Source organism: Flavobacterium araucananum (assembly GCF_002222055.1).
Lineage (GTDB): Bacteria > Bacteroidota > Bacteroidia > Flavobacteriales > Flavobacteriaceae > Flavobacterium > Flavobacterium araucananum.
In genome coordinates, this window is sequence record NZ_MUGS01000071.1 from 1 (window position 1) to 42202 (window position 42202).

32 protein-coding genes, 2 tRNA genes and 1 pseudogene are annotated in these 42202 nt (G+C 34.8%); 26 read left to right on the top strand and 9 right to left on the bottom strand.

Annotated features, from left to right (window positions below; translation table 11 throughout):
* Positions 1-251 precede the first annotated feature (251 nt).
* Positions 252-1280 carry a LacI family DNA-binding transcriptional regulator gene (locus tag B0A64_RS22990; RefSeq protein WP_089481806.1) on the top strand — a complete coding sequence of 343 codons (1029 nt, stop codon included), beginning with the start codon at positions 252-254 and terminating at the stop codon, positions 1278-1280.
* A gap of 34 nt (positions 1281-1314) precedes the next feature.
* On the opposite strand, the gene B0A64_RS25645 is transcribed toward B0A64_RS22990, so the two are convergent.
* The 3 genes from B0A64_RS25645 to polA form a co-directional block, all read right to left on the bottom strand.
* The gene (locus B0A64_RS25645) at positions 1315-1551 is read right to left on the bottom strand and encodes a hypothetical protein (protein WP_244285476.1); all 237 of its coding nucleotides are present in this window, start codon (positions 1549-1551) and stop codon (positions 1315-1317) included.
* A gap of 95 nt (positions 1552-1646) precedes the next feature.
* A complete protein-coding gene (locus B0A64_RS22995; protein WP_244285477.1) occupies positions 1647-2429 on the bottom strand; it encodes a hypothetical protein in 783 nt (260 codons plus the stop codon).
* A gap of 45 nt (positions 2430-2474) precedes the next feature.
* The gene (polA, locus tag B0A64_RS23000) at positions 2475-5315 is read right to left on the bottom strand and encodes a DNA polymerase I (RefSeq protein ID WP_089481807.1); all 2841 of its coding nucleotides are present in this window, start codon (positions 5313-5315) and stop codon (positions 2475-2477) included.
* Between the two features lie 335 nt (positions 5316-5650).
* Between polA and B0A64_RS23005 the strand changes: the two genes are divergently transcribed.
* From B0A64_RS23005 to B0A64_RS23035, 7 genes are all read left to right on the top strand, one after another.
* Positions 5651-5869, top strand: coding sequence for a hypothetical protein (locus tag B0A64_RS23005; RefSeq protein WP_089481808.1), 219 nt, complete (start codon positions 5651-5653; stop codon positions 5867-5869).
* A gap of 49 nt (positions 5870-5918) precedes the next feature.
* The gene (locus B0A64_RS23010; RefSeq protein WP_089481809.1) at positions 5919-6110 is read left to right on the top strand and encodes a hypothetical protein; all 192 of its coding nucleotides are present in this window, start codon (positions 5919-5921) and stop codon (positions 6108-6110) included.
* A gap of 211 nt (positions 6111-6321) precedes the next feature.
* Positions 6322-6996 carry a response regulator transcription factor gene (locus B0A64_RS23015; RefSeq protein ID WP_089481810.1) on the top strand — a complete coding sequence of 225 codons (675 nt, stop codon included), beginning with the start codon at positions 6322-6324 and terminating at the stop codon, positions 6994-6996.
* Positions 6997-7006: 10 nt separating this feature from the next.
* Complete coding sequence (locus B0A64_RS23020; RefSeq protein WP_244285478.1) at positions 7007-8344, top strand: sensor histidine kinase; 1338 nt, start codon at positions 7007-7009, stop codon at positions 8342-8344.
* Positions 8345-8450: 106 nt separating this feature from the next.
* Positions 8451-8639, top strand: a complete 189-nt coding sequence (locus B0A64_RS23025) for a hypothetical protein (protein ID WP_089481831.1) — start codon at positions 8451-8453, stop codon at positions 8637-8639.
* A gap of 178 nt (positions 8640-8817) precedes the next feature.
* Positions 8818-10053 carry a metallophosphoesterase gene (locus B0A64_RS23030; protein WP_089481811.1) on the top strand — a complete coding sequence of 412 codons (1236 nt, stop codon included), beginning with the start codon at positions 8818-8820 and terminating at the stop codon, positions 10051-10053.
* 74 nt (positions 10054-10127) lie between these two features.
* Positions 10128-10430, top strand: coding sequence for a thioredoxin family protein (locus tag B0A64_RS23035; RefSeq protein WP_007803883.1), 303 nt, complete (start codon positions 10128-10130; stop codon positions 10428-10430).
* A gap of 29 nt (positions 10431-10459) precedes the next feature.
* Here B0A64_RS23035 and B0A64_RS23040 read toward each other — a convergent pair whose 3' ends face one another.
* Complete coding sequence (locus B0A64_RS23040; protein ID WP_089481812.1) at positions 10460-11095, bottom strand: polysaccharide deacetylase family protein; 636 nt, start codon at positions 11093-11095, stop codon at positions 10460-10462.
* A 92-nt stretch (positions 11096-11187) separates the two neighbouring features.
* The gene (locus tag B0A64_RS23045; RefSeq protein WP_089481813.1) at positions 11188-14469 is read right to left on the bottom strand and encodes a glycosyltransferase family 117 protein; all 3282 of its coding nucleotides are present in this window, start codon (positions 14467-14469) and stop codon (positions 11188-11190) included.
* Positions 14470-14715: 246 nt separating this feature from the next.
* On the opposite strand from B0A64_RS23045, the gene B0A64_RS23050 reads away from it, so the two are divergent.
* Positions 14716-14786: transfer RNA gene (locus B0A64_RS23050), tRNA-Gln, on the top strand.
* A gap of 97 nt (positions 14787-14883) precedes the next feature.
* Positions 14884-14954: transfer RNA gene (locus tag B0A64_RS23055), tRNA-Gln, on the top strand.
* A gap of 180 nt (positions 14955-15134) precedes the next feature.
* Here B0A64_RS23055 and B0A64_RS23060 read toward each other — a convergent pair.
* The 3 genes from B0A64_RS23060 to B0A64_RS23070 all read right to left on the bottom strand — a co-directional run bounded on the left by B0A64_RS23060 (position 15135) and on the right by B0A64_RS23070 (position 18444).
* A complete protein-coding gene (locus tag B0A64_RS23060) occupies positions 15135-15941 on the bottom strand; it encodes a helix-turn-helix domain-containing protein (protein ID WP_089481814.1) in 807 nt (268 codons plus the stop codon).
* 68 nt (positions 15942-16009) lie between these two features.
* Positions 16010-17425: an aldehyde dehydrogenase family protein gene (locus tag B0A64_RS23065; RefSeq protein WP_089481815.1), complete on the bottom strand. Its 1416-nt coding sequence runs from the start codon at positions 17423-17425 to the stop codon at positions 16010-16012.
* A 194-nt stretch (positions 17426-17619) separates the two neighbouring features.
* Positions 17620-18444: a universal stress protein gene (locus B0A64_RS23070; RefSeq protein ID WP_089481816.1), complete on the bottom strand. Its 825-nt coding sequence runs from the start codon at positions 18442-18444 to the stop codon at positions 17620-17622.
* Between the two features lie 175 nt (positions 18445-18619).
* On the opposite strand from B0A64_RS23070, the gene rimP reads away from it, so the two are divergent.
* The 4 genes from rimP to B0A64_RS23090 all read left to right on the top strand — a co-directional run bounded on the left by rimP (position 18620) and on the right by B0A64_RS23090 (position 23960).
* Positions 18620-19084, top strand: coding sequence for a ribosome assembly cofactor RimP (gene rimP, locus B0A64_RS23075; RefSeq protein WP_165769867.1), 465 nt, complete (start codon positions 18620-18622; stop codon positions 19082-19084).
* Between the two features lie 13 nt (positions 19085-19097).
* Positions 19098-20345 (top strand): transcription termination factor NusA, encoded by a 1248-nt coding sequence (gene nusA / locus B0A64_RS23080; protein WP_041516381.1) that lies wholly within the window; start codon positions 19098-19100, stop codon positions 20343-20345.
* A 48-nt stretch (positions 20346-20393) separates the two neighbouring features.
* Positions 20394-23291 (top strand): translation initiation factor IF-2, encoded by a 2898-nt coding sequence (gene infB, locus B0A64_RS23085; RefSeq protein ID WP_089481818.1) that lies wholly within the window; start codon positions 20394-20396, stop codon positions 23289-23291.
* A 159-nt stretch (positions 23292-23450) separates the two neighbouring features.
* Entirely contained in the window at positions 23451-23960 is a 510-nt protein-coding gene (locus tag B0A64_RS23090; RefSeq protein ID WP_089481819.1) for a DUF4920 domain-containing protein, read from the top strand.
* A 52-nt stretch (positions 23961-24012) separates the two neighbouring features.
* Here the strand turns inward: B0A64_RS23090 and B0A64_RS23095 are convergent, their stop codons facing one another.
* A complete protein-coding gene (locus B0A64_RS23095) occupies positions 24013-24402 on the bottom strand; it encodes an SPOR domain-containing protein (RefSeq protein WP_089481820.1) in 390 nt (129 codons plus the stop codon).
* Between the two features lie 219 nt (positions 24403-24621).
* Here B0A64_RS23095 and B0A64_RS23100 point away from each other — a divergent pair, with 219 nt between their 5' ends.
* From B0A64_RS23100 to B0A64_RS23155, 12 genes and pseudogenes are all read left to right on the top strand, one after another.
* Positions 24622-25950, top strand: coding sequence for a c-type cytochrome (locus tag B0A64_RS23100; RefSeq protein WP_089481821.1), 1329 nt, complete (start codon positions 24622-24624; stop codon positions 25948-25950).
* A gap of 32 nt (positions 25951-25982) precedes the next feature.
* Complete coding sequence (locus B0A64_RS23105; protein ID WP_089481822.1) at positions 25983-29048, top strand: TAT-variant-translocated molybdopterin oxidoreductase; 3066 nt, start codon at positions 25983-25985, stop codon at positions 29046-29048.
* A gap of 34 nt (positions 29049-29082) precedes the next feature.
* Positions 29083-30483: an NrfD/PsrC family molybdoenzyme membrane anchor subunit gene (nrfD, locus tag B0A64_RS23110; RefSeq protein ID WP_089481823.1), complete on the top strand. Its 1401-nt coding sequence runs from the start codon at positions 29083-29085 to the stop codon at positions 30481-30483.
* Complete coding sequence (locus tag B0A64_RS23115; protein WP_056245298.1) at positions 30476-31000, top strand: DUF3341 domain-containing protein; 525 nt, start codon at positions 30476-30478, stop codon at positions 30998-31000. Before nrfD ends, B0A64_RS23115 begins: the two co-directional genes overlap by 8 nt.
* Positions 31001-31008: 8 nt before the next feature.
* Positions 31009-31554 (top strand): c-type cytochrome, encoded by a 546-nt coding sequence (locus tag B0A64_RS23120; protein ID WP_089481824.1) that lies wholly within the window; start codon positions 31009-31011, stop codon positions 31552-31554.
* A 27-nt stretch (positions 31555-31581) separates the two neighbouring features.
* Complete coding sequence (locus B0A64_RS23125) at positions 31582-32979, top strand: quinol:cytochrome C oxidoreductase (protein WP_089481825.1); 1398 nt, start codon at positions 31582-31584, stop codon at positions 32977-32979.
* A 19-nt stretch (positions 32980-32998) separates the two neighbouring features.
* Complete coding sequence (locus B0A64_RS23130; protein ID WP_089481826.1) at positions 32999-34183, top strand: cytochrome c oxidase subunit II; 1185 nt, start codon at positions 32999-33001, stop codon at positions 34181-34183.
* Between the two features lie 31 nt (positions 34184-34214).
* Complete coding sequence (locus B0A64_RS23135; RefSeq protein ID WP_074660567.1) at positions 34215-36017, top strand: cytochrome c oxidase subunit I; 1803 nt, start codon at positions 34215-34217, stop codon at positions 36015-36017.
* Positions 36018-36128: 111 nt separating this feature from the next.
* Positions 36129-37151 (top strand): Holliday junction branch migration DNA helicase RuvB, encoded by a 1023-nt coding sequence (ruvB, locus tag B0A64_RS23140; RefSeq protein ID WP_089481827.1) that lies wholly within the window; start codon positions 36129-36131, stop codon positions 37149-37151.
* Between the two features lie 12 nt (positions 37152-37163).
* Positions 37164-38510 (top strand): cytochrome P450, encoded by a 1347-nt coding sequence (locus B0A64_RS23145; protein WP_089481828.1) that lies wholly within the window; start codon positions 37164-37166, stop codon positions 38508-38510.
* On the top strand, positions 38507-39433 hold the full coding sequence (gene queG, locus B0A64_RS23150) for a tRNA epoxyqueuosine(34) reductase QueG (protein ID WP_089481829.1): 927 nt from the start codon (positions 38507-38509) through the stop codon (positions 39431-39433). The genes B0A64_RS23145 and queG overlap by 4 nt, the downstream gene beginning before the upstream one ends.
* Before the next feature lie 467 nt (positions 39434-39900).
* Positions 39901-42202: pseudogene (locus B0A64_RS23155) on the top strand (DUF11 domain-containing protein); the annotation flags it as partial.

Sequence of the window (42202 nt, forward strand, 5' to 3'; positions counted from 1 at the left end):
CTCCTTCTGTTATTCAATGAAGGGTCAACTTCATGAATTTTAACTTCGTTTTTCATAATCAAGGTTTTTAAAAAAGGTTAATAACATGTATTAAGTTATTCACGAAATTTTATGAGATGCGGTTTTGGAAAATCGAAGTATTTTAAAATTATTTTAAAAAGACCCTATAAATTCAAATACTGGTAGGTGTTTTTTGTTTTATTTTAGGTAATTCTACTATATTTGTATTAATTACATAAAATTATTTTTAAATGAAAGCTAAAGCAACTCTAAAACAAATTGCGAAAGAACTTGGTGTTTCTGTATCGACAGTTTCTAAGGCACTAAATGATAGCCCGGAAATTAGCGAGCAAACGAAGGTGAAGATTAAGGAGTATGCCAAACTCAAAAATTATAAACCCAACGTAATTGGTCTTAATTTGAAGAATCGTAAGACTAAAACGATAGGTGTAATTATACCTAATATATTGAACTCCTTTTTTGCAAAGGTTTTTAGTGGGATCGAAAAAGTAGCCGATAAAAAAGGATACAATGTAATCACGTGTATTTCGAATGAGTCTTTAGAGAAAGAAATTCATACACTTGAAATGTTAAGTAACGGAACAATTGACGGTTTTATCTTGTCTGTTTCTGAAGAAGCACAAAAATTACAGGACTTTAGCCATTTCTCTGCCATTATAAATGACGGAACTCCAATTGTGATGTTTGACCGTATTGCAGATGAAGTAGAATGTGATAAAGTGGTCGTTGATGATTTTGACTCCGCTTTAAATTCAACACAACACTTAATTAATTTAGGATGTAAAAATATAGCCTTAATTTCTTCTGTTGATAATTTAAGTGTTGGAAAATTAAGAGCTGACGGATATTTGAAAGCTTTGGCAGACAATAATATTCCGGTAAACGAAAAAATCATTATTCGTACCGATTCTGAAGAGGATATGAAGAGCAAAATTGATGCACTTTTTGATCATAAAATTGATGCAATTTTTGCTTTGGATGAAAATGATTCAGTTGCCGCTTTACGTGTAAGTTTGAAAAAAGGGTATAATGTTCCGGAGGATATTTCGATTATAGGTTTTGCTGACGGAATTTTAGCATCAAGACGTTTGTCGCCAAGTTTAACAACAGTTAGCCAGCACGGAATAGAAATTGGAGAAGTTGCAGCCAAACTATTAATAAAACGTTTAGAAGAGTCTGAAGAAGAAACTTCAGATTATGAAACGATCGTCATCAAGACAAAATTGAAAGAACGGGAATCAACAAGAAAATCTAAATAAACAAAAAACCATCAGCCGCTGCTGATGGTTTTTTTTATAAGGTGTAAGGAAATTTTGGGTTTTTGTATTTTCTTAATTTCTCAAAAGGAACTAAAAAAGATTCTTCGCAGGATCTTGCAGCCCTGTAAAAAATAGGTGTAAACTCGATTCCTTTCTCTGTATAGTTCCAGGAAGGGAAATCCCAATATTCCTCGTTGGTATAATCGCAAGGATCTTCATCGTCATTTTTTGGTTTTTCAAAATGCTCTCCAGAATTTATAACGGCAAGCAATTTGGGGGCAAAGTAAGTACTTCTATAAGTGGAATATTTCGAAAAATCACTCTCTTTCTCGGTTGTTGCGCTTTTGTCAAAAGCAATAATGTCGTCTATGTCATAATTTTACCATTATTAAGGTCTAATAAAAAACCACTGCTGCCAAAATCAGGATGAGCGCCTCCGCAGTAATAAGAACTCGAAATCTCAAAACCTAATAAATTGGAATTCAAAAAGTTTACAGTTGCGTTTCCTTCGATTCCTTTTCCTTCACTGTATTCAAAAGACGAAGAACAATTGAGTTGATCCAGCGTATTTTGAATGTGAATTTTTTCCAAAATCGGATTTATAACAGATTTGTTTTTGTCCGAAAAGTTATTTCCGATCCTGAAAAATTCTGAGTCACAATGTTTCTCAGAATACCAAACAAATTCTTTGTTGTTATAAACGGTCGTTTTCTGTTTTTTAAACTCTAAAAACTTACACTTTACACGATTTAATTTATCATCAGCATAATATTTATCCAAATTTGCTCTGTAATTAGAGAAATCTACTGATCGCATTTGTACCGGGAATTGTTTTCCTTTGGTATTGTACCAAGATCCTTCAAAGCTGGTACTTCCTGATTTTTTTAGATAGAATTTTTCAGTAATTATATCATTTGGTTTAAAATAGAATGTGAAAAGATCATTTTTTAAGTTTCCTTCCAGTTTGATATCCTTTAATGAATTCTGATAAAAATAAGTCGCACTTAGACTTGTTTCATTATCGGATTTGTAAACTTCAATTTTCATGAATATTTTACTTTTAGCCAGAGTTCCTTCTAAATAATAGGTTTCCTGACAAAAAGCCATTACAGAATAGAACATAAAAAAGAACAGAACACATTTTTTCATAAAATTGCCACAATGAATTAATCTAAAATTACCAATCTAAAATTATTAATGTGCTTCGAGCCAGTCTTTACCCATACCAAGTTCTACATCTAAAGGAACGCTCATTATAAATGCATTTTCCATTTCGTGTTTGATCATTGGCTGAATTTTTTCGAGTTCGTTGTTATGAACATCGAACACAAGCTCATCATGCACCTGAAGCAACATTTTAGATTTCCAGTTTTCTTCTTTTAGTTTTTTATGAATGTTGATCATCGCGATTTTAATCACATCGGCAGCACTTCCCTGAATTGGTGCGTTTACAGCATTTCGTTCCGCAGCACTACGTACTACGGCATTTGCCGAGTTGATATCTTTTAGGTAACGACGACGACCCAGAATTGTTTGTACATAACCTTTTTCACGAGCAAACTCTATTTGTTCGTTGATATAAGATCTTAATCTAGGGTATGTTTTGTAATAGGCTTCGATCAAAGCAGCACTTTCGCTGCGGGATAATGAGGTTTGATTGCTCAAACCAAAAGCAGAAACACCATATATAATACCAAAGTTTACAGTTTTGGCATTGCTTCTTTGTTCACGGGAAACTTCTTCCAATGGCACATCAAAAACTTTTGCAGCGGTTGCTTTATGAATGTCTTCTCCGTTCTGGAAAGCGGCAATCATATTTTCTTCCCCACTTAAAGCGGCAATAATTCTTAATTCTATTTGCGAGTAATCGGCAGATATTAAAGTATGATTTTCATCACGGGCGACAAAGGCTTTACGAATCTGGCGGCCTCTTTCGGTACGGATCGGGATGTTTTGCAAGTTTGGATTGTTTGAACTCAAACGTCCTGTTGCTGCAACAGTTTGCATATAATCGGTATGAACGCGTAATGTTTTTTTGTCGACTTGTTCCGGCAAAGCCAGGATATAAGTGCTTTGTAATTTTACCATTTGGCGCCAATCCAGAATTTCTTTTACGATTGGGTTGTCATTGGCCAAATACGTCAAAACTTCTTCTCCAGTCGCATATTGACCGGTTTTGGTTTTCTTTTGTTTTGCGCCGCCAATTTTCATTTTATCAAATAAGATATCTCCTAATTGTTTTGGAGAAGCGAGGTTGAATTTCTCGCCGGCAGTTTCGTATATTTTTTGTTCCAAAGATTTAATTTCAACATCCATTTCTTTAGACATTGCACTTAAAAACTCCACATCCAGACGAATTCCCTCCGTTTCCATGTCGGCTAAAACACTTACTAACGGAATTTCGATTTCGTCAAATAACTTTTTAGTTTCGGTTTTGTCTAATTCGGTTGTAAAAATTTCTTTTAATTGCAAAGTTATATCAGCATCCTCAGCGGCATATTCCTTGATTTCTTCAAGAGCTACATCACGCATTGTAATTTGATTTTTGCCTTTTTTACCAATTAAAGTTTCAATGGATTTTGGAGAATATTTTAAATAGGTTTCTGCCAGAATATCCATGTTATGACGCATATCCGGATTAATAAGGTAATGCGCAATCATGGTGTCAAAAAGTTTTCCCTTTACAACAACACCATAATTAGAAAGGATTTTAAGATCGTATTTTAAATTCTGACCAATTTTTTCGATACTTTCATTTTCAAAAAAGGGTTTAAATCGATCTGCTAAAGTTTGAGCTTCTTCCTGATTTTCCGGAAACGGAACATAAAATGCTTTTCCTTTTTCGTACGAGAAAGACATTCCTACCAGCTCAGCATGCAAAGCATCCAGACCAGTAGTTTCAGTATCAAAACAAACAGAAGTTTGCTTTTGTAAATTTTGTAAAAGTAGTTTTATACCTAGATCACCTTCGACAGCCTGATAGGAGTGAGGGGTGTTTTCTAAAGTGTTATAAAATGAAGTTCTGGTTTCAGTATCTTCATCTGTGGTTGCACCACCACCAAAGAGATCAAATTGCTCTTCATTTTTAGGTTGTGGTTTTTTGTATAATTTGGCATCTGGAGTATTGTTTGCCAATTCATTTCCGCCACCAACTTTAAACAGATTGTCAAATTGTTCTGCCATTCGTCTAAATTCCAATTCCTGAAAAATAGCATCTGTTTTTTCGATATCAGGACGTGAAAGCTCATAATCATCTTCATTAAAAACAACATCACAATCACATATAATAGTAGCCAGTTTTTTTGATAAAATTCCTTTTTCTTTATTGGCTTCAATGTTTTCTTTCATTTTGCCTTTTAGCAAATGTGTATTGTCAAGCAGGTTCTCCATAGAACCAAACTCTTTCAGGAACTTCTTTGCAGTAACTTCTCCCACACCCGGTAATCCCGGAATATTATCGACAGCATCTCCCATCATACCCAGAAAATCGATTACTTGCTCGGGTTTCTCGATTTCAAATTTTGCCAGAACCTCAGGAACGCCCCAGATTTCGATACCATTTCCCATTCGGGCTGGCTTGTACATGAATATATTTTCAGAAACTAATTGTGCAAAATCTTTATCAGGTGTTACCATAAAGACTTTGTAGTTTTCTTTTTCAGCTTGTTTGGCAATTGTTCCAATCAAATCATCGGCTTCGCAACCTTCTATTTCAATAATAGGAATGTGCATTGCTTTTAATAAATCCTGAATATATGGAATAGCAATTTTAATCGCTTCCGGAGTAGCATCACGGTTTGCTTTGTATTCTGTAAACATTTCGGTCCTTACATGACTTCCGCCTTTATCGAAAGCTACGGCCAAATGATCTGGTTTTTCACGTTTTATAACATCCAAAAGCGAGTTCATGAATCCCATAATCGCAGACGTATCCATTCCTTTTGAATTGATTCTCGGATTCTTTATGAAGGCATAATAACCACGAAAAATTAAAGCGTAAGCATCGAGAAGGAAAAGACGTTTTTGAGTTGACATAAAAAAAATATTAGTCTGTAAAAATAAACAATTGGGTTTAAAAAATGATTCGGTTCTGAAAAATAAACACAAATTTAAAATGAGAATTGTTTTCTATCCTATATGTAGAGGCGTACAGCATTGCGTCTATGATTTAGAAGGACTTTATGATGATAAGATTGTTTGTATTCTATAAAAGACGCACTGCTGTGCGTCTCTATAGGGTAGAAAGATCCCTGAATAGTTAATGTCAAGTTAAAATATTTATGTAAGAGGATTTCTTCATTTTGTCTTCATATTACAGGGGTACATTTGATCTATAAAAATAAAGGATATTAATTTAAATATTAGAAATCATGAGAAATTTATTGCTATTATTAGTTGCAGTTTTAGGAACAAGCACTATGGTTAATGCGTTTCCTGTAGTTGTAAAAGTTGGTCCTGCTAAAGAAATAAAAGCGGTTCCTGCAAAAGAAGTTAAAGCTACAAAACATTCTAAAAATAAATCTGGTAAAAAAGTTAAATCAGAAAAAAGCGTAGCTCCAAAAACAGAAGCTCCAAAAGTAAAAAAATAAAAAAAGGTTATTATAAAATAAAAGGTCATTAATTTAAAATTTAAAAGTCATGAAAAATTTATTTATCGTATTAGCAGCAGTATTAGGAACAAGTGCAATGGTGAGTGCTCAGGCAACTCCAGCTCAAACAGCTCCGGCGAAAGAAGTTAAAGCAACAAAACATCACAAAAACAAAGCTGATAAAAAAGTAAAATCAGAAAAAAGCGAAGCTCCAAAAGCAGAAGCTACTAAAATGAAATAATTATAATTGTTTTTGTTTTGCTTTTTTAAGAAGTGTAAGGAGGCAAAACAGAAGTAATGATTATGAGAATGCAGATGGAGAAAGCTGGTAAAGAAATTTATCAGCTTTTTTTGATTCGTTATTTTTTTTATAATTTGCAACGAGGCTTTTTATAATTTGCAACGAGGCTTTTTATATTTGCTTAAATTTAGTTGCGCTTAAATGCTGTGTTATGAATATTCTAATTGTTGAAGATAATAAAGAACTTGCTGTCGAAGTTTATGATTTTTTATGCAACGTAGGTTACGTTTGCAAAATAGCGCATAATTGTAGCGATGCCTTAGAAGAAGTAAGTAGTAATGATTATGATGCAATGCTTCTTGATTTGGGTTTGCCTGACGGAGATGGTTTTGATGTTTTGAAAACTGTTCGAAAAACAAAATCAAAAATGGCAGTTATTGTACTTACAGCACGAGGCGAATTAGACGACAGAATAAATGGTTTGCATCTGGGTGCCGATGATTATTTGACCAAACCTTTTGCCTTAACAGAACTGAGTGCACGATTATTTGCTGTTATTCGCAGAATTCATGGTTTTACATTGAATAATTTAAGTATTCATGGATTTTTATTGCAATTGCAAGATTATAAAGTAAGTTATAATGAAATACCAATTAACCTTACCAAAAAGGAATTTGATATTTTTCAATATTTAGTGCTCAATAAAAACAGGGTAATTACCAGATTGCAATTAACAGAGCATATTTGGGGAGATATTCTGGAGGTCAATTCAGATTCTAATTTTATAGATGTTCATGTGCGAAACCTTCGAAAAAAACTGGATAAGCATACGACTATAGATTGGTTTGAAACGGTTAGAAATGTTGGTTATCGTATTAATGAATAAATAAAGGATTGTGAAAATAAAGCATCAACTGGCTATTTTTAATGCGCTAACGCGATTGTTGGTGATTTTGGTTTTATGGCTGATGCTGCCTATTTTGGTCGAAAATGTAGTTTATGGACACATAAATAATGGACTGCTGGAAAAAAAGAAGAAATTCATTGATCATTTAGACCGAAATGAAATTAATGATTTTATCGAAAATTCAGATGATTCGACAGAAACATATTCGCAATTTTCTACCCTGCACAGTGAGTTTTTGGTACTTTCGAAATCTCCGGTTAAAAAAAATCAAAAGAAAGATATTTTTACCAATGAATATCGCATTATCGAGGGCGAAGAAAATGAATACAGAATCCTGCAATATCATTTTACATTCGATAATCAGGGCTATCAGCTAGAAATAGGAAGTAGTCTTGGAGAAGTTAGGGACCTTACCTTTATCATTAAGTTTTTTATCATAATTGTTTTTGTGGTTATCCTGTTGATTACATTTTTGGCAGATACTTTTTATATCGAATATTTGCTCAAGCCTTTCTATAAAATTATCGATACAAAAATAAGGCGGGTCAATGAGCCGGAAGCTTTTGATCATACACCAATAAAGGCGAGGTCAAGAGATTTCAGGGAACTTGATTTTGTTTTAAACCAAATGATGGATCGTATTGCGGAACTTTTTAAAAAAGAGAAACAGTTTATTTCGAATGTGTCGCACGAATTGCTTACGCCAATTGCTTTGCTAAAAAACAAGTTCGAAAATTTGCTGCAAAATGATTCTCTGGATGATAATGCTTTTGATAAAATTGCAGGTTCGCTAAGAACCTTAGATATGCTAAAAAAAATAATCAATAATCTATTGTTGATTTCCAGAATAGAAAACAATCAGTACGAAGCAAATGAAGACATAAATTTTCATGAGATTATTACAGATCTGCAAGAGGATTTGCAGGACAGAATAGAGGATAGGGAAATTGAGTTTTTGAATAAAATGCAGCACAATTTTAGTTTTACGGGAAATAAAACGCTCATTCATATCCTGATTTATAACCTGGTTACAAATGCCATAAAATACAATAAGCCAAAAGGGAGTATTGTTGTCGAAGATGGTTTTCTGGAGCACAACTATTTTATTTCGATAACTGATTCCGGTATTGGTATGAATATTTTTCAAATCGAGAATATATTCAAGAGGTTTGCCAGAATTAGTTCAGATCAGGATGGTCAGGGATTAGGTCTTGCTATTGCTGATAGTATTGCCTCTTTTCATCATATCGAAATAAAAGTTACGTCTGAGATAAATGTGGGTACAGCCTTTCTATTGTTGTTTCCGGAGGCTCTAAAACCCAATTAAAAGTTAATTTTTTCAGGGCACTATAATCTTCATTTAATCTTCATTTAACAAGTATATCTTTGAGGTATAATAAATGAAAATAATAATAATCATAAAACTACAAATCATGAAAAAATTAGTAATGTTAGCAGTAGCTATCTTAGGAACAACTGCAATGGTAAGCGCTCAAACAACTCCAGCTCAAACAACTCCTGTAAAAGAAGCAAAAGCTCCTAAAAAAGACAAAAAAGCAGACAAAAAAGCTAAAAAAGCAGAGGCGAAAGCAGAAGCTGCAAAACCAGAAGCTAAAAAATAAAACGACATAGGTTTGCAAATGTAAACCGTGTTGTGGATTATAAAGGTTTTAAAAAATTTGGTAGAGAAAAAGCTGGTAGAGAAATCTATCAGCTTTTTGTTATTATTTGAGTTAAAATTTTGATAATAAAAAGCGATACAATTTTCATTCTTTGTTACTTTGCTTAAAACTATAAATAATGATCTTACGTTTTGTAATTCTATGTGCTCTTTTTTTATTTATTGAGTTCTATTCTTATCAAGCCATTCGTACTTTAATCAAATTAAGATGGGTCTTGGTAAGTTATCAGATTATAAGTGTACTACTTTTAATCTTTATCATTTACTCTATCACACAGTTTGATCGTTCTATAGGACAAACCAAACAAACCATGTTTACAATGGGTTTGATGTTATTGGTTTATGTTCCAAAAATTGTAATTACACTGATTTTATTGGGTGAAGATATCTTTAGACTGGGAGCCGGAATCTTAAATTATTTCATGTACAATGCGTCTCGCGGGGAAATAATGCCAGATAGACGAAAGTTTATAAGTCAAATTGCTTTGGGCTTGGCGGCTGTGCCTTTTTTATCATTGATTTATGGAATTTTTGAAGGAAAATATAATTTTAAAGTAATTAAACAAACTGTGTTTTTTCCGGATTTGCCAGATGCTTTTGATGGTTTCAGAATTACGCAGATTTCAGATGTTCATAGCGGAAGCTTTGATAATCCCGAGAAAATAAATTATGCAATTGATTTAATTAATCAACAAGAAGCAGACATGATTTTGTTTACAGGAGATATTGTAAATACTCATGCCAAAGAAATGTATCCGTGGTTAGAGACTTTTAAGAGAATAAAAGATTATAAATATGGAAAATTCTCAGTTTTAGGAAACCATGATTATGGCGAATATGTTACCTGGCCTTCTGAAAAAGAAAAAGACGAAAATTTTCAGGCAATTAAAAATCTTTATGGACAAATAGGATTTGAATTATTGCTCAACGAACATACATACATTCAAAAAGGTGATGATAAAATTGCGCTTATTGGAGTAGAGAATTGGGGACAGAATTTTAAAAAAGCAGGAGATTTAAATAAAGCCTCTCAAAATGTGCATCAGGACGATTTTAAAGTCTTAATGAGCCATGATCCTAGTCATTGGGAGTATGAGATTAAAAACCATCCTAAAAACTTTCATTTAACGTTGTCCGGTCATACACATGGTATGCAATTTGGGATCGAAATACCGGGATATTTTAAATGGAGTCTGGCACAATATATTTACAAACAATGGGCGGGATTATACGAAAATGTTGGCCGATACGTTTATGTAAATCGCGGATTTGGTTTTCACGCCTATCCGGGACGAGTGGGTATTATGCCCGAAATAACAGTGATTGAACTAAAAAAAGGGAACAATGTGGCTTAATTCGTTAAAAATGCTACATTTGTATATAATTATCTCTTTTTAACAGATTAAAAAAGAATTAAATTTTTGGTTTTATGTCAAAATTTGGAGAACTTATAAATGCTCAGGTTCCGGTGTTAATTGATTTTTACACAGATTGGAACGAATCATCTGTATCGATGCATCCTGTTATTAAGGATGTTGCAGCTGCACTAGGCGATAAAGCCAAAGTGATTAAAATCGATGTGGATAAAAATCAGGAATTAGCAGAAGCATTACGTATTAAAGGACTTCCTACTTTAATGATTTACAAAGAAGGTCAAATGATCTGGAGACAGTCAGGAGAACTTGATGCAAATACAATTATCGGAATTGTCCAGGAACAATTCAGTTTATAAAAATAACTACTTCTTTTTTTTGCTATCGTTTAGTGAATAATATCAAATGTATATCCGTTTTCCTTTAAAAAATGTAACGTTTTAGGTAACGCAAATTTTAAATTAGGCGAAGCTTTTATGCTGTCATGAAATACAATTACACTTCCTGATTTTACATTTTTAGTAACGTTTTCAAGGCATTTTTCAGGCGTAATGCTCTGATCAAAATCAGCGCTTAAAACATCCCACATAATAATTTTGTACCCTAGTTTTCTCAGAATTTTGGACTGTGCTTTTTTTATTTTCCCGTAAGGCGGGCGAAATATAAGGTTGCATGTTTTTTCTTCTTCTAAAACAGCAGCGCAGTTTTTTACATTTTCTATGTAGTCGTTATTGCTGCTTTTCCAGCCATTAATGTGATTCATCGTGTGGTTTCCGATAGAGTGACCCTCGGTAATTAGTTTTTCGAATAAAGCTAAATTGGCTTTTATGTTTTTCCCAATACAGAAGAAAGTAGCTTTTGCGTCAAACTTTTTTAACTCAGATAAGACCCAATCTGTAATCTCCGGGGTTGGGCCATCATCAAACGTGAGGTATATTTTCTTTTCATTGTTTGGAATGTCCCAACAATATTTAGAAAACACCGTTTTTATGAATGAATTAGTTTTTACCCAATAAAAGCTCATCTTAAATTGATTTACAGATATGTAAAATTAAAAAATGCAGCGCTATTTATCAAATAGTGCTGCATTTTTTTAATTGCTATGTTTTTCGTATATTATTCTTTTTCTCTTCCAAAACGTTCAAACACATTTACATAAGTATTAAATGTTGTTTTGTGTTTTTCGTAGAAAGCAAGATCTTTATGGGTTTTCATAACTTGCAATAAGCTTCTGTAGCGTTCAATGTCAGTAATGATATCAATAGCTAAGTCAGTTTGATCGCCTGGTGTTAAGGTCGCATAATAATTTAGGTCTTCTTTATATTTCTGAACTAATTTGTTTAGCAAATCCTGTGCTTTTGCAGTTTCTCCAACTTTATAATATCCTCCGGCAAATGGCTCTACCAAAGAGTAATATCCAAATTTGTCTAAAGGCATTTTTGTCATCGCTAAGTTAATAACGTTTTTAGCTTTATCAATTTTGCCTTCTGCGATAAGTTGGTCCATTAAACGCGATAAATTGGTACGGTAGGTTATGCTGTTTCTTCTGGTTTCAGGATCATGATAAATTTTATCACTATCACTATTGCCCCAGTCCCATTTCATTACAATGTCATACATTTTATCGGCATCAATTTGTCCCATATCCATTGGTCCGCCATCTTTAGAAGGCGTGTTTTTTACAGGTACTAATTTGTAAACCATTCCGTCTAATTGCAAATAATCTTTTAGCCATAAGTAATCCTCATCGTCAAAAGCACCTCCGCTAAAATAAATTGGTCTTTTCCAATTGTTGTTAGCAAGAATATCCAGCATCATTAAGCGATTTTTATACAAAGCGCTTCCTTTGATGTCGATATCCATATACGGTACGATAGAATTGTTGTATTTAGCATTAACAACCTTGTTTTTTATAATTAGAGCTTTGTCAACATTCAGTCTGATTTTATTAGTTGGATAAAAGTGAATCGTTTGTCCGTTTTGTAAACCTACAGTCGATTTTGGATTTTTAATAAAATCAATGAAATCGTTGATGTTCCAGCGCGTTTCAATTTTTTGAATATAAGCTACATAATCCAGTTTATCACCCACATATTGATCATGTGTAAAAGATATGGGTAGAGGATCAGACTCATAAGCTTTTGCTTTCATCTGATCAATATACCAATCCGTCATGAACAAGCTCGTATTTACGATCTTAACATCGGTCCTGATGTGTTCAATTTCTTGTGCATACCATAACGGGAATGTATCATTGTCTCCAATAGTAAATAAAATAGCATTTTTATCGCAAGAATTTAAATAAGCTTTGGCCATTGCAACCGCAGTATATTTTCCTGATCTGTCATGATCGTCCCAGTTTTGAGAAGCCATTAAAACGGGAGCGGCTAATAAACCTGCTGCAATAATAACCGGACCGGCAATTTTAGGGGCGATATATTTCTGGATGCTTTCATAGAGCGAATAAACTCCAAATCCTATCCAGATTGCAAACACATAAAAGGATCCTACAAGAGCATAATCTCTTTCTCGAGGTTCAAAAGGTCTCTCGTTTAAGTATATTTTTAAGGCAATTCCGGTGAATAAAAATAATGCCAAAAGCACATAAAAGCTTTTAAGGTCTTTATTGGCGTGATACATTAACCCAATAAGTCCTAAGATAAAAGGCAAGAAAAAGTAAACATTTCTTCCTTTGTTGTTTAAAACATCTGTTGGCAGATTATCTTGAGAGCCCAGGTGTAGCGAGTCAAGAGCTTTGATTCCGCTAATCCAGTTTCCGTCCAGGTTATCATATTTTCCCTGAACATCACTTTGGCGTCCAACAAAATTCCACATTAAATATCTCCAGTACATATATCCAAATTGGTATTCGAACATAAAACTGAAATTGTCTACTGCTGATGGTTTTTCGATAATTAAATAATCGCCATAGCTTTTTAAGAATTTAACGTAGCCTTCATTATCAATTTGTTTTTGAGAATAGGCTTTTCTAAACTCAGAAACCGTTTTTTCGACTTCATTTCGCAATTGAGCAGTGGCTTTATTGTATTCTTCTTCGCTTAACTGACTGGCATCAATACCATATTTTCCTAAATCCTGCTCGTAATCATAATTAGGATTTATCTTAAATTTAGGAGGGCTTGTAAAACTGATATAATTTTGAATATGTCCGGTTTCAGTACTCCACATTCTAGGCAAAATCGTTTTTTGATTGTCGTCTGTGTTCTGTTCCGCGTTTTTAAAATTATTGGTAATGATGTATTTACCTGTTTTATAATCTCGCTCGTAGTTAGGTTTTTTATCTAAATAAGGTGTTTTTGAATCAAGACCAGCAAAAACTTCTGTGTATTGTGGGCCGTAAAATAAAGGGTTTACCCCGTATTGCTCACGATTGTAATAAGCTAAAACCTCTGCGGCATCTGATGGTTTGTTCTCGTTAATGACAGTATTTGCGTTGGCACGAACCGGTAGCATCATCCAGGTAGAGAAACCAATAAAGATAAATAAGATGCAAAGAATGATGGTGTTATAGAAAACAAAGCCTTTTTGTTTGGTATATTTTAAACCAAAATAGAAAAAAGCAATTAAAACTAAGGCTACAAACAGGGTTCCTGAGTTAAAAGGTAATCCAATATTGTTTACCATGAAGACTTCAGTATCTGCAAATGCTTCCATGGTTAATGGTAATAGCAATTTGAAGATGAATAATAAAATACCAATTACGACAACATTCGCAATAAGGAAGTTTTTAATGGTAACTTTTTCATAATGCTTAAAATAGTAAAGAAATCCTATTGAAGGAATGGTTAGTAATGCCATAAAGTGAACTCCAAACGAAAGTCCTACTACAAGCGAAATAACTAACAACCATTTGTTTCCTTTAGGTTTGTCCATGTCTTGTTCCCAACGCAGGCCAAGCCAGAAAAGCAAGGCAATTAATAAAGAAGCCATTGCATAAACTTCGGCTTCAACGGCATTAAACCAAAAACTATCAGAGAAAGTGTAGGCAAGAGCTCCTACAAAAGAGCTTCCTAATATTACAATTGAATTGTTTTGATTAATTTCTGCAAATCGCTCTATAATTTTTTTCAAAATCATAGATGAAGACCAGAATAAAAACAAAATAGTAAAAGCACTTGAAAAAACAGACATCATATTAACCATCACGGCTACATGCTGAGCATCTATTGCAAACATCGCAAAAAAGGCTCCCATCATCTGGAATAAAGGAGCTCCGGGTGGGTGGCCAACTTCTAGTTTAGCTGCTGTGGCAATGTATTCGCCACAATCCCAAAAGCTCATAGTAGGTTCAACAGTTAAGGTGTAAGTAATTAAAGCGATTGCAAATGCAAACCAACCAATAATTGTATTCCATTTATTGAAATTGAATTGTGCCATATTTAGGTGTTATATTTATGTATGTTTTCTATCCTACAAAGAAAATGTTTTTTTGTTTAAAGAGAAGAGCATTAACAAAAAATTCTATAAAAGTATTTATGTAAAGTAATGTCTTGTTTGTGAAATACTTGCGTAAACGTTACAGGTTTCGAATAGAAAAAATGAAAAAAAAATCATCTTTTTTTATTAAAAAGTTTGCGCAAACTAAAAAAAGCTTTAAATTTGCACTCGCTTAAGCGCTTTTACTGGTCTATGGTGTAATGGTAACACAACTGTTTTTGGTGCAGTCTTTCAAGGTTCGAGTCCTTGTAGACCAACAAAAAAGCCTCTCATTCGGGAGGCTTTTTTTTTAGATTAAAAAGTTTGCGCAAACTAAATTTTTTTTTAAATTTGCACTCGCTTAAGCGCTTTTACTGGTCTATGGTGTAATGGTAACACAACTGTTTTTGGTGCAGTCTTTCAAGGTTCGAGTCCTTGTAGACCAACAAAAAGCCTCTCATTTGAGAGGCTTTTTTTATGTAATAAACTTAATGATTTTAACCACAAAGAGATCTAAGTTTTTATCTTATTCATTATGATTGCAATCGTAAAGTGCGCAAAGCTTTGTCAAGTGTGTTTTTTGATTCTTTGTGAGTAAATTCCAGGCTTGATCATAAAAGGTGTTGTTATTTAGAAAATAAAGAGGATGGAACCACACCGAATTTCTTTTTAAATGAAAATGAAAAATGAGACAGGTCTTCAAAGCCAACTCCGATATAAACGTCAGAGGGTGATTTTCCCTGATTAATTAAATAATGGGCTTCTTGTAGTCTTTTGTTCAGTAGCCATTTTCCGGGTGTGTCCTGGAATATTTTTTCAAAATCTCTTTTAAAAGTGGCTAAACTTCTTCCGGTGAGATAGGCAAAACGAGTAAGGTGAACGTTAAAATGGAAGTTCTTGTTCATAAAAGCTTCCAGATCAATTTTTCCAGGTTCGTTAAAGTCGAATAAAATATCTTTTAGTTCGGGGTTTACTTTGAGTAAAAGATGAACGGCTTCTTTTATCTTTAAATTAAATAAGGCTTCGTTGTTTTCCTGCTCTACTTCGAGATAGGATATAAGCGAATCCATGAAGGATTTGTAAAGTGAGTTGGGTGCTAATGACAGCATTGCTTCAGAATCTGATCTTTTGTTGATTTTAAAGTTGTATTCAGTGCTGATTTCGCGCAAAATTTCCTGATCTAAAAAAAGTGATATGGTTTTGAATTCACCTCCTTCCGGTGGGATTTTAACAAATTTGGCTAAATGATTTCTTCTGCTAAATCGAAAATCTCCTTCTTTTGAGTGATAGGTGTTTTTACTGTCTGAGGCTATCATTTCTCCCGAAATCTGATAGCTAAACACATGTTCGGGTATAAAATGCTCTCCCTCGCGGCTACGGGCAAAATAGCAGGAATAAAGTATTTTGGGTTTTGTGGTGGGTTTTGCTGTCATACTGTAAAGTTACTAAAAGATCCGGAAAGTCTTTTTGTATAAAGATTTCCGGATCTCCGGATGTGTGTTTATCTAATTAATGCTTTGGGTTCAAGATAGGCTTCAAGTCCTATTGTGCCAAATTCCCTGCCTATTCCGGATTGTTTAAATCCTCCAAAAGGTGCCATTGGGTCGTGACCAATTCCGTTTATTTGTATGCGTCCTGCATTTATTTGTGAAGCAATTTTGTGGGCTCTTTTTTCGTTCAAAGAACTTACGTAAGCTTGTAGTCCGTATGTAGTATCATTGGCGATTTCTATTGCTTCTTCTTCGGTTTTGTAGGTTATGACAGATAAAACCGGACCAAAAATTTCTTCTCTTGCAATTCGCATTTTATTGTTTACGTTGATAAAGACCGTTGGTTTTACAAAGTTTCCTTTTTCCAGTCCTTCCGGTTTTCCTAAACCTCCAATTAAGATTTCGGCTCCTTCGTCGATGCCAATCTGGATATAATTTTGAACACGCTCATATTGTTTGTTGCTTACCATTGGTCCAACTGCGGTTGTTTCGTTTTTTGGGTTGCCAACAATAGTGTTTGATACGATTTCTTTTATGAGTTTTTTTACCTCTTCAAGGCGGTTTTCCGGAACTAATAATCTTGTTCCGGCAATGCAGGCTTGTCCGTTATTCATGTAGGCGGCGCTTATGGCAAGCGGAATTGCTTCTGCAAAATTAGCATCGTCAAGAATAATATTGGGCGATTTTCCTCCAAGTTCCAATGTGACACGTTTCATGGTGTTTACTGCTTCTTTTGCGATAATTTTACCAACATTTGTAGATCCTGTAAAAGAGATTTTTGCAACATCGGGATTGCTGCTTATTTCTGCCCCAACAATTTCGCCCAATCCGTTAACGATATTGAAAACACCTTTTGGTAATCCTGCTTCATGGAGGCATTCTGTAATTAGCTGTGTTTGTTGTGCACTCATTTCGCTTGGTTTTATAACGGTAGTACATCCTGCGACTATTGCGGTAGAAAGTTTGCTGCAAATAAAGCCATTGCTTGAGTTCCATGGGATTATAATTCCTACTACGCCAAGCGGTGTCATTTGAACTTCAGATTCTCCCATTGTTTTGGTAAAGTCGTAAGTATTTAGAAGGTTAATGGCAGAGTCGAAACTTTTTAGCATATAAGTATAACTTATTGTAGCAAATTGTAGAGTTCCTCCGTATTCCTCAACCATTGTGTTAATGAATTCTTCTTTTCTTTTTTCGATAGCGGTTTGAATGTTTTTTAAATATTGAATTCTTTCGGCTTTTGAGGTTTTAGAAAAAGTTTTAAAAGTTTCTTTGGCTGCTGCAATAGCATTTTGCGTGTCTTTTTGGTTTCCTAAAATTACTTGTCCTAGTTTTTCATTTGTTACAGGGCTAATAAGGTCAAAATATTCTGTTCCCTGAGAAGTAATGAATTCACCGTTTATGTAAATTTTGTCTATTGTTTTCATGTTATAATTATTTAAGATTTTATTGGACAAAGTTATGGATTAAACATGCTGTTGACTTTGTTGTAAAGCTCAAATGAACTTTGTTAAAAAGCTCAAATAAAAAAACATTTCAGGGAGGGTAATCTTGTCTGAAAGAGCATAAAAAAAGCCTCTCGGTAGAGAAGCTTTTGTATTTGTATTGTTCGAAAAATAGTTTAGATCTTGAATGTTATAACGGGTTTTACAGCATGATTGACTAGGCCTTCGCTGATACTTCCGTTAAAAAAGTGTGCAAAACCAGTTCTTCCGTGCGTGCACATTCCGATGATATCTGCATTTATGCTGTTTGAAAAATTGATAATTCCTTTTTCAATATTGGTATCGTTGTAAATGTGTGTTGAGTAATTAGCAAGATTAAATTCTGTTATAAAATCAGTCATCGCTTTTTCTGCCACGTGAGTTGGTTTAAAACTGTTTGGAGTGCAGATGGTGACAAGATGTATTTTGGAGCCGAAAAACTTGGTAAAGTTTAGTAGTTTTTCGAAAGGTTTTTTGGCTTCGTCTGAAAAATCAGATGCAAAGACGATATTTGATGCGTCGAAATTTGCAATGTCTTTTTTGATGACTAATACCGGAATTTCGGAGTTGCGAACAACTTTTTCAGTATTTGATCCAATTAGTAATTCTTCAATGCCTGAAGAACCGTGAGATCCCATTATGATTAAGTCTACGTCGTAATCTTTGCTGACTTGCGAAATGCCATGAATTGGTTTGTCCATTTTTACAATTTCAGTAACAGGAATTTCGTCTAAGTAGGGTCTTGATGAAATTTCGTCCAGCATTTCGTTGGCTTTTTTCATAAAAAGCATGGTTTCAGGAATGCTTGCGCCTCCCAGAACAGCATCGTTCATCTGGCTTGGTAATTCAAGCATGTGCAATACGATGATTTCGGAGTTATTTTTTTTAGCAATTTGAGCAGCGACTTTTAGGGCGTCTTCCGCATGTTCAGAGAAGTCAGTAGGTACTAGAATTCGTTTCATAGCTTTTTGGGTTAAATAATGTGAAATTCTGTTATTTTAATGCTCTTATAAAGATAAGAAATATTTTTAGAGCAATCTATTTATTTTGATTTATAAAAAAAACACTATATTTGCACCGTTATTTATTAAAATCTAAATAATGAGGGGACTAAGTGTCCCCTCTTTTTATAAAATTATGACATTTAAAGAAAAAGTAAACGGATTAATTGCGGAAGCTCTTTTAGAAAAGCCATCTATATTTTTGATTGATCTGGCTATTTCAGATTCTTTCAAGATTAGTGTAGGTTTAGACGGGGATAATGGAGTGGCGTTGCAGGATTGTATCGATGTAAGTCGTGCAGTCGAGAATAATCTGGATCGTGAAGAACAGGATTTTTCGCTTGAAGTAGCATCGGTTGGAGTAGGATCGCCATTGAAATTAACAAGGCAGTACATAAAAAATATTGGTAGAACATTGATTGTTACTACAAATAATGAAAAAATTGAAGCAGAATTAGTAGAAGCTAACGATGTTTTTATAATTTTGTCTTGGAAAGCGAGAGAACCGAAAAAAGTAGGAAAAGGAAAAGAAACAGTTCAAAAAGAGCAACAAATACCTTATACAGAAATTAAAGAGGCAATTGTTACAGTAACATTTTAATTAAAGAATTCGCATGGAAAATTTAGCATTAATCGATTCATTCTCAGAGTTTAAGGATAATAAACTTATTGATCGTGTAACGCTTATGGCAATTTTAGAGGATGTGTTTAGAAATGCATTGAAGAAAAAATACGGTTCTGATGATAACTTTGACATCATTATAAATCCTGATAAAGGAGATATGGAGATTTGGAGAAGAAGAGTAATCGTTGCTGACGAAGATCTTGATTTTGAGAACGAAGAAATTACCTTGACTGAAGCAAGAATGATCGAAGCGGATTTTGAAATTGGTGAAGAAGTTTCTGAAGAAGTTAAATTGATTGACTTAGGAAGAAGAGCTATCCTGGCTTTGCGTCAAAACTTAATATCTAAAATTCACGAACACGATAATACAAATCTTTATAAACAATTTAAAGATATTATTGGTGATATTTATACTGCCGAAGTGCACCATGTTCGCCCAAGAGTTGTAATTTTGGTCGATGATGAAGGAAATGAAATTGTGCTTCCAAAAGAAAAACAAATTCCATCTGACTTTTTCCGTAAAGGAGATAATGTTCGCGGAATTATTGAAAGCGTTGAGTTAAAAGGAAATAAACCTCAAATTATTATGTCCAGAACTTCAGAGAAGTTTTTGGAGAAATTGTTTGAACAGGAAATTCCGGAAGTATTCGACGGTTTGATTACAGTTAAAAATGTAGTGCGTATTCCAGGTGAAAAAGCAAAAGTAGCTGTGGATTCTTATGATGATAGAATTGATCCGGTGGGAGCTTGTGTTGGTATGAAAGGATCTCGTATCCACGGAATTGTTCGTGAATTAGGAAACGAAAATATCGACGTAATCAACTATACAAGTAATATTCAATTGTTTATTACAAGAGCATTAAGCCCTGCAAAAGTTTCTTCAATCAAAATTGATGAAGAAAACAAAAGAGCTGAAGTATTCTTGAAATTAGAAGAAGTTTCTAAAGCAATTGGTAGAGGAGGTCATAATATAAAATTGGCGGGTCAGCTAACAGGCTACGAGCTAGATGTTATCAGAGAAGGTGATGTTGCTAGTGGCGAAGATGATGACGTTGAGTTAACAGAGTTTTCAGATGAAATTGAAGGCTGGGTTATCGAAGAATTTGCAAAAATTGGTTTAGATACAGCTAGAAGTATCTTAAAGCAAGAAGTAGAAGATTTAGTAAGAAGAACAGATTTAGAAGAGGAAACTATTCTTGATGTTATGAAAATACTAAAAGAAGAGTTTGATAGCTAGTTATCTGCTCTAACAACACAACGAAAAAGGTAATAATAAAAAGGTTATATGTCTGAAGAGAGAGTAATAAGAATAAACAAGGTTTTAAGGGAATTAAATATTTCGTTAGAAAGAGCTGTTGATTATCTAAAAGATAAGGGAATTGCTATTGATGCAAATCCGAATGCGAAAATTTCTGATAGCGAATTTAATATCCTACAAAGCCAATTTGCGGGCGATAAGGGGAATAAAGAAGCTTCTAAAGAAGTGGGGGAAGAGAAAAGAAAAGAAAAAGAAGCTTTGCGTGTAGAGCGCGAAAAAGAAATTGAAGACAAACGCAGACAAGACGAGGAACGCCAGAAACAACAAGAGATTATAAAAGCGAGAGCTGTTGTAACCGGACCTGTTCAAGTTGGTAAAATAGATTTAAACCCAAAGAAACCTGCTGTTGTTTCTCCTCCTGCTGAAGAACCAGCTAAGGTCGAAGAGCCAAAAGTAGTTGTTACTCCAACTCAACCAGAAAAACCTGTTCAAAAAGAAGTTGTACAGCCAGAGCCAGTTGTGGTTCCTGTAGTTTCTGAAGAGAAAAAGGTAGAAAAACCTATTATTACAGAGAAAAAAGAAGTAAAGGAAGTAAAAGAAGTAAAAGCAGAAGCTCCAAAAGTAGCTCAGGAACCAGTTGTTTCAACGGATCCTGCAACTGCAGAAGAAACGATTACTACACAATATCAAAAATTATCCGGAACCACTCTTACAGGTCAAACAATTGATTTATCACAATTTAATAAACCTAAGAAAAAGAAAGAAGATCCAAAGATAACTCCTAATAAACCAGGAGCTCCGGGGGCAAATAATAACGCTAATAAAAATAAGCGTAAAAGAATTGCTCCTAAACCGGGAACTCCGGGTGCACCAAAACCTGCAACAGGTCATGCGCCGGGAACTCCAAACCCTAATAAAATTACCCCAAATACCGGTGGTGGTGGATTTAATGCTAACAGAAGTGCAAGACCAGGTTTTGTAAAAGGAAACCGTCCCGCAATTGTAGCAAAAGTAGAGCCTACTGAAGAGGAAGTAAAAAACCAAATTAGAGAGACTCTTGAAAAACTTCAGGGTAAAGGTGGAAAATCGAAAGCTGCCAAATACAGAAGAGATAAAAGAGATACGCACCGTCAGAAATCTGATGAAGAGCAAAGAGCTATTGACGAAGGAAGTAAAACTATTAAAGTTACTGAGTTTGTTACTGTAGGTGAAATTGCAATTATGATGGATGTGCCGATTACTAAAGTAATTGGAACTTGTATGTCTCTTGGTATCATGGTTACCATGAACCAACGTTTAGATGCTGAAACATTAACTATCGTTGCTGATGAGTTTGGTTACGAAGTTGAGTTTATTACAGTAGATATCGAAGATGCTATTGAGGTAATCGAAGATAAAGAAGAAGATTTAGTTGTTAGAGCACCAATCGTTACTGTAATGGGTCACGTCGATCACGGTAAAACATCTTTACTGGATTATATTCGTAAAGAAAATGTTATCGCTGGTGAGTCCGGAGGTATTACACAGCACATTGGAGCTTACGGAGTAACTTTAGATAATGGTCAGAAAATCGCATTCTTAGATACACCGGGTCACGAGGCGTTTACCGCAATGCGTGCACGTGGAGCTCAGGTTACCGATATCGCTATTATCGTTGTTGCGGCAGATGATGATATCATGCCACAAACAAAAGAAGCAATTTCTCACGCACAAGCTGCGGGGGTACCAATTATATTTGCGATCAATAAAATTGATAAACCAAATGCTAATGTTGAGAAAATCAAAGAGCGTTTGGCTGGTATGAATTTACTTGTTGAAGATTGGGGTGGAAAAATTCAGTCACATGATATTTCTGCAAAAGTTGGAACAGGGGTAAAAGAATTATTAGAGAAAGTTTTATTAGAAGCTGAAATCTTAGATTTAAAATCGAATCCAAACAAAGCAGCTCAAGGAACAGTTGTTGAGGCTTTCTTGGATAAAGGAAAAGGATATGTGTCAACAATTTTAGTTCAACACGGAACTTTAAAAGTTGGAGATTATATGTTGGCAGGTAAGCATCATGGTAAAATTAAAGCCATGCATGACGAACGTGGACATATCGTTAAAGAAGCTGGGCCTTCGACTCCGGTATCAGTATTAGGTCTTGATGGTGCAGCTACTGCAGGAGATAAGTTCAATGTATTTGAAGATGAAAAAGAAGCAAAACAAATTGCCTCTAAACGTTCTCAGTTAATGCGTGAACAATCTGTACGTACACAACGTCATATTACACTTGATGAAATTGGTCGTCGTATTGCTCTTGGTCAGTTTAAAGAATTGAACGTGATCCTTAAAGGAGATGTTGATGGATCTGTTGAAGCATTGTCAGATTCGTTCTCTAAACTTTCTACAGAAGAAGTTCAAATTAATATTATACATAAAGGTGTTGGAGCAATTACTGAAACTGACGTTATGTTGGCTTCTGCTTCTGATGCAATCATTATTGGATTTAACGTTCGTCCTGCTGGAAATGCGAGACAACTTGCAGATAAAGAAGAAATCGATATTCGTTATTATTCTATTATCTATGCTGCTATCGATGACTTGAAAGATGCGATGGAAGGAATGTTAGCTCCGGAGATGAAAGAAGAAATTTTAGGAACTGCTGAAATCCGCGAGATTTTCAAAATTTCTAAAGTAGGTTCAATCGCTGGTTGTATGGTAATGGACGGTAAAATCATGAGAACTTCTAAAATAAGAGTTATCAGAGAAGGAGTAGTAGTGCATACAGGAGAACTTGTAGCATTAAAACGATTCAAAGATGATGTTAGAGAAGTTTCTAAAGGTTACGATTGTGGTATCCAGATCAAAGGTTATAATGATATCGAAGAAAGAGATGTTATTGAAGCATACCATGAAGTTGCAATCAAAAAGAAATTGAAATAAAATTCAATAATTATATTTTAAAAGTCCCAATGAAAATTGGGACTTTTTTTGTTTCTGCTATTTTAAGTCGAAAATATTTGTACGATTCCGTTTATAATTAAAAAAGGATATTTAACTTGTGTTTTATTTTAATATTATTTTTGATAAAACTATTTAAACATGAAACGATTATTATATACTGTTGTTTTTTTTATAAGTATTTCAAGTCAGTCTTTTTCTCAGGAAGCTGTTGAAAAAAAAGGACCGCCATCAGGTAATGCTGTTATTGGTGATTATTATGGGGCTGATGTCTCTAAAATATCACAGAGTAAAGCAATCTCGGTTGGAGAATTACAGGAAAAATTAAAGCAGGATAAAAAGGCAGAAAATATTACTATAAAAGGAGTGGTAACAGATGTTTGCAAAAAAAGAGGGTGTTGGGTTACTCTTAAAACGGATAATGGTACTTCCTTTTTTGTAAAAATGAAAGATTATGCTTTTTTTGTGCCTACAGCATTACAAGGAAAAAATGTTGTTTTAGAAGGTAATGCTGAAAAAGAGGTTACGGCTGTCGATGAACTAAAACATTATGCTAAAGATGCTAAAAAAGCCCAATCTGAGATAGATGCCATTACGGTGCCAAAAGAAGAAATAAGATTTTTGGCGAGTGGAATTAAAGTGGTGAATTAGTTTAAAAAAAAAGCGAGATATAATCTCGCTTTTTTTGTTTTAATAGTTGTTTTTATTTGCTTGGTTTGATCAAAAAGACACTTTTGTATCTCTTTTTGATGTCGGCTAAATTTCTTTCAGCCTCTATTCGTGTTCTGAAATTACCAACCATAACTTTGTAGTTGGGAGTATTGAAAATTATTGTTCCGTCAATATTACTATATTCTCTTTTAAAATCCGATAACGTTTTCTTGGCTTCATCGCTTTTGCCGCTAAATATTTGAATTTTGTAAGTGTCATTTGTATTTATTGACGTGTTAATTTTGCGTTTGTCATTCAATAATTGCTCAAATTTAGGATCTTGATTTACGATTAAATTTTGGTCTTGAGCATGAATATTATATGCTAAAGTGAACATTGTTAATGTTAAGAAAACTCTTTTTGAAGGGGCTAAAATTCTCATAATGTGATGGTTTTTATGCAAAAATAGTATTTAAAAATTGTATGGAAAATTTTGATATTATTTAGAATTGATATAAATTGATATTTAAGAGTATTTTAAGGTTTTGAGAATAGTTCATAAGTCGTATTTTTGTGCAAGTTTTAAAAGAAGGTATTAGTTTTTCGTTGATTTACTACAGAAAAAATCATACCAAAAATTAGTAGATAATTATTATACTATATGAAAAAGGTGGGTAACCATAATTCGATCTCAAGAAAATTACTACTTAGCTTATCGCTAACGTTAATTTTCTCCCTAACTTCATTTGCTCAAGCTGCTGCTCCGGCGGCGCCTGCTGCTGCCGCTCCGGCTGCAACTTCAGGTGGTGATCCAGTAAAAGGGAAAGAACTTTTTAATGCAAATTGTGCTGCATGTCACAAATTAGATGCTAAATCAACAGGTCCTGCTTTAAGGGGAGTTGCTGCTAAGCACGAAATGGCTTGGATCTATAAATGGGTTCATAACAGTTCTGAAGTAATTAAATCAGGTGATGCTGTAGCTGTTAAACTTTTTGAAGAAAACAACAAGTCAGTAATGACTGCTTTTCCTCAATTATCTACTGGTGATATTGATAACATTATTGCTTATACTTCTGAAGTAAAAGCTGAGCCTGCTGCTGGTGCACCTGGTTCTGCTGCGCCTCCGGGAACTGCTGTAGAAGGTGGCGGAATTTCTAATAATATTATTTTAGGAGCTCTTGCTCTTGTGATGGCTATTTTGGTTGTTATGTTGTTCATGGTGAACAAAGTTTTGACCAAAGTTGCTAGTAATAATGGTATTGAAGTTGCTCCTAGAGAGGCTAGAACGCCAATCTGGAAAGCTTTTGCTAAAAACCAATTCTTGGTTTTAGTTACTTCGATATTCTTGCTTTTGGCAAGTGGTTATTTTGTATATGCTTTCTTGATGCAAGTAGGTGTTGATCAGAATTATGAGCCAATTCAGCCAATTCACTATTCTCATAAAATTCACGCAGGAGATAACGAGATCAATTGTAAATATTGTCACTCTGCAGCTCGTGTGAGTAAAAATGCTGGTATTCCATCTTTGAATGTTTGTATGAACTGTCATAAAAACATTTCTGAAGTTGCTGAAACTACTGCTACTCCTGAGTACAGCAAAGCGTTTTACGATGCTCAGATTCAAAAATTGTATGATGCTGTTGGTTGGGATAAAACCAAACAAGCTTATACTGGAAAAACGCAGCCAGTAAAATGGGTTCGTATTCATAATCTTCCTGACTTTGTTTACTTCAATCACTCACAACACGTAACTGTTGCAGGAGTTGAATGTCAAACTTGTCACGGTCCAGTGCAGGAATTTGAGATCATGAAGCAATATTCTAAATTAACAATGGGGTGGTGTATTGATTGCCATAGAAAAACTGATGTTAAGATGGAAGGAAATGCTTACTATGATAAAATTCATGCTGAACTTTCTAAAAAATACGGTGTAGAGAAATTGACTGCAGCGCAAATGGGAGGTTTAGAATGCGGTAAATGCCACTATTAATCGAATTATTAAGATTTTAATATTTATATACAATGTCATCAAACAAAAAATACTGGAAAAGTGTTGAAGAACTAGAGAATAGTTCTATTGTTGAGGCGCTTAGAAATAACGAATTTGTTGAAGAAATTCCTACTGAAGAATTTTTAGGAAATGCAGATGCTTTAGCTTCATCTGGAACTTCACGTCGTGACTTTTTAAAGTACGTAGGATTTAGTACTGCAGCGGTTACACTTGCTGCCTGCGAAGGTCCTGTTCACAAGTCTATACCTTATGTGTTACAACCAGAACAAATCATTCCTGGTGTTGCTGATTATTATGCAACTACTGTTTTTGATGGTTTTGATTTTGCTAACTTATTAGTGAAAACTCGTGAGGGTCGTCCAATTAAAATTGATAACAATACTATTTCTGGATCTAAGTTTTCAGCCAATGCTAGAATTCATGCGTCTATCCTGTCATTATATGACAGCATGCGTTTGAAAGAACCTAAATTGGATGGAAAAAATGGTAGCTGGTCTGCTGTTGATTTAAGAATTAAATCAAGTCTTGCTGAAGCAAAAGCAAAAGGTGGACAAGTGGTGTTGTTGACAAGTACGTTGGCGAGTCCGTCTACAGAAAAATTAATAGGGGAATTTATTGCTAAAAACCCTAATGCAAAACATGTTGTTTATGATGCCGTTTCGTCATCTGACGCATTAGATGCATTCGAGACAGTTTACGGAGAAAGAGCTCTTGTTGATTATGATTTTTCAAAAGCTTCTTTAATTGTTTCCGTTGGTGCTGATTTCTTAGGAGACTGGCAAGGTGGTGGATATGATGCAGGATATGCGCAAGGTAGAATCCCTTCCGGATCTAACGGAGCTAAAAAAATGTCCCGTCATTTTCAGTTCGAATCAAACATGACATTGTCTGGAGCTGCTGCTGATAAACGTATTCCAATGAGTAGTGCGGATCAAAAACAAGCTTTAGTTCAGATCTATAATACAATAACAGGATCTTCTGTTGCTAATTCTTTAGATGCTAAGTTTAAACCAGAAGTAGTAAAAGCTGCTCAACAGTTAAAACTTGCAGGTTCTAAAGGAGTTTTAGTTTCAGGACTTGAAGATAAAAATGCTCAATTATTAGTTTTAGCGATCAACCAGGTGTTGGCGAGTGAAGCTTTTGATACTGTAGGTACAAGACAAATTAGAAAAGGATCTAATGCACTTGTAGCTCAATTGGTAAAAGATATGAATGCTGGAAGTGTTCATACTTTAATCATGAGCGGAATTAATCCGGTATATACTTTAGCTGATTCAGCTGCTTTTGTATCTGGATTGAAAAAAGTAAAAACATCAGTTGCTTTTTCTTTAAAAGAAGATGAAACTGCATCGATAACTACAATTGCTGCTCCGGTTCCTCATTATTTAGAGGCTTGGGGAGATGTTGTACTTACAAAAGGAACTTATAGTCTGACTCAGCCAACTATCCGTCCAATATTCAATACAAAACAATTTCAAGACGTTTTATTATCATTAAACGGAATTCCTGGAAATTTCTATGATTACATCAAAGCTAATTCAGCTTCAGTTATTGTAGGTTCTTCTTGGAACAAAGTTTTGCATGATGGTGTTTTTGTTATTGGTTCATCTGCATTAGCTGCAGGATCTGTTGATTATAGTGCTGCTGCAAGTGCTGTTGCAAAATCTAAATCAGCTGGAGATTTCGAATTAGTATTGTATACTAAAACAGGTTTAGGAGATGGTCAACAAGCAAACAATCCTTGGTTGCAAGAGTTTCCGGATCCAATTACAAGAGTTTCCTGGGATAACTATGTAACTGTTTCGAATGCTGATGCTAAAAGATTGCTATTAACAAATGAAATTGTTGCAAACGGAGGTTTAAACGGAAGTTATGCTACAATTACTACTGCTGATGGTTTAAAATTAGAAAACGTACCAGTAATTGTTCAGCCAGGACAAGCTGTTGGAACTGTTGGTTTAGCATTAGGTTATGGTCGTAAGGCTGCTTTGAAAGAAGAAATGGTAGTAGGTTTAAATGCTTACTCATTATATAAAAATTTCAATAGTGTTCAATCTGTTTCTATTGTGAAAGCAAATGGAGTTCATGAGTTCGCTTGTGTTCAAGGACAAAAAACACTAATGGGAAGAGGAGATATTATTAAAGAAACTTCTCTTGAAATCTTTAATACTAAAGATGCTGAATTTTGGAACGAACAACCAATGGTATCTTTAGATCACGAAGAAGTAAAAGCTACAACTGTCGATTTATGGGAATCATTTGATCGTTCTACAGGACATCACTTTAACCTTTCGATTGACTTAAACGCTTGTACAGGTTGTGGAGCATGTGTTATTGCTTGTCACGCCGAAAACAATGTACCAGTTGTAGGTAAAGCAGAAGTAAGAAGAAGTCGTGATATGCACTGGTTGCGTATTGACAGATATTATTCTTCTGAAAGCACTTTTGAAGGTGATAACGAAAGAAAAGAAAATATCGCTGGTTTATCTAGTTCATTATCTACATTTAATGAAATGGAAAAACCTGGAGATAATCCACAAGTTTCTTTCCAACCAGTAATGTGTCAACACTGTAATCACGCACCGTGTGAGACAGTTTGTCCGGTTGCTGCGACATCTCACGGTCGTGAAGGTCAAAATCACATGGCATACAACAGATGTGTTGGTACTCGTTACTGCGCAAATAACTGTCCGTATAAAGTACGTCGTTTTAACTGGTTCTTGTACAACAAAAACAGTGAATTCGATTACCACATGAATGATGACTTAGGACGTATGGTATTAAACCCAGACGTAAACGTTCGTTCTCGTGGAGTTATGGAAAAATGTTCTATGTGTATTCAAATGACACAGGCGACTAAATTGAAAGCAAAAAATGAAGGTCGTCCGGTTGCTGATGGTGAATTCCAAACAGCATGTTCAAATGCTTGTTCTTCTGGAGCAATGATATTTGGTGATGTTAATGATACTGAAAGTAAAGTAGCTAAATTAGCTGCAGACGATAGATCATATCACTTATTAGAGCATGTAGGAACTAAGCCTAATGTGGTTTACCATGTTAAAGTTAGAAATACTTAGAATAAATTATTAATTAAGAAACATATAAAGGATTATGTCGTCTCACTACGAAGCACCCATTAGAAAACCTTTAGTTATAGGTGATAAATCTTATCACGATGTAACTGTAGATGTAGCTGCACCTGTTGAGGGGCCTGCAAACAAACAATGGTGGATTGTATTTTCAATCGCATTAATAGCCTTCCTTTGGGGGTTAGGTTGTATAATTTACACCGTATCTACCGGTATCGGAACATGGGGATTAAATAAAACAGTTGGTTGGGCCTGGGATATCACGAACTTCGTTTGGTGGGTTGGTATTGGTCACGCCGGAACATTAATTTCTGCGGTATTATTACTTTTCCGTCAACGTTGGAGAATGGCGATTAACCGTTCTGCAGAAGCTATGACTATCTTCTCGGTAGTTCAGGCAGGTTTATTTCCAATTATTCACATGGGACGTCCATGGTTAGCATACTGGGTTTTACCTATTCCAAATCAATTTGGATCATTATGGGTAAACTTTAACTCACCATTGTTATGGGACGTATTCGCAATTTCTACGTATCTTTCGGTATCATTAGTTTTCTGGTGGACTGGTTTATTACCTGATTTTGCAATGTTACGTGATAGAGCAATAACACCTTTTAATAAAAGAGTATATTCTATCCTAAGTTTTGGATGGAGTGGTAGAGCAAAAGACTGGCAACGTTTTGAAGAAGTATCTTTGGTTCTTGCAGGTTTAGCTACTCCACTTGTACTTTCTGTACACACGATTGTATCGATGGACTTTGCTACTTCTGTAATTCCGGGATGGCATACAACAATTTTCCCTCCTTACTTCGTTGCAGGAGCGGTTTTCTCAGGATTTGCAATGGTAAACACCCTGTTGATCGTTATGAGAAAAGTGTCTAACCTTGAAGCTTATATTACAGTACAACATATCGAGTTAATGAATATTGTAATCATGATTACAGGTTCTATCGTAGGTGTAGCGTATATAACTGAGCTATTTGTAGCTTGGTATTCAGGTGTAGAATATGAGCAATATGCGTTCTTGAACAGAGCAACCGGACCTTACTGGTGGGCATATTGGTCAATGATGACTTGTAACGTTTTCTCTCCACAATTTATGTGGTTCAAGAAATTAAGAACAAGTATCATGTTTTCATTTATTATTTCGATTGTTGTAAACATCGGAATGTGGTTTGAAAGATTCGTAATTATCGTTACTTCTTTACATAGAGATTACCTTCCATCTTCTTGGACAATGTTTTCACCAACATTTGTTGATATTGGAATTTTCATTGGAACAATTGGTTTCTTCTTTGTATTGTTTTTATTATACTCCAGAACATTCCCTGTAATTGCTCAGGCAGAGGTAAAAACAATTTTGAAAGGAACAGGAGATAATTACATTAGAGAAAGAGCAAATAAAGATTCACATCATGAGTAATAAAGTAATATACGCCATTTATAATGACGATGATATTTTGATGGATGCAGTAAAGAAAACCAGAGCTGCTCATCATCATATTGAAGAAGTTTTTACTCCATTCCCAGTTCACGGATTGGATAAAGCTATGGGATTAGCACCAACAAGATTAGCAATTTGTGCTTTCTTATACGGTTGTGTTGGTATATCTGTTGCAACAACCATGATGAGTTATATTATGATTCATGACTGGCCGCAAGATATTGGAGGTAAACCAAGTTTTAGCTTCATTCAGAACATGCCAGCATTTGTACCAATTATGTTTGAAATGACAGTATTTTTTGCTGCTCACTTAATGGTTATTACTTTTTATATGAGAAGTAGATTATGGCCATTCAAACAAGCGGAGAATCCTGATGTAAGAACAACAGATGACCATTTTTTAATGGAAGTTGCTGTAAATGATAACGAAGCAGAACTAGTTTCTTTTTTCGAAGGAACAGGAGCTGTTGAAGTTAAAGTAATTGAAAAGAATTAATTGTAGCTATGAAAAGGATATATAAAATAACACTTTTAGTTGGTATAACTATTTTAGTTTCATCTTGCCACAATAATTCGGCACCAAACTATCAGTATTTCCCTAATATGTATGAGTCTGTAGGTTATGAAACCTATTCAGAAGCAAAAATATTTAAAGGTGGAAAAGAAGGACAGCTTCCTGCAGTAGGAAGTATCAATAGAGGTTTTGAACCTTATGAATATGAAAATTCAACTGCTGGTTATGAATTGGCTAAAGCTAATTTAAAATCACCTTTGGATTCTATCGAAAGAAATTCCGGTAAAGGAAAAGAACTTTTCGAAATTTACTGTATCAGTTGCCATGGTGCAGCTGGAAATGGTAAAGGTAAATTGGTTGAAAGAGAAAAATTTCTTGGAGTACCTAGCTATAAAGACAGAGTAATCACTGAAGGAAGTATCTTTCATGTTGAAACTTATGGTTTAAATGCAATGGGTTCACATGCAAATCAATTAAGTGCCCACGAACGTTGGTTAGTTGCTGACTATGTTCTAAAACTAAAAAGCCAATTATAATTGTTGAACAAACTGATCGTAATAGATATGTATACATTTTCAAGTAAATTAAAAACTCTTTCTATCATCCTAATGGCCCTTGGTATATTAGGAATTGGATATGGTTTTTTAACTGCTCCTAAAGATATTCAAGAAGTTGAAAAAATTCTGGCTGCAGATGCACATGGTTCTCATGGTGCTGCACATGAAGCAACAGCTGAAACTTCACATCAAGAAGCTGGACATCACGAAGCTGCTGCTGAAGCTTCACATGAATCGCACAAAGGTGGCGAGCATGAAAAAGTAAATGCTGCTGATGAGCACGAAAAACATTTAACACACGTGTTGCACCAATTGCAAAATAAGCCTTGGTCTGCATTATATGTTGCTTGTATTTTCTTTTTACTACTTTCTATGGGAGTTTTAGCATTTTATGCTATTCAACAAGTTGCTCAGGCAGGTTGGTCTCCGGTTTTGTTTAGAGTAATGCAAGGGATTACGGCTTACTTGCCAGTAGGTTCAGTTATTTTCTTTATCATTTTAATTCTTTGCGGATTGCATTTTAATCACATATTTGTATGGTTAGGTGAAGGAGTTACGGATCCAACAAGTGCAAATTATGATAAAATTATTGCAGGAAAAGCAGGTTACTTAAACTTTGGTTTCTGGATCGCAAGAGCTGTTATCTTTTTATTAGGATGGAATTTATACCGTTACCAATCTAGAAAAAATTGTTTAGCTCAGGATGAGGCTAATGATGATCTATATTACAAAAAGAACTTTAAGTTAACTGCTGGTTTCTTAGTATTCTTTATCGTATCTGAGTCTATTATGTCTTGGGATTGGATTATGTCAATTGATCCACACTGGTTTAGTACTTTATTTGGATGGTATGTTTTCGCATCTTTCTTCGTAAGTGGTATTACTGCAATTGCATTAGTAACTGTTTACTTAAAATCTAAAGGATATTTAGAGTATGTAAATACAAGTCACATTCACGATTTAGCTAAATTTATGTTTGGTATTAGTGTTTTCTGGACTTATTTATGGTTCTCTCAATTCATGTTAATCTGGTATGCTAATATTCCTGAAGAGGTAACATACTTCGTAACAAGAATTCAATTATACAATTTACCATTCTTTGGTGCTGTAGTTATGAACTTTGTGTTCCCATTATTAATATTAATCAACACAGACTTTAAACGTCTTAGTTGGGTTATCGTAATGGCTGGTGTTGTTATCTTACTAGGTCACTATGTAGATTTCTTTAATATGATTATGCCTGGTACAGTTGGAGATAAATGGTTTATTGGAGTTTCTGAAATTGCATCTATACTTTTCTTCTTAGGTTTGTTTATTTTTGTTGTATTTACGGCATTAACTAAAGCTCCTTTGTTAGCAAAAAGAAATCCTTTCATAGAAGAAAGTAAACATTTTCATTATTAATATTTAAAGAAGTAAACAGATGACAAGTTTGTTGGTAATTATAGTTTTAGTTTTATTAGCAGTTGCATTATGGCAATTGACCAAGATATTTGATCTTACTCAAGTGGGATCTTCTTCGGACGATTCTCAGGTTGCATCAGATAATGATAATAATATTCAAGGGTATATTATGTTTGGCTTCTTGGCATTCATTTATATATTTACGATTTACGGTTTACTAAAATGGGGTGGTTTAGCACTTCATACTCCTGCATCAGAGCATGGACTTTTGGTAGACAACTTGATGAATATTACTTGGGTTTTAATTTTTGTAGTTCAATTTATTACACAAGGATTATTATACTGGTTTTCTTTTAAAAACAGAGGGCATAAAGATAAAAAAGCTTTATTTTTTGCTGATAGTAATAAATTAGAAGCAATTTGGAGTATTATTCCATCTGTAGTTTTGGCTTGTTTAATTCTTTATGGATTGTACGCCTGGAACAACATTATGTTTGTTGATAAAGACGAAGATGTAATTGAAATTGAATTATACGCACAACAATTTAAATGGACTGCAAGATATGCAGGTCAGGATAATGTTTTAGGAAAAGCTAACGTACGTTTGATCGAAGGTATTAATACTTTAGGTGTTGATATGTCTGATAAAAATTCAGCTGATGATATTGTAGTTTCTGAATTACATATTCCTAAAGGTAAAAAAATACATTTCAAAATGCGTTCTCAGGACGTATTGCACTCAGCTTACATGCCTCACTTTAGAGCGCAAATGAACTGTGTTCCCGGAATGGTTACTGAGTTTGCTTTTGTTCCAACTTATACAACAGCAGAATACAGAGAGTTGCCTTTTATGGTTGAAAAAGTTGCAAACATCAACAAACTTAGAGCTGAAAAAAGCGTTGAGTTAGTTGCTAAAGGTGGTACAGCTTTAGATCCTTATACATTTGATTATTTATTATTATGTAATAAAATTTGTGGAGCTTCTCACTACAACATGCAAATGAAAGTGGTTGTTGATACTCCTGAAGATTATAAAAAATGGTTAAGCGAAAAAACTACTTTAGCTCAGGATATTAAAGCGGCAGCTGCTGCTAAAGCACCGGCTGAAGGAGCAAAAGCGACTACAGATAGTACTGCTAAAGATACTGTAAAAGCGGTAATTGATACTGTAAAAGCAGCTATAGCTAAAGTTGCTATGAAATAATATTTATTAAGAAAATTTAAAGTACACATATATGTCAGCAGAAGCGCACGATCACGATCACGGACACGATCACGAGCACGAACATCATCATAAAGACACGTTCATTACTAAATATATTTTTAGTATTGATCACAAAATGATTGCTAAGCAATACTTAATTACCGGTATTATTATGGGTATAATTGGTATTGCAATGTCCTTGCTTTTTAGAATGCAATTAGCATGGCCAGAGGAATCTTTCAAAATCTTTAATGTTTTATTAGGAGATAAATTTGCACCTGATGGTGTAATGGCAAATGATATTTATTTGGCTTTAGTAACGATACACGGTACCATCATGGTATTCTTTGTACTAACAGCCGGTTTAAGTGGTACTTTTAGTAACTTACTTATTCCGCTTCAGATTGGAGCAAGAGATATGGCTTCCGGATTTATGAACATGATTTCATACTGGTTGTTTTTCTTGTCTGCTGTTATCATGCTTTCTTCTTTATTTGTTGAAGCTGGACCAGCTTCTGCAGGTTGGACAATTTATCCGCCATTAAGTGCTTTACCACAAGCAATTCCAGGATCTGGAACAGGTATGACTTTATGGTTAGTTTCTATGGCTATATTTATTGCATCTTCTTTAATGGGATCTTTAAATTACATCGTAACGGTAATCAACTTAAGAACTAAAGGAATGTCTATGACCAGACTTCCACTTACAATCTGGACATTTTTCGTAACAGCTATCATTGGTGTTATTTCTTTCCCGGTATTGTTATCTGCAGCATTATTATTGATTTTTGACAGAAGCTTTGGTACTTCATTCTTCTTATCAGACATCTATATTGCAGGAGAGGTTTTACATTACCAAGGTGGTTCTCCGGTTTTATTCGAACACTTATTCTGGTTCTTAGGACACCCTGAGGTTTATATTGTAATCTTGCCAGCAATGGGACTTGTTTCTGAAATTATGGCTACGAATTCTCGTAAACCAATTTTTGGATACAGAGCGATGATTATGTCAGTTCTTGCAATTGCATTTTTGTCTACAATTGTTTGGGGTCACCACATGTTTATTTCAGGTATGAATCCTTTCTTAGGATCTGTATTTACCTTCACCACTTTATTGATTGCAATTCCATCTGCTGTAAAAGCTTTTAACTGGATTACAACTTTATGGAAAGGGAACTTACAATTTAACCCTGCAATGTTATTTTCTATTGGTATGGTTTCTACTTTCATCACTGGAGGTTTAACTGGAATCATCTTAGGAGATAGTACTTTAGATATTAACGTTCACGATACTTACTTCGTAATTGCTCACTTTCACTTAGTAATGGGTATCTCTGCACTTTACGGAATGTTTGCCGGTATTTACCACTGGTTTCCTAAAATGTACGGAAGAATGTTAAATAAAAACTTAGGTTATATTCACTTTTGGGTAACAGCGGTTTGTGCTTACGGAGTATTTTTCCCAATGCACTTTATTGGATTAGCGGGTTTACCAAGACGTTATTATACAAATACAAACTTCCCATTATTTGATGATTTACAAAATGTGAATGTTTTAATTACAACATTTGCTCTTGTAGGAGGTGCGTTTCAATTGGTATTCTTGTACAACTTCTTTAGTAGTATTTTCTACGGTAAGAAAGCAGTTCAGAACCCATGGAGATCAACGACATTAGAGTGGACTACTCCGGTAGAGCATATTCACGGTAACTGGCCAGGTGAAATTCCTCACGTATACCGTTGGCCGTATGACTACAGTAACCCAAATCATGATGTAGATTTTGTACCGCAAAATGTACCAATGAAAGAAGGTGAAGAAGTTTTACACCACTAAAAATATTTTAAAAAAGACTGTCCTCACCGACAGTCTTTTTTGTTTTAGTTAAAATTCGAACCGTCTACTTTTACTGTTTTACAAACTGATTACTTTGTCTATCTTTGTAAAATGAATGAGAACCTAGATCCCACTACAAATGGGTACAACCCAGAAGAATTAGATCTTGAAAAAAGATTGCGTCCGCTGTCATTTGATGATTTTGCCGGACAAGATCAAGTTTTAGAGAATTTGAAAGTGTTTGTTGCAGCAGCCAATCAACGTGGCGAAGCACTTGATCATACACTTTTTCATGGTCCTCCGGGATTAGGAAAAACAACCCTGGCTAATATTCTTGCCAATGAACTTGAAGTTGGAATCAAAATTACTTCCGGGCCTGTATTAGACAAACCTGGAGACCTGGCAGGTTTACTTACCAATCTTGACGAAAGGGATGTATTATTCATTGACGAAATTCATCGTTTGAGCCCAATTGTCGAAGAGTACTTATACTCGGCAATGGAAGATTTTAAAATTGATATTATGATCGAATCCGGACCTAATGCCAGAACGGTTCAGATCAATCTTAATCCTTTTACTTTAATTGGCGCAACAACCCGTTCCGGATTATTGACCGCACCCATGCGTGCACGTTTTGGTATTTCATCCCGATTACAATATTATACAACAGAACTTTTGACCACTATTGTCGAAAGAAGCTCTTCTATACTTAAAATGCCAATTTCATTAGATGCCGCTATCGAAATAGCCGGTCGTAGTCGTGGTACACCTCGTATAGCAAATGCGTTATTGCGCAGGGTACGTGATTTTGCACAAATAAAAGGAAACGGTACTATTGATCTTGAGATTGCACGTTATGCACTAAAAGCGCTTAATGTTGATGCTCATGGTCTTGATGAAATGGATAATAAGATCTTATTAACTATTATCAACAAATTCAAAGGTGGACCTGTGGGACTTTCGACTCTGGCAACCGCAGTATCTGAAAGTAGTGAGACGATTGAAGAAGTTTATGAGCCATTCCTGATTCAGGAAGGGTTTATTATGCGTACCCCCCGCGGTCGTGAAGTTACGGATAAAGCCTATAAACATTTAGGAAAAATAAACGTTAACATTCAGGGCGGATTGTTTTAAATTCTATTCAAGATGTTTGATAACAGAAAATATAATTACCCGAAAAGGCTTTCGATATTGAGATTTTTTCTGGATTCAGAAGGAGTGCGGAAAAATCCTATTCCGTATCATAAAAGATATTTTGATCAGTTTGGAGATTCTTTTTCTCTTAAAATTGGTAGATCCAAACATATAATTTTGTCCAGAGATAATGAGGTTGCTCAATATATCCTGCAAAAGAATCAAAAGAACTATCATAAGTCTAAATTTCAATCTGTATATCTTTCTAAATATTTAGGCAAAGGACTTCTGACTGTTGATGGTGATTTTTGGCTAAAGCAAAGGAGATTAATTCAACCCGCATTTCATAAACAAAAGATGAATCAGTTGGTTGAAAACATGAATAAGACAATTGGTTTAGAATTAGATGTTTTAGTGGAGGAGAAACCAATTGATCTTTTTCCTGTTATGAGTCAGTTAGCCTTTAATGTTGTGGCTAAGTCATTGTTTCAGCTTTCAATTTCAGACGAAAAGCTAAACAGGATAAAATTTATTATTGAAGAAGTTCAGAATTTTTTAATTAAAGAAATTCGACTTCCACATAAAAGTTGGTGGTTTTCTTTAAGCGGTCAGGTCAAAAAACATCTGGAGTTGGCAGAAGAAAATAATGCAATCATTCAGGAAATTATTGAGCAAAGATTGACTTCGAAAGAAGAGATTAATGACTTACTGAATATGCTTTTGGAAACCCGATATGAAGATACGGGAGAAGGTATGTTGGTTAAACAATTGGTTGATGAAATAAAAATTTTGTTTATAGCTGGTCATGAAACGACTGCAAATGCATTGACTTTTACACTTCATCTTTTAGGTAGAAATCCGGATATACAGCAAAAAGTTCTCGATGAGATTATCGAAATAGAATCTCAAACGCAGGACATTATCGAGCAACTTCAAAAAATGACCTATACCAATGCAGTCTTAAATGAATCGATGCGATTATATCCACCAGCCTGGATTACAGATAGGCAGAATGTTACAGATGATACACTTGCCGGATATCATATAAAAAAGGAGACACTTATTGGCGTTTCTTTCTATGAGTTGCATCGTAATCCTAAGTATTGGGAGAATCCCGATGAATTTAATCCGGAAAGATTTCTTGGAGAACAAAAAAAACACGCTATGCAATATTTTTATCCGTTTGGTGCAGGACCCAGAATGTGCATCGGATCGGGATTTGCTATCTATGAAATGTGTTTGACAATTTCTCAGATTGTCAAAAAATATGTGATAAAATCTACTAGTGAATCTATTGCATTTAATCCTCTAATAACCTTAAAACCTGTTGGTGTAGAAGTTTCATTCTCTAAAAGATGACAATCAATTCAAAAGAGACATATTCGCAGTTTATAAAAGCAGAGGCAAAGAGGCTTGGTTTTCTTTCTTGCGGAATATCTAAAGCTGGATTTCTGGAAGAAGAGGCACCACGGCTTGAAAAATGGCTTAATAATAACCATCACGGTCAAATGGCATACATGGAGAATTATTTTGATAAACGTTTAGACCCTACTTTATTAGTCGATGATGCAAAAAGTGTTATCTCTCTTTTATTAAATTATTATCCAACAGAAGCTCAAAGTCAGGAAAGTTTTAAGATCTCGAAATATGCTTATGGGCAGGATTATCATTTTGTGATAAAAGAGAAATTAAAAGAATTTCTTCATTCGATTCAGGAAAATATAGGTGATGTTTCCGGTCGTGCTTTTGTCGATTCGGCACCTGTTTTAGACAGGGCATGGGCTGCAAAAAGCGGACTTGGATGGATTGGTAAAAGCGGAAATCTCTTAACACAAAAAGTAGGTTCTTTTTATTTTATTGCAGAGCTTATCGTAGATTTAGAACTAGAATATGATCACGCTACAACAGATCATTGTGGCTCTTGCACCGCTTGTATCGATGCTTGTCCCACACAAGCAATAGTGGCTCCTCATGTAGTCGACGGCAGTAAATGTATCTCGTATTATACAATCGAACTCAAAGAAAATATTCCTTACGAAATGAAAGGAAAATTTGATGAGTGGATGTTTGGTTGTGATACCTGTCAGGATGTTTGCCCGTGGAACAGATTTTCAAAACCACACTCAGAACCCTTATTTAATCCAAATCCTGAATTGCTTTCTTTTTCTAAAAAAGACTGGATCGAAATTACCGAAGAAACTTTTCGTACGGTATTTAAAAACTCTCCTATAAAAAGAACCAAATTTGATGGTTTAAAGCGCAATATTACCTTCTTAAAATAAATTTTCAGCCTTTTTTATTTTATTCAAAATACAATTTATTTGTAAGATTTTTACTTTTTTATGTCAAAATTTTCAATTAACTGAATATTTGATAAAAAATTAAGAATTTTCTGTTGTTTTGTTATCAAATAGTTATATTTTTTGCTGTTTCAGGTTAATTTTTATCGCCAAAAAGTGTAATTCAACGTTTATCTAAGTAGTTTGTCGAGTAAAGTAGCTAGTACATAGGGGTTTGCATATTTCCGCGGCTTCAAAAACTACTAATTTAATCGAAAGACAATTTTGTGTCTTGTACCTGAAAACACTTATGGTTCAAAAGCTACTTAATTTTTACAAAGATCTTCAAAAGACTTTTTTAAGACTTTTAAAATCCAATCTTTTAATTTTATCGTATCTCTTCTACATGTTGAAAACCAAATTAGGGTATTCAGCATTTGATATTTCTATTTTAAAAATCACAGCTGTCTATGCGTAACTTTACTTCTGGTCCATCTAAATTGTTTAGATTGAATTTCTTAGTTCTATTTCTATTATTGATTAGTTATAACGCATCGGCACAGTTTTATACAAAACATTACATTGCACCAGCACCTTGGCAATACTTTAGTAAAGCCAATGAAATTGTAATTGCAACCAATTCTACCGCCACTGTAAATATTACAGTAGCTAAGAGTGATGGTACCCTGGTAACAGCGCTAACGGCTACAAAAGGAGCTCCTGCGGTATATAGATTTGCAGGTAAACCAAGTGCAGCCCCTGCTTTTGCATTAAACACAGTTTTGAATGCGGCCGGACTAATTGTTACTGGAGATGCTCCCATTTCTATTAATTTAAGAAATGTCGCTTCAGATGCCTTAGGTGGCGATGGTACAGATCAGGATATTAAAGGGAATGCAGCATTGACAAGTTTTGGCGATGCAGGAATTGGTATACGATTTAGAGTAGGATATTACAGAGATGGTTCTTTAGGAAATTTTAATGGTTATGGCGATCAACGCCCGATCTACAGTATCTTGGCAATTACAAATGGTACTTCGGTAACAATAGATGGTGTAGTTAAAGCAACTTTAGATGCGGGTCAAAGTTATTTGTTTAAGGCGCCAATAGGTACTTTAGTACAATCATCGAACCCAACGGTTATGAATACTTCTGCTGCGATTGATACACCTGGTGGCTGTGGAGACGGAGCTTACAATCAGGTTCCTCCCGAATCAGTTTTGGGATCAGAATATTTTATAGAAAGAGGAAAAGGAAATGATACAGCAGAGCAAACTACGGTTGTCGCTACAAAAGATAATACAACAGTTACCGTTAACAGTTATTCAGTTACAGGAGCAATAACAGGAACAACAACGACTGTTTTGGCTACGGCAGGTAAGTTTTTTACTTTCCTGAACGGTGTTTCAAATACTAATTTTTCAGCTTCACGAGTTTCTGCAGACAAAAATGTAGCAGTATATTCAGGTACTGCCCAATCATGTGAGGTTGATATTTCGACTATTGCACCAGTATCAGAATGTGGAGGATCTAATTTTATAGAAACGGCTAAATTTAGAAACTACGGAACAGGATCTCTACCGTATTTTGGATATATACTTTTAAAAGATGCTACAGCCGTTGTCAATGTTAATGGGACTAATATAGAAACAGTATCAGGCATTTCTGCCCGTCATCAATTAGGTTCAACAGGGTGGTATATAATTAATTTTGAAGATACCCAGATCGGAAGCCCAAATGTTCTTTCGATATCTAGTGCTGCCAAATTAACAGTTTCAATTGTACAACAAGGCGGAGGATTTTCGATGGCAGGGTTTTTCTCTAATTTTGCGGCTCAGCCGGAAGATCCTACAATGACTTACGTTGCCGGAGGCGGATGTACTAATAATACAGCCACATTGACAACTCCTTCAGGATTTGCACCTTACCAATGGTATTTTAATGGTACTGCAATAACCGGAGCAAATTCAGATTCATATATTGCTACTAAAACAGGGGCATATTCAGTAGCTTCAACTTTGGCTTGTGGAGTCCAGACTCAATCTAAACCGGTTAATGTTACTTTATGTACAGACTTAGGAGTTACAAAAACAGTTGATATTGCCACTCCATGTGTAGGGTCTAATGTAGAATTTACAGTTAAACTAAGTAATTTAGGAGTTAATAATGCTACAGGAGTTTCTATAAATGATTTACTTCCGTCAGGATATACATTTGTAAGTGCAACACCATCAGTTGGGAGTTATAATTCAGGAACAGGAGTTTGGAGTATTGGTGATAGTAATGGAGGAGTTACTGAAACTTTGAAAATCATTGCTAAAGTAAATGCTACAGGAGTTTATACCAATACAGCAGCATTGCCAGGTACAACAGTAGACAGTAATTCGGCAAATAATTCGGCTAGCGCTTCAACAACACCAAACCCATTACCAACACTTGTTATTACTAATCCGGCGGCAGTTTGTTCGCCATCAAAAGTTGATATAACAGTTCCGGCAATTACTGCAGGAAGTTCATCAAATTTAACTTTTACTTATTGGACAAACGCAACAGCTACAACATCATATACTACCCCAACAGCAGCTACGGCAGGAACTTATTATATTAAAGCCACCACAGCTGCAGGATGTTCAGATATAAAACCGGTAGTGGTAACGGTAAATGCAACACCTGCAGCACCAACAGCTTCCCCTCAAAGTTTTTGTTCAGCCGATGCTAAAAAAGTAAGCGATTTAGTCGCTACCGGAACTAACCTAAAATGGTATTCTGCAA

Coding starts and splice junctions, on each gene's coding strand:
- B0A64_RS22990 (WP_089481806.1), top strand. CDS start 252: ATGAAAGCTAAAGCAACTCTAAAACAAATTGCGAAAGAACTTGGTGTT.
- B0A64_RS22995 (WP_244285477.1), bottom strand. CDS start 2,429: ATGAAAAAATGTGTTCTGTTCTTTTTTATGTTCTATTCTGTAATGGCT.
- polA (WP_089481807.1), bottom strand. CDS start 5,315: ATGTCAACTCAAAAACGTCTTTTCCTTCTCGATGCTTACGCTTTAATT.
- B0A64_RS23005 (WP_089481808.1), top strand. CDS start 5,651: ATGAGAAATTTATTGCTATTATTAGTTGCAGTTTTAGGAACAAGCACT.
- B0A64_RS23010 (WP_089481809.1), top strand. CDS start 5,919: ATGAAAAATTTATTTATCGTATTAGCAGCAGTATTAGGAACAAGTGCA.
- B0A64_RS23015 (WP_089481810.1), top strand. CDS start 6,322: ATGAATATTCTAATTGTTGAAGATAATAAAGAACTTGCTGTCGAAGTT.
- B0A64_RS23025 (WP_089481831.1), top strand. CDS start 8,451: ATGAAAAAATTAGTAATGTTAGCAGTAGCTATCTTAGGAACAACTGCA.
- B0A64_RS23030 (WP_089481811.1), top strand. CDS start 8,818: ATGATCTTACGTTTTGTAATTCTATGTGCTCTTTTTTTATTTATTGAG.
- B0A64_RS23035 (WP_007803883.1), top strand. CDS start 10,128: ATGTCAAAATTTGGAGAACTTATAAATGCTCAGGTTCCGGTGTTAATT.
- B0A64_RS23040 (WP_089481812.1), bottom strand. CDS start 11,095: ATGAGCTTTTATTGGGTAAAAACTAATTCATTCATAAAAACGGTGTTT.
- B0A64_RS23045 (WP_089481813.1), bottom strand. CDS start 14,469: ATGGCACAATTCAATTTCAATAAATGGAATACAATTATTGGTTGGTTT.
- B0A64_RS23060 (WP_089481814.1), bottom strand. CDS start 15,941: ATGACAGCAAAACCCACCACAAAACCCAAAATACTTTATTCCTGCTAT.
- B0A64_RS23065 (WP_089481815.1), bottom strand. CDS start 17,425: ATGAAAACAATAGACAAAATTTACATAAACGGTGAATTCATTACTTCT.
- B0A64_RS23070 (WP_089481816.1), bottom strand. CDS start 18,444: ATGAAACGAATTCTAGTACCTACTGACTTCTCTGAACATGCGGAAGAC.
- rimP (WP_165769867.1), top strand. CDS start 18,620: ATGACATTTAAAGAAAAAGTAAACGGATTAATTGCGGAAGCTCTTTTA.
- nusA (WP_041516381.1), top strand. CDS start 19,098: ATGGAAAATTTAGCATTAATCGATTCATTCTCAGAGTTTAAGGATAAT.
- infB (WP_089481818.1), top strand. CDS start 20,394: ATGTCTGAAGAGAGAGTAATAAGAATAAACAAGGTTTTAAGGGAATTA.
- B0A64_RS23090 (WP_089481819.1), top strand. CDS start 23,451: ATGAAACGATTATTATATACTGTTGTTTTTTTTATAAGTATTTCAAGT.
- B0A64_RS23095 (WP_089481820.1), bottom strand. CDS start 24,402: ATGAGAATTTTAGCCCCTTCAAAAAGAGTTTTCTTAACATTAACAATG.
- B0A64_RS23100 (WP_089481821.1), top strand. CDS start 24,622: ATGAAAAAGGTGGGTAACCATAATTCGATCTCAAGAAAATTACTACTT.
- B0A64_RS23105 (WP_089481822.1), top strand. CDS start 25,983: ATGTCATCAAACAAAAAATACTGGAAAAGTGTTGAAGAACTAGAGAAT.
- nrfD (WP_089481823.1), top strand. CDS start 29,083: ATGTCGTCTCACTACGAAGCACCCATTAGAAAACCTTTAGTTATAGGT.
- B0A64_RS23115 (WP_056245298.1), top strand. CDS start 30,476: ATGAGTAATAAAGTAATATACGCCATTTATAATGACGATGATATTTTG.
- B0A64_RS23120 (WP_089481824.1), top strand. CDS start 31,009: ATGAAAAGGATATATAAAATAACACTTTTAGTTGGTATAACTATTTTA.
- B0A64_RS23125 (WP_089481825.1), top strand. CDS start 31,582: ATGTATACATTTTCAAGTAAATTAAAAACTCTTTCTATCATCCTAATG.
- B0A64_RS23130 (WP_089481826.1), top strand. CDS start 32,999: ATGACAAGTTTGTTGGTAATTATAGTTTTAGTTTTATTAGCAGTTGCA.
- B0A64_RS23135 (WP_074660567.1), top strand. CDS start 34,215: ATGTCAGCAGAAGCGCACGATCACGATCACGGACACGATCACGAGCAC.
- ruvB (WP_089481827.1), top strand. CDS start 36,129: ATGAATGAGAACCTAGATCCCACTACAAATGGGTACAACCCAGAAGAA.
- B0A64_RS23145 (WP_089481828.1), top strand. CDS start 37,164: ATGTTTGATAACAGAAAATATAATTACCCGAAAAGGCTTTCGATATTG.
- queG (WP_089481829.1), top strand. CDS start 38,507: ATGACAATCAATTCAAAAGAGACATATTCGCAGTTTATAAAAGCAGAG.